Annotated in this window: 67 protein-coding genes (2 of these 67 cut by a window edge); 2 read left to right on the plus strand and 65 right to left on the minus strand. The window is 32.8% G+C overall.

The annotated features are described in order from the left end of the window. The 28 genes from QLQ94_RS01640 to QLQ94_RS01775 all read right to left on the minus strand — a co-directional run. Positions 1-736, minus strand: the 5' portion of a protein-coding gene (locus tag QLQ94_RS01640; RefSeq protein ID WP_482498976.1) for a glycosyltransferase family 2 protein. Its footprint begins 56 nt before the window's first position; the window shows 736 of its 792 coding nt (coding positions 1-736); it begins with the start codon at positions 734-736; the stop codon falls past the left edge of the window. Positions 737-778: 42 nt separating this feature from the next. After that, positions 779-1,969 carry a hypothetical protein gene (locus tag QLQ94_RS01645; RefSeq protein WP_482498978.1) on the minus strand — a complete coding sequence of 397 codons (1,191 nt, stop codon included), beginning with the start codon at positions 1,967-1,969 and terminating at the stop codon, positions 779-781. A gap of 4 nt (positions 1,970-1,973) precedes the next feature. Continuing rightward, positions 1,974-2,939: a WaaS/CpsH family glycosyltransferase gene (locus QLQ94_RS01650; protein ID WP_482498980.1), complete on the minus strand. Its 966-nt coding sequence runs from the start codon at positions 2,937-2,939 to the stop codon at positions 1,974-1,976. Between the two features lie 117 nt (positions 2,940-3,056). Further along, a complete protein-coding gene (locus tag QLQ94_RS01655) occupies positions 3,057-3,956 on the minus strand; it encodes a glycosyltransferase family 2 protein (protein ID WP_482498982.1) in 900 nt (299 codons plus the stop codon). A gap of 87 nt (positions 3,957-4,043) precedes the next feature. Next, a complete protein-coding gene (locus tag QLQ94_RS01660) occupies positions 4,044-5,174 on the minus strand; it encodes a glycosyltransferase (RefSeq protein ID WP_482498984.1) in 1,131 nt (376 codons plus the stop codon). A gap of 22 nt (positions 5,175-5,196) precedes the next feature. Further along, the gene (locus QLQ94_RS01665) at positions 5,197-6,129 is read right to left on the minus strand and encodes a glycosyltransferase family 2 protein (protein ID WP_482498986.1); all 933 of its coding nucleotides are present in this window, start codon (positions 6,127-6,129) and stop codon (positions 5,197-5,199) included. Continuing rightward, positions 6,122-7,489, minus strand: a complete 1,368-nt coding sequence (locus QLQ94_RS01670) for a lipopolysaccharide biosynthesis protein (protein WP_482498988.1) — start codon at positions 7,487-7,489, stop codon at positions 6,122-6,124. The genes QLQ94_RS01665 and QLQ94_RS01670 overlap by 8 nt, the downstream gene beginning before the upstream one ends. 21 nt (positions 7,490-7,510) lie before the next feature. Then, entirely contained in the window at positions 7,511-8,674 is a 1,164-nt protein-coding gene (locus tag QLQ94_RS01675; protein ID WP_482498990.1) for an acyltransferase family protein, read from the minus strand. A 4-nt stretch (positions 8,675-8,678) separates the two neighbouring features. Beyond that, positions 8,679-9,983 carry a lipopolysaccharide biosynthesis protein RfbH gene (gene rfbH, locus QLQ94_RS01680; RefSeq protein WP_482498992.1) on the minus strand — a complete coding sequence of 435 codons (1,305 nt, stop codon included), beginning with the start codon at positions 9,981-9,983 and terminating at the stop codon, positions 8,679-8,681. Positions 9,984-10,024: 41 nt separating this feature from the next. Continuing rightward, the gene (locus tag QLQ94_RS01685; RefSeq protein ID WP_482498994.1) at positions 10,025-11,077 is read right to left on the minus strand and encodes an NAD-dependent epimerase/dehydratase family protein; all 1,053 of its coding nucleotides are present in this window, start codon (positions 11,075-11,077) and stop codon (positions 10,025-10,027) included. Continuing rightward, the gene (gene dmpG, locus QLQ94_RS01690) at positions 11,077-12,087 is read right to left on the minus strand and encodes a 4-hydroxy-2-oxovalerate aldolase (protein WP_482498996.1); all 1,011 of its coding nucleotides are present in this window, start codon (positions 12,085-12,087) and stop codon (positions 11,077-11,079) included. Before dmpG ends, QLQ94_RS01685 begins: the two co-directional genes overlap by 1 nt. A gap of 6 nt (positions 12,088-12,093) precedes the next feature. Further along, positions 12,094-12,969, minus strand: coding sequence for an acetaldehyde dehydrogenase (acetylating) (locus tag QLQ94_RS01695; protein WP_482498998.1), 876 nt, complete (start codon positions 12,967-12,969; stop codon positions 12,094-12,096). A gap of 3 nt (positions 12,970-12,972) precedes the next feature. After that, the gene (locus QLQ94_RS01700) at positions 12,973-14,802 is read right to left on the minus strand and encodes a thiamine pyrophosphate-binding protein (RefSeq protein ID WP_482499000.1); all 1,830 of its coding nucleotides are present in this window, start codon (positions 14,800-14,802) and stop codon (positions 12,973-12,975) included. Next, the gene (locus QLQ94_RS01705) at positions 14,799-15,863 is read right to left on the minus strand and encodes an NAD-dependent epimerase/dehydratase family protein (RefSeq protein WP_482499002.1); all 1,065 of its coding nucleotides are present in this window, start codon (positions 15,861-15,863) and stop codon (positions 14,799-14,801) included. Before QLQ94_RS01705 ends, QLQ94_RS01700 begins: the two co-directional genes overlap by 4 nt. Before the next feature lie 3 nt (positions 15,864-15,866). Further along, positions 15,867-16,958 (minus strand): CDP-glucose 4,6-dehydratase, encoded by a 1,092-nt coding sequence (rfbG, locus tag QLQ94_RS01710; protein ID WP_482499004.1) that lies wholly within the window; start codon positions 16,956-16,958, stop codon positions 15,867-15,869. Beyond that, positions 16,952-17,728 (minus strand): glucose-1-phosphate cytidylyltransferase, encoded by a 777-nt coding sequence (rfbF, locus tag QLQ94_RS01715; protein WP_482499006.1) that lies wholly within the window; start codon positions 17,726-17,728, stop codon positions 16,952-16,954. The genes rfbG and rfbF overlap by 7 nt, the downstream gene beginning before the upstream one ends. Positions 17,729-17,759: 31 nt before the next feature. After that, positions 17,760-18,788 carry an FAD-binding oxidoreductase gene (locus tag QLQ94_RS01720; RefSeq protein WP_482499008.1) on the minus strand — a complete coding sequence of 343 codons (1,029 nt, stop codon included), beginning with the start codon at positions 18,786-18,788 and terminating at the stop codon, positions 17,760-17,762. Positions 18,789-18,798: 10 nt separating this feature from the next. Continuing rightward, entirely contained in the window at positions 18,799-19,872 is a 1,074-nt protein-coding gene (locus QLQ94_RS01725) for a Wzz/FepE/Etk N-terminal domain-containing protein (protein ID WP_482499010.1), read from the minus strand. 8 nt (positions 19,873-19,880) lie between these two features. Then, complete coding sequence (locus QLQ94_RS01730; protein ID WP_482499012.1) at positions 19,881-22,316, minus strand: SLBB domain-containing protein; 2,436 nt, start codon at positions 22,314-22,316, stop codon at positions 19,881-19,883. Between the two features lie 51 nt (positions 22,317-22,367). After that, on the minus strand, positions 22,368-23,414 hold the full coding sequence (rfbB, locus tag QLQ94_RS01735; protein WP_482499014.1) for a dTDP-glucose 4,6-dehydratase: 1,047 nt from the start codon (positions 23,412-23,414) through the stop codon (positions 22,368-22,370). 12 nt (positions 23,415-23,426) lie between these two features. Further along, on the minus strand, positions 23,427-24,428 hold the full coding sequence (locus QLQ94_RS01740; RefSeq protein WP_482499016.1) for a mannose-1-phosphate guanylyltransferase: 1,002 nt from the start codon (positions 24,426-24,428) through the stop codon (positions 23,427-23,429). A gap of 1 nt (position 24,429) precedes the next feature. Continuing rightward, positions 24,430-24,852, minus strand: coding sequence for an adenylyltransferase/cytidyltransferase family protein (locus tag QLQ94_RS01745; protein ID WP_131426039.1), 423 nt, complete (start codon positions 24,850-24,852; stop codon positions 24,430-24,432). A gap of 11 nt (positions 24,853-24,863) precedes the next feature. Then, positions 24,864-26,177 carry a nucleotide sugar dehydrogenase gene (locus tag QLQ94_RS01750; RefSeq protein WP_482499018.1) on the minus strand — a complete coding sequence of 438 codons (1,314 nt, stop codon included), beginning with the start codon at positions 26,175-26,177 and terminating at the stop codon, positions 24,864-24,866. 261 nt (positions 26,178-26,438) lie between these two features. Next, positions 26,439-26,906, minus strand: coding sequence for a UpxY family transcription antiterminator (locus tag QLQ94_RS01755; RefSeq protein WP_482499020.1), 468 nt, complete (start codon positions 26,904-26,906; stop codon positions 26,439-26,441). 78 nt (positions 26,907-26,984) lie between these two features. After that, positions 26,985-28,376: a UDP-glucose 6-dehydrogenase gene (locus QLQ94_RS01760; RefSeq protein WP_482499021.1), complete on the minus strand. Its 1,392-nt coding sequence runs from the start codon at positions 28,374-28,376 to the stop codon at positions 26,985-26,987. 21 nt (positions 28,377-28,397) lie between these two features. Then, entirely contained in the window at positions 28,398-29,381 is a 984-nt protein-coding gene (locus tag QLQ94_RS01765) for an SDR family oxidoreductase (RefSeq protein ID WP_482499023.1), read from the minus strand. Between the two features lie 13 nt (positions 29,382-29,394). After that, positions 29,395-30,015: a recombination mediator RecR gene (recR, locus tag QLQ94_RS01770; RefSeq protein ID WP_393053071.1), complete on the minus strand. Its 621-nt coding sequence runs from the start codon at positions 30,013-30,015 to the stop codon at positions 29,395-29,397. Positions 30,016-30,168: 153 nt separating this feature from the next. Next, positions 30,169-30,534 carry a CoA-binding protein gene (locus tag QLQ94_RS01775; RefSeq protein WP_072960654.1) on the minus strand — a complete coding sequence of 122 codons (366 nt, stop codon included), beginning with the start codon at positions 30,532-30,534 and terminating at the stop codon, positions 30,169-30,171. 152 nt (positions 30,535-30,686) lie between these two features. Between QLQ94_RS01775 and QLQ94_RS01780 the strand changes: the two genes are divergently transcribed. Beyond that, on the plus strand, positions 30,687-31,316 hold the full coding sequence (locus QLQ94_RS01780; RefSeq protein ID WP_072960650.1) for a MarC family NAAT transporter: 630 nt from the start codon (positions 30,687-30,689) through the stop codon (positions 31,314-31,316). A gap of 93 nt (positions 31,317-31,409) precedes the next feature. Here QLQ94_RS01780 and ctlX read toward each other — a convergent pair whose 3' ends face one another. From ctlX to rpsL, 37 genes are all read right to left on the minus strand, one after another. Beyond that, positions 31,410-32,345: a citrulline utilization hydrolase CtlX gene (gene ctlX / locus QLQ94_RS01785; RefSeq protein WP_482499025.1), complete on the minus strand. Its 936-nt coding sequence runs from the start codon at positions 32,343-32,345 to the stop codon at positions 31,410-31,412. A 77-nt stretch (positions 32,346-32,422) separates the two neighbouring features. Then, positions 32,423-33,337, minus strand: coding sequence for a dimethylarginine dimethylaminohydrolase family protein (locus QLQ94_RS01790; RefSeq protein WP_482499027.1), 915 nt, complete (start codon positions 33,335-33,337; stop codon positions 32,423-32,425). 65 nt (positions 33,338-33,402) lie between these two features. Continuing rightward, complete coding sequence (locus QLQ94_RS01795) at positions 33,403-34,680, minus strand: citrate synthase (RefSeq protein WP_482499028.1); 1,278 nt, start codon at positions 34,678-34,680, stop codon at positions 33,403-33,405. A 157-nt stretch (positions 34,681-34,837) separates the two neighbouring features. Further along, positions 34,838-36,130, minus strand: a complete 1,293-nt coding sequence (gene eno, locus QLQ94_RS01800; protein ID WP_271334615.1) for a phosphopyruvate hydratase — start codon at positions 36,128-36,130, stop codon at positions 34,838-34,840. Between the two features lie 100 nt (positions 36,131-36,230). Further along, positions 36,231-37,349: a glutamine-hydrolyzing carbamoyl-phosphate synthase small subunit gene (gene carA / locus QLQ94_RS01805; protein ID WP_427401750.1), complete on the minus strand. Its 1,119-nt coding sequence runs from the start codon at positions 37,347-37,349 to the stop codon at positions 36,231-36,233. 250 nt (positions 37,350-37,599) lie between these two features. Continuing rightward, positions 37,600-38,088 carry a 50S ribosomal protein L17 gene (gene rplQ / locus QLQ94_RS01810; protein WP_271334613.1) on the minus strand — a complete coding sequence of 163 codons (489 nt, stop codon included), beginning with the start codon at positions 38,086-38,088 and terminating at the stop codon, positions 37,600-37,602. A 36-nt stretch (positions 38,089-38,124) separates the two neighbouring features. After that, positions 38,125-39,117 (minus strand): DNA-directed RNA polymerase subunit alpha, encoded by a 993-nt coding sequence (locus tag QLQ94_RS01815; protein ID WP_026109818.1) that lies wholly within the window; start codon positions 39,115-39,117, stop codon positions 38,125-38,127. A gap of 21 nt (positions 39,118-39,138) precedes the next feature. Next, a complete protein-coding gene (gene rpsD, locus QLQ94_RS01820; protein ID WP_026982953.1) occupies positions 39,139-39,744 on the minus strand; it encodes a 30S ribosomal protein S4 in 606 nt (201 codons plus the stop codon). Between the two features lie 94 nt (positions 39,745-39,838). Continuing rightward, positions 39,839-40,222, minus strand: a complete 384-nt coding sequence (gene rpsK, locus QLQ94_RS01825) for a 30S ribosomal protein S11 (RefSeq protein ID WP_007803677.1) — start codon at positions 40,220-40,222, stop codon at positions 39,839-39,841. Positions 40,223-40,230: 8 nt separating this feature from the next. Then, complete coding sequence (rpsM, locus tag QLQ94_RS01830; RefSeq protein ID WP_056245953.1) at positions 40,231-40,605, minus strand: 30S ribosomal protein S13; 375 nt, start codon at positions 40,603-40,605, stop codon at positions 40,231-40,233. Positions 40,606-40,607: 2 nt separating this feature from the next. After that, entirely contained in the window at positions 40,608-40,724 is a 117-nt protein-coding gene (ykgO, locus tag QLQ94_RS01835; protein ID WP_072945378.1) for a type B 50S ribosomal protein L36, read from the minus strand. A 12-nt stretch (positions 40,725-40,736) separates the two neighbouring features. Continuing rightward, positions 40,737-40,952: a translation initiation factor IF-1 gene (gene infA, locus QLQ94_RS01840; RefSeq protein ID WP_007136545.1), complete on the minus strand. Its 216-nt coding sequence runs from the start codon at positions 40,950-40,952 to the stop codon at positions 40,737-40,739. A gap of 7 nt (positions 40,953-40,959) precedes the next feature. Further along, positions 40,960-42,306, minus strand: a complete 1,347-nt coding sequence (gene secY / locus QLQ94_RS01845; protein ID WP_072960632.1) for a preprotein translocase subunit SecY — start codon at positions 42,304-42,306, stop codon at positions 40,960-40,962. A gap of 13 nt (positions 42,307-42,319) precedes the next feature. Next, positions 42,320-42,772: a 50S ribosomal protein L15 gene (gene rplO, locus QLQ94_RS01850; RefSeq protein WP_007803667.1), complete on the minus strand. Its 453-nt coding sequence runs from the start codon at positions 42,770-42,772 to the stop codon at positions 42,320-42,322. A gap of 11 nt (positions 42,773-42,783) precedes the next feature. Next, the gene (gene rpmD / locus QLQ94_RS01855; protein ID WP_017495010.1) at positions 42,784-42,966 is read right to left on the minus strand and encodes a 50S ribosomal protein L30; all 183 of its coding nucleotides are present in this window, start codon (positions 42,964-42,966) and stop codon (positions 42,784-42,786) included. Positions 42,967-42,978: 12 nt separating this feature from the next. Then, positions 42,979-43,503 carry a 30S ribosomal protein S5 gene (gene rpsE / locus QLQ94_RS01860; protein WP_140507259.1) on the minus strand — a complete coding sequence of 175 codons (525 nt, stop codon included), beginning with the start codon at positions 43,501-43,503 and terminating at the stop codon, positions 42,979-42,981. A 3-nt stretch (positions 43,504-43,506) separates the two neighbouring features. Then, positions 43,507-43,857 (minus strand): 50S ribosomal protein L18, encoded by a 351-nt coding sequence (gene rplR, locus QLQ94_RS01865; RefSeq protein ID WP_271334612.1) that lies wholly within the window; start codon positions 43,855-43,857, stop codon positions 43,507-43,509. An 11-nt stretch (positions 43,858-43,868) separates the two neighbouring features. Continuing rightward, the gene (gene rplF / locus QLQ94_RS01870) at positions 43,869-44,411 is read right to left on the minus strand and encodes a 50S ribosomal protein L6 (RefSeq protein WP_213300745.1); all 543 of its coding nucleotides are present in this window, start codon (positions 44,409-44,411) and stop codon (positions 43,869-43,871) included. A gap of 18 nt (positions 44,412-44,429) precedes the next feature. Beyond that, positions 44,430-44,828: a 30S ribosomal protein S8 gene (gene rpsH, locus QLQ94_RS01875; protein WP_017495014.1), complete on the minus strand. Its 399-nt coding sequence runs from the start codon at positions 44,826-44,828 to the stop codon at positions 44,430-44,432. Positions 44,829-44,932: 104 nt separating this feature from the next. Next, a complete protein-coding gene (gene rpsN, locus QLQ94_RS01880) occupies positions 44,933-45,202 on the minus strand; it encodes a 30S ribosomal protein S14 (protein ID WP_007803655.1) in 270 nt (89 codons plus the stop codon). A 3-nt stretch (positions 45,203-45,205) separates the two neighbouring features. Further along, positions 45,206-45,757: a 50S ribosomal protein L5 gene (gene rplE, locus QLQ94_RS01885; protein ID WP_035619635.1), complete on the minus strand. Its 552-nt coding sequence runs from the start codon at positions 45,755-45,757 to the stop codon at positions 45,206-45,208. A 2-nt stretch (positions 45,758-45,759) separates the two neighbouring features. Then, a complete protein-coding gene (gene rplX / locus QLQ94_RS01890) occupies positions 45,760-46,074 on the minus strand; it encodes a 50S ribosomal protein L24 (RefSeq protein WP_007803650.1) in 315 nt (104 codons plus the stop codon). A 12-nt stretch (positions 46,075-46,086) separates the two neighbouring features. Continuing rightward, complete coding sequence (gene rplN, locus QLQ94_RS01895) at positions 46,087-46,455, minus strand: 50S ribosomal protein L14 (protein WP_007803649.1); 369 nt, start codon at positions 46,453-46,455, stop codon at positions 46,087-46,089. A 2-nt stretch (positions 46,456-46,457) separates the two neighbouring features. Further along, positions 46,458-46,718, minus strand: coding sequence for a 30S ribosomal protein S17 (gene rpsQ, locus QLQ94_RS01900; protein ID WP_007803646.1), 261 nt, complete (start codon positions 46,716-46,718; stop codon positions 46,458-46,460). Between the two features lie 17 nt (positions 46,719-46,735). Next, a complete protein-coding gene (rpmC, locus tag QLQ94_RS01905; protein ID WP_007803639.1) occupies positions 46,736-46,927 on the minus strand; it encodes a 50S ribosomal protein L29 in 192 nt (63 codons plus the stop codon). Between the two features lie 13 nt (positions 46,928-46,940). Continuing rightward, positions 46,941-47,366 carry a 50S ribosomal protein L16 gene (rplP, locus tag QLQ94_RS01910; protein WP_007803637.1) on the minus strand — a complete coding sequence of 142 codons (426 nt, stop codon included), beginning with the start codon at positions 47,364-47,366 and terminating at the stop codon, positions 46,941-46,943. A gap of 19 nt (positions 47,367-47,385) precedes the next feature. Continuing rightward, positions 47,386-48,147 carry a 30S ribosomal protein S3 gene (rpsC, locus tag QLQ94_RS01915; protein WP_007803635.1) on the minus strand — a complete coding sequence of 254 codons (762 nt, stop codon included), beginning with the start codon at positions 48,145-48,147 and terminating at the stop codon, positions 47,386-47,388. A 5-nt stretch (positions 48,148-48,152) separates the two neighbouring features. Further along, entirely contained in the window at positions 48,153-48,566 is a 414-nt protein-coding gene (rplV, locus tag QLQ94_RS01920; RefSeq protein ID WP_007803631.1) for a 50S ribosomal protein L22, read from the minus strand. A gap of 6 nt (positions 48,567-48,572) precedes the next feature. After that, on the minus strand, positions 48,573-48,851 hold the full coding sequence (gene rpsS, locus QLQ94_RS01925; protein WP_007803626.1) for a 30S ribosomal protein S19: 279 nt from the start codon (positions 48,849-48,851) through the stop codon (positions 48,573-48,575). Positions 48,852-48,857: 6 nt separating this feature from the next. Next, the gene (gene rplB, locus QLQ94_RS01930) at positions 48,858-49,682 is read right to left on the minus strand and encodes a 50S ribosomal protein L2 (protein ID WP_007803623.1); all 825 of its coding nucleotides are present in this window, start codon (positions 49,680-49,682) and stop codon (positions 48,858-48,860) included. A gap of 9 nt (positions 49,683-49,691) precedes the next feature. Further along, the gene (gene rplW / locus QLQ94_RS01935; protein WP_007803621.1) at positions 49,692-49,982 is read right to left on the minus strand and encodes a 50S ribosomal protein L23; all 291 of its coding nucleotides are present in this window, start codon (positions 49,980-49,982) and stop codon (positions 49,692-49,694) included. A 7-nt stretch (positions 49,983-49,989) separates the two neighbouring features. After that, entirely contained in the window at positions 49,990-50,619 is a 630-nt protein-coding gene (rplD, locus tag QLQ94_RS01940; protein ID WP_271334611.1) for a 50S ribosomal protein L4, read from the minus strand. After that, complete coding sequence (gene rplC / locus QLQ94_RS01945) at positions 50,619-51,236, minus strand: 50S ribosomal protein L3 (RefSeq protein ID WP_007803612.1); 618 nt, start codon at positions 51,234-51,236, stop codon at positions 50,619-50,621. The genes rplD and rplC overlap by 1 nt, the downstream gene beginning before the upstream one ends. Positions 51,237-51,641: 405 nt before the next feature. Then, complete coding sequence (gene rpsJ, locus QLQ94_RS01950) at positions 51,642-51,947, minus strand: 30S ribosomal protein S10 (protein ID WP_007803605.1); 306 nt, start codon at positions 51,945-51,947, stop codon at positions 51,642-51,644. An 11-nt stretch (positions 51,948-51,958) separates the two neighbouring features. After that, entirely contained in the window at positions 51,959-54,115 is a 2,157-nt protein-coding gene (gene fusA, locus QLQ94_RS01955) for an elongation factor G (protein ID WP_271334610.1), read from the minus strand. 10 nt (positions 54,116-54,125) lie between these two features. Further along, positions 54,126-54,602, minus strand: a complete 477-nt coding sequence (gene rpsG, locus QLQ94_RS01960; RefSeq protein WP_007803600.1) for a 30S ribosomal protein S7 — start codon at positions 54,600-54,602, stop codon at positions 54,126-54,128. Positions 54,603-54,721: 119 nt separating this feature from the next. After that, complete coding sequence (rpsL, locus tag QLQ94_RS01965; RefSeq protein ID WP_007136570.1) at positions 54,722-55,105, minus strand: 30S ribosomal protein S12; 384 nt, start codon at positions 55,103-55,105, stop codon at positions 54,722-54,724. 1,269 nt (positions 55,106-56,374) lie between these two features. Between rpsL and QLQ94_RS01970 the strand changes: the two genes are divergently transcribed. Beyond that, positions 56,375-57,671, plus strand: the start of a protein-coding gene (locus QLQ94_RS01970; RefSeq protein ID WP_482499038.1) for a SusC/RagA family TonB-linked outer membrane protein. The gene runs 1,916 nt beyond the window's last position; 1,297 of the gene's 3,213 nt are visible here — the first part of the coding sequence; the start codon lies at positions 56,375-56,377; its stop codon lies beyond the right edge, outside the window.

A 57,671-nucleotide genomic window follows, 5' to 3' on the forward strand; every position in this document is an offset into this window, starting at 1 on the left:
TGAAAAATATATATTCAAAAAAGTTGATTTTATTTAAGTTAAAAATCTCTTTTATATTTTTATGTACTCCTTTTTCCATTTCCAAAATATTTGATGATAAACCTGAAAAACCCATTGATGGTTTACCTCCTCCCGTTATCACTAAAGTCTCCTTTAAAATTATCATTTTATTTGTTAAAGAAATTCGCATCCATAAATTGGCATCTTCCGAATATTTTTGGTCTTCATCAAAAAAACCTGTATTTTCTAAAACATCCTTTTTAAAAACTGCTGTAGATGTTTGTGCAACCACCTTAAACAATAATTTTTTTAGAGTTATAATTGCAAACTCATTATTTAAAATTTTATATGGAAAAGTAATTTTTTCATCGTTTCTATTACAAGCAACAAAATCTACAGAATTAAAACCCTTATTTAAATATGGCAATTGTAATTGTAATTTATTGGGTAACCACACATCATCTGAATCTAATAAAGCAATGAATTCACCTTTTGCTATTTTTAACCCAACATTTCTTGCTTTAGATACACCGCCATTTTCTTGATTAATTAGTGTAATATCTAAATCTTGATTTTGATTTTTATAATATTCAACAATTTTTCTACTTTCATCTTTTGAGCCATCATTTACAACTATTATTTCTAATGGTCCTTGATAAGTTTGTTTTTTAATAGAATCTAGACAGTTTTTGATTGTTTTACTGCCATTATATAGAGGAATAATTACTGACACCATTCTAACACGATATTTTAATAGATCTTTTAAATCTAAATATTTTTAATTTTTAATTTTAATCCTATCTGCAACACTGAAAATAATTGGCCAAAGTAGAATAGTACCTACCGTAAACCACATATTATTGAATGTAGCCAATAGAATTATTGAATTTAATGATGCGAGAGCTGTTAGATAATATTTACTTTTTCTTCTAATTAATAAGGGATAAACTAAAGAACTTATCATTATAACAACAAACATAATAATTAAACCTAAAGAACCTAAAGCTAAATAGGAGCCATAATATACCGTTGGGGCATTTAATAATGGTGTAACTAAATAGTAAGAAGGATCGAATGCTTCTAATTCATCCTCATAGCTAAATACTGCAACTAATCTTTTACTGATGAAGTCTGGAAACAACTGAGTAGTTATAAATATACCCACATTATGAATCTCAAATTGATCTTCCTTTTCAATAATTATATTTTGAAGATTTCCCATAGGAGAAATTATATAAATATAGCTCCAATAAAACTCTACTGGTACTCCACTATCAATAAAAGAATCTGTAGCTCCTGCAACTCGTAAAAGGTATTCTTTATCATCTTTAGTTTGCTCTGCCCTAATATTACCAACTACTCCAAATAAATAGAGTACCATTAAAATTGTACCGATTGAGATAAAAACACTTTTAATATTGATTGTTTTCAATCGCATTAAGTACAAAAAAATAAATGCAGAAAAGACTATCATTAAAGCTCCACGGTTCATAATGAGTACATACGGGATTAAACTCAAAAAAAATTGAAAGAAAGTCTTTTTATTCTTGCTTGCTAAATAATGATCAGCCATCAGAATAGAAAAAAAAATATTGAAAGTCCCCAAAATTGAATGAAATGTCGGAATACCTTTAAATTCATCGTATGAATAAGACGACACTAAGAAAGTCTTTATTATTGGAATAGTAAATTCATATAAAAAATCAAGACTATATCCAATTGCGATAAAATAAAACGCCTTTTTGATGAACAAAGGACTTAAATCAACATTGTTAATGCTTATTCTCAGACTATTTTTCTGCAAAAATGTCAAAAAAAGAGCAACCAAAATTGTGCTAAATAAAAAAAACAACAAAAAACCACTTAATTTTGGAAACAAGTCTGACCAACCTATTTGATAAAGCAATAAAAGCGAAGAAAAGGAAAAAACATATACAAAACAAGGAAGATATAATAGTTTATGATTCATTTTACTAAGAAAAAATTTGTATTAACCACTCCTCTAAAGAAAGCACAATTCTTTTTTTTTGTCCAATATTATCATCAAAGAAACTTTGATCAATATTGATATTGTTTAAATCAAATAGTAAAACCATCCCAGAATCCCTAACAAATTCATCTTTTTTAAAAAAAGAATTATTAGTAGCAACTTTGGTATTACAAGCTAATGATTCTATTACTCTCATAGCTAAGCCTGTTTGTCTTGAATTACTAACATCAACCATTATATGGCTCTTGGAAAGTATATCTAAATAGCTCATTCTCTTCAAATGTTTAAATGAAACAATAGATCTGTCAAGTGCTTTTCTTTTAAAAAAATACTTAACACGGGTCGTAAAAGGCATATATAAAAAAGGCTTTAATTTATAACCTTTTACTAGGCAAAATTCTTTAAATTTTAAAATGGCTTCATATCTTTCTTCAAAAAAATAACCCATAAAAAAGAAATCATATTCATAGTTTTTCTTTTTATATCTATAATCTTCAACATCTTTTGTATAAAACAATGGAATATACTCTATATTAAAATCTTCACAATCTTGAAAATCAAAAGTTTTAACCTTATCAAATGAATTAATTAAATGGCTAAACGGATTCGTTTGTTCTGAATCCCATTGATACATTATAGTTTCACATTGTGGATTGTTCTTTTTGAATGATTCTAAAAAAGAAATCGGCATCATATATCCTCTAACAACGAAGAGATAATCATAACTTTTTTTTTCAATAGATTTTAAAATTTCATCGTAATGCTTTTTCTGAAACTTAATCATGTAAGACTCAAAAAAATTGTTAACAATATTAAAATCAAAACCGTAGGATCTTTCTTCAAAAAAATCAACTGACGCTCCCATTTGCTCAAGTTGGTTTTTAATCATATTTTCATAATCGTGAAATCTAGGCCCTATAAATAATATTTTTTTTTTTTTAAAATTCATTAAACTTTATTTTTTACAACTGCTATGTTAACAAAGAAAACATTCAAATTTATATATTAAAAAATGGTGTTTTCTTACTATAAATAATCGATTTTTTTTAACATAAAGCAGAAATTTTTAATTCAAAAACCATTTGTAAATAACTCTACTAATTAATCTTTTGTCTTTTAAAGCAATAAAAGAACCGATAATCTTTTTTCTAGATAAATCTAGCTCGTCATAATATAAATCATTAAATTTTTTTACCTGCAAAATGTAAGGCATTAAATAATTACCTTTACTTGCTCTTGAAATAAAACCTTTAATTCTATTAACAAATGTTATTTTTTCTTTTTCTGTCACAGTTCCCAAGTGACTACGATAATACATTAATGGTTCGTTAATACAAATTGAATTACCAAATCCATATCCTATTAAAGCAATTAAATAGTCATGCATAATAATATCCTCCATATCAGATTTAAGCATTTCTTCTTTCATCTGTCTATTAATAAGACAAGTACATCCTGTTACTACATTAAAAATAAGGAGTTTTTTAAAAGTAATTTTTTGTGGAATAAACTTATGCAACTTCCAAAATGATGTATAGGTAATATTATCATTCTGATCAATTAAACATAAATCATGATAAACTACTAATGGTTTATTATCTTTCTTAAAGTTTGAATTAATAATCGAATTCATTTGAACTTCAATTTTATTATTGAACCAAATATCATCTTGATCACACAAAGCCATGTAATCATAAGTGGCTAGAGAAATTGCACGTTTAAAAGAATTATTAGAGCCTAAATTTTTATCATTAAAAAAAAGCTTGATTTCTTTGCATAATCTTTGATATTCAATTAAAATATCTTTTGTTGAATCTGTTGAACAATCATCAACTATTACAATTTCATCTATAGGATATGTTTGTTCCAGAATGGAGTCTAACTGTTTTTTTAAATATGCACTACCATTAAATGTACATAATACAACACTTATTTTATTATTTTTTTCCGGCATGTTTTTTATCATTATAATTGTTTTACTGAAAAATTTTAAAATAATTGCATTTTAGAAAAACAAAAAATTATATCTAATGAGTGTGGATTAATTATGAAGTTATATAAATAAATTATCATAATAATTAATTATATTATCACTAAATTTTTTTTCTAAAAAATTATGGGTTGCATAGGCGTACGCTGTCTTTCTCACTTTTTCAAATTTCTCACCATCATTAACGATATCAATCATATAATTTACAAGTTCTTCTTCATTATTATATAAATACCCTGTATTCTCGTGATCAATAATTTCCATTGTTCCACTGTCATTAAATCCAAAAACAATACAGAAATTCATCATGCTTTCGACGGTAACTCTTCCCATTGCTTCGTTTCTCGAGCACATTAAAAAAGCGGTGGCATTTGCCATAAATTTATCAATATCAGTTCTAAAGCCTAAAAACATAACATAATTCTCCAGACCTTTGTTTTTAACCTTTTCCCTTAGATGACTTTCATAATCAAATGAACCTTCTCCAACTATTAAAAGTTTAAAATTAGAATTAACCCTCTTAAAATTTTCAAAAGCATCTATTGCTTCTTCCACTCCTTTACTTTTAGTCAAGGCTGCACAAAATAAAAAGTAATTGCTTTTGGGTAAAGATTCTAAATATTTAGGTTCTTTTCTGATAGCATCAGGTAAAATAAAAGCTTTTCCTGCAACACCAAAACTATTTGCTACACCATTTGTAATACATATAATATTTTTAGTTTTTCTTATTCTTTTTTTATATTTTTTTAGCCCTCCAAAAACATATAATCCATAACTAGGATGTATATATTCTCTTAAATGCCAAATGTGCTTAATCTTTTTTAGTTTTGCCAAACTAACTCCCACGGCCACAACTCCAGAATTTGAGTGAATGATATTAATCTTATTTTCATCAACTATTTTACCCAACTTTTTCATTGCTATTGAATTCAAATAGATTTTATAATATAACCTTAAAATATTTTTAGTATAAGCAATAATCCCCTTTGATCTTGGACACAACTCATTTCTAAAATTAACTATGTAATAATCCCATCCCTTTTCTTCAAATAAATCACAAATAATTCCCCTAACAGGAAAAACTACAGTTACAAAAATTTCTTTGTCTCTTAAAGAAGACACAATATTTATTAGTGATTGATTTGCTCCATATGCTCCTCCATCGTGAGCTATAAACAGTATTCTCTTCTCCATATTTTAAAGTTGTTAATCACTTCTAGTTCTTTTTAAAGAATGTAGTTTGCGAGATTAAAGTAAAAAAAAGACGGATAACTGTCTTAGGACAATAAATTAATGAATTTACAAATCCTTGATTTTTTAATACCAATAAAAACAAACTCCATCTCTCACTATGAGAAACTTTTTTGTTGTTTCTATCATTCCCTATCAACCAGTAGTTTGTAACATGGCAACCTAAAAAGAGAGTCTTATTATATTCTTTATTCTTTTTTGCATTATAAAACGCTTCCAAAAAAAGTCTTGTTCGAGGTATATAAGTTCTATAATCCCAACCAACTTGATCATTATATGAATCTATTAATGTGTCATCTATAAATTCACAAATTGAATTATCGTTTTTCTCAACATACTTCAAAACCATTACTATCGTGCCTACCATACTTGATAAATTATTATAATAGTCTTGTAAGGAAGGTTTGATTTTTTCTATGTTGTATAAACACGAAGACATAGTAAAAGAACTTGAAAAAACAATAAAGCTCTTAAATTCTTTTGTTAATTGATCAAATCCAGATGTTCTAAATGACACACCTTTACAAAAATTAAAAAAAACTATATCTGAATTTCTATCTAATAATTCTAAAAGATATTCAACAACATTATTCCGTACAAAATCATCGTCAGACAAAGTCCATAACCATTTAGTTTCACAATTTTCAAAACACCTTGCAATATTTGCATCACCTCCAACATTAACTTTATTCCTAATCAAAGTAAATCTCGATAATTCATCATTAGTGAAATAACTTTCTATTGGTATATTAGAGTAATTGTCATAAACAATCAAATTAACACGTTTATTCAATTGAGGTAATATTAACCTTACCTGCTTTTTAATTTCCTCAGGTCGATTATAAGTAGGTATACTAATAGTTAATATTGGAGAATCTATTTGCAATTTATCATCCATTATGCCACTCTTTTTTCTTGATTGTAAAAATAAAATAAGTCCATATAAAAGCTATTACTGTCAAAATCATATAACCTGATGTAAGACCAATTACTCCAAAATATTTGCCAAGTGTAAGAGTAGAAATGCAACATGATATTCCTATTACCACGCTTGGAATCAACATGGGCTCTTTTTTATGGCAACGCATGTAAGTTGCCCAACTTGAGATTACATGGTTAAGTAAAACTGGAATCATCATAAATAGCATAGGTAAGTAAGGTAGAAATCTATCTGCAAAATTCTTACCAGCTATTTTTATTTCAAAATAACGCAATACAAAAACAATCCCAAAGAGGGTTGTGAGTGCAAATATGTTTAACAGAGTAGATTGTATAAGTGTATTACTAAATAGTTTATCTAATTTCTCATACTCTTTCTGTGCGATTAAACCTGAAAAAACAGGTACTTTAGTTGACATCCAACTAAATGTCAATGAAAATATAGAATTCAAAACTGCCAATGTCATTCCCATTTGTCCGGCTACAACAGCTCCTTCTGTAGCAAAAAGAACTGGATTAAAAAGTTGAAATATAAAATAACCACTTATCCAACTCAAAGCTATTTTCCATTGATAGGGAAATATTTCCAATCTATAGTTTACTCCCCATTTATCAAGTTTATTCCAAATAAAAATTACGATCTTTTTTTTGTTTCCAAAGAAAATCCAAATTGGAACTACTAAAAAAGCAATTATTGCAGCCACTGGAACAGCGAAAAGTTTAAACCCGAAAGAAAACAATAATAACACTAAAGACAGTTGTATAAATTGCTGTATTAATCGAATTCTCGCTATTTCTTTTACTAGACCTAAGCCTTCAAAAAAGGCTAAAATAGGCGAAATCATAAGAGATAACGAAGTTGTCAATGAAAGAATAACCCAAGGAATTTGCCAGCTTACAGAAACATTTTCTTTACCATATTTATTAAAAAAGACATATCCTGCCACTAAAAGGCCAAAAATCAATAAAACAGAAAGAACTGCAAACCATTTTATAGTAAATCGTAGTAAAGAAGCCAACCTTGAACTTGATTCTGGTGAACCTACAAAACTAGTTCGATCATGCCAAATTAAATTTGCATTTTCGTGAGCCACAAACTGGGTAATAATTCCAGACAAACCTAACTCAAAAAAAATTTGTATTGCTAATATACTACCAAATGTGTAAAAATAACCTTGCTCAACTTTAGATAGAAATCTAGCTACAAATAATAATGTAATCACACCTCCAGCAGCTTGTATGGCTCTCGATAAAACTGTGTAAGCAATAGCACCATCAATTCCAATCTTATGAGCGACTCTAATTGTTTGTTTTCTCATTCTCTGATTTGATCTTAATTTTTATATTGAAATTCTGTCCTTTTTGCTTCCAAAATTATCTCTCAAAGATGTAAGCTTAACTTCAAAATAATTATATTGCAAATAAGATCCACAAATTGTCATTAACCAGATAAGAATGACTAAAAATAATTTACTGAAATTTAAATTAAATTTAATATTCACATATTCACACAAAAAAATATATAGTGGATGGGATAAGTATATTGAATATGAAATTAAACTTATGAGCCTTATAGCTTTATAAATATGATTATTGTTATTTTTATGTTTTAGATCATTAACCCAAGGGATTAATAGGGATATTGAAAAACTCATTAATGTAAAAAAAAATGTATTCAGAAAGAAACACGAACCGAATAGCTGTTTTTGATTATTAAAATCAAACTTTAGTATGAAAAGAAAATAAAAAAGTATATTTAGAGATATAAACGATATAATTCCTACGAGAAAAAAAACATTCTTTTTATTTTCTAAAAATGTCTTTTTATAATAATTAAAATATGCAACTAAAACACCAAAACCTATTGCATCTAATCTAAGAAGTGCTATCTTTCTATATCCTGCATCCCATTCTAAATGAAAATTATTTAACGAAAGAAATATTTTAATTATTAAAGGCACAAAAATAAAAAAGAATATAACAACAAAAAAAGACTTTTTTTTGTTGGAAAATATAAAATTACTGATAATTAAAGATAATGGGAATAGTAAATAAAACCACTCCTCCACTGCTAAACTCCAAGAAACACCATAAAACTCACTCTTAAATTCTGATGCAAAATTTTGTAAAAAAAATACATATGACAAACCATTAGACGTCAAAAATATGAATTGTTTTGTTGCAAAATAAAATAAAATTGCATTAGCTATTAAAACTAAATAATAATTTGGCAAAGTTCTAAACCATCTTCTAATCCAAAAAATTTTTATACTTTGAAATTTATTAATTATTTCCTGATTGTGCATTTTAATTAAAATAGTACCAATTAAAAATCCACTCAGAACAAAAAAAAATTCAACTCCTAGTAAGGCAGAAAAAGAAGAAATTGAAGTTATAATATGACTTTTTCCTAATATAGGCAATGTATGTGCTAGAAGAACTAGTAGAACTGCAATTGCTCGCAATAAATCTAGACCAAATACTCTTGATTGGCTAATTTTCATGAATTTATGAATTTAAATATTCGCGAATAGTAGTTGCAATATAATCATAATGTGATTCGTTCAATCCAGGCCACACACCTAACCAAAACGATTGATTCATTATTGTATCAGTATTTTCTAAAGATCCTACAACACGATGCTCAATATTAGCGTAAGCAGGTTGTCTTAATAAATTGCCTCCAAATAACAAACGAGTTCCAATTTTATTCTTCTCTAAGTGCTGTACTAACATATGACGATCATTAGCATCACCTTCACGAAGGGTTAGTAAAAATCCAAACCAAGATGGTTCTGAATTTGGTGTTGGCTCAGGCAATATAAAAACCTCTTCAAATTCTTTCATTCTTTCATATAAAGCAGCATAATTTTCTTTACGACGCTGTACGAATTGGTCTATCTTTTTTATTTGAGAAACACCAAAAGCAGCCTGCATATCTGTAACTTTCAAATTAAACCCAATATGAGAATAGGTGTATTTATGATCATATCCATATGGCAATGTACCTAATTGCTGTCCAAAACGACATCCACATGTATCATCTTTTCCAGGTTCACAATAACAATCACGACCCCAATCACGAAAACTTTCAGCTAATTTTGATAAAATTGGATTATTGATTAATACTGCACCACCTTCTCCCATTGTGATATGGTGTGCCGGATAAAAAGAAAAAGTAGAGATATCACCAAAAGTACCCGTTTTTTTTCCATTGTAAGTCGCACCTAATGAATCACAATCATCCTCTACCACCCAAAGATTATATTTTTTTGCAACACGCATTACTTCATCTAAATCAAAAGGATTACCCAATGAATGCGCAATCATAATTGCTTTTGTTTTAGGACTAACTGCTGCTTCAATCATATCTGCTTTCACATTGTGTGTTGCGATATCAACATCAATAAATACTGGAATAGCTCCAAACTGAATAATTGGATTTATTGTTGTTGGAAAACCTGCAGCTACGGTAATAACTTCATCTCCAGGCTTTATTGCTCTTTCTCCTAATTTTGGAGAAGTTAAGGCATAAAATGCTACAAGGTTAGCAGAAGATCCTGAATTTACTAAAAGAGATCTGTGCGCACCAAAATACGCAGCAAAATCCGCTTCAAACTTATTTGCGAAGCGTCCTGCTGTTAACCATCCGTCTAAGGCAGCATCAACTCCCATTAAAATATCCTCTTCATCTAATACTTTTCCTGTAACTGGTATATAGTTTTCTCCAGCAACAATAATTTGAGTTGATTTCTTTTTTGCAATTTCTCTTAAACTATTTAATAGAGAATCTTCTTTTAAATTTTGTAACATATCAATGATTGATTAAATCTTTTTATTTTTTATCTTTTAGTTTAATTATTCCTTTTTAACTGATTCCACAAAATTGTTCTATTGATTGCTTCGTCAATTGTAAATACTTCTTTAAAATTTAATTCCTTTTTAATTTTATCAGTATTAGGCACTAGTTTTGAAACGCTTAAATAATCCTTAGATGATCTTGTTAAAATTTCCATTTTAGATCCAGATTGATTTTGTATCTTGATTGCCAATTCATTTAAAGATATTGGGGTACTACTGCCTAAATTATATATTTCACCAATTTTACCATCAATTAATGATTTTAAAATACAATATGCCATGTCACTTGCGTATAAATAACTCCTTTCCGTTAGACCATTTCCTAAAATTCTGATTGGTCCACCTAAAATTGCATCTCTAATAAAGCTATTAATTGCCCATGGTTTTTCTATATCTTGATATGGTCCTATAAAGGCAAACGGTCTCAAGATTATTATAGGTAATCTTAAATTATTTTTGTAATAAGAACATAAAGTTTCTGCTATTCTTTTAGACTCAGCATAACAATTAGCAATATTAAGTGCTTCAAAAGGTCCAAAAGAATTTTCGCTTATTAATTGTTCTGTTTCATTTTTACCGTAAACTTGGTGTGAACTTAAGTGCACTATTTTTTTTAAATTCTGAATTCTAGAGGCTGCATCCAATAAAGATTGAGTTCCTTTATAAAATGTTTCAATTGTTTTTAATGGATCAGACACGTGCTCTCTATTATCTGGAGAACCTGCTGCATGAATAATATAATTTAGATCAATAGGTAAATCATGCAAATACCTCACATCTTGCTCTATGAAATTTATAAAGCTTTTTTCTGCTAAATGAGGAACTTCATCTTTAAACTTAACTATATCTCTACCCAACAAATATAATTTAATGTTTAAGTTGCTGGTAAAATTTATATAAGATACCATTTCAGCAATCCATTTACCAACAAAACCTGTTCCGCCTGTGACTAGGATTGATTGATTATCTAAAATTGAAAAACTTTCAATTTCCACACATGAAGCTTTACAATCCTCAAATACAATTTTATTTTTAGCTAAACTCATTATTTTCGATTTCTAATTAAATCCATCACGACTTCAATAATAATATCTTCCTGACCTCCAACAATTTTTCTTTTTCCTAATTCACGGTATACATCTCTCGGATCCACTTCATATTCATTTGAAATCCTGGTAACATGCTTTGCAAAACCTGAAAAAACTCCTGACAAACCACTAACAATACTGTCTGATTTAATAGTTGGAACAGTGCTCATTAATTTTTTCTCAGCTATATCAGATGCGTCAAGAATTTTGTACAAATCTATTCCGGTTACATATCCCATTTTTTCTAAAACAGCTACCAAAACTTCTAATTGTGCGTTTCCAGCACCAGCACCAAAACCTCTCGCGGTTCCATCGAGAATTTTTGCTCCCGACTCAATAGCTGTAATAGAATTTGCTATCGCCAATCCAAGATTATTATGTGCATGGAAACCTACCGGAACTTTTAAACCATTTACTAGTGCTGAAATTCTCTCTTGCACATCTGAGGGTAAGTAAGCTCCCGCTGAATCCATAATTATAATTCCTTCTGCACCATAAAGTTCCATTTTTTGAGCTTCTTCAACCAAAACTGATGCAGATGCCATATGACTCATCATTAAAACACCATACGCTTCCTTTCCTCTCTCCCTTACATATCCTAGATGACGTTGAGTGATATCTGCTTCAGTACAATGAGACGCTACTCTAATAACATCTACTCCAATATCTATAGCATTAACTAAATCTCTTTTAATAGTAGCGAACCCCGGAATAACATGTATACCTAATTTACTTTTATTAAGATGCTTTCTAGCTGTCTCTAAAATGGTTTTATCATCTTCTTTACTTAATCCTACTTGTAACGAAGATGCTCCCAATCCATTTCCATGACCTACCTCTACAATAGGTACTCCTGCCTTATCAGCAGCTTCAGAATAAATTGCAATTTGTTCAGCACTTAACTGATGAGCGCAGGCATGATTTCCATCTCGCAACGTAGGATCGCTAATTAATATTTGTTTAATCATGAAAATTTATTTGATATTATTAAAACTTTTAGAATATTGTTCAGCAACAGCAATCGCTGCACAATTGATAATATCTAAATTACCAGCATATTTAGGTAAATAATCTCCTAATCCTTGTGCTTTAACCATAATTACTATTCTTCCATTTTCAAAAACTGGCGGAACTAATAGGCTATATCCTGGTACGTAATCCTGGATTTTTTTTATCATTATATCAATCTCTTTTTTCAAATACTCCATATCTGGATTCTCGACTTGAGCAAAGATAGTAGTTTGCATATCAATGCAAGGATCAGCAGGGTTCAGATTTAAGATTGCTTTTGTTCTAGGAACATTAGAAAAATGTTTTATACCATTTTCAGTTGTATCAACATATTCGTCTAAATTTAATCTTGTTGCTGGACCGGCACTTCTTGAAGCAATGCTAGAAACTACTTCAATATATTCTACATTCTTTTGAGTCTTACCTATAACGTGAGCAATCGGGATAGAAGCCTGACCCCCACAAGTAATCATATTTACATTTCTGTGTTCTATGACTTCATCTAAATTTACAGCTGGAATACAAAATACTCCTAATTTAGCAGGAGTCATATCAACAACAATTTTACCTAACTTATCTAAAATATCCCAATGAATTTTAGCGTCTTTAGCAGATGTTGCGTCAAAGACTAAATCAACTAAATCTGAATTTTTCACTATTGCATTTATACTTTCATCAGAAACCTTAACTCCCATAGCAATAGCTTTGGCCATACCTGGTGAAGACAAATTTCTACCAATAAATAAAACACATTCTAAAAATTCAGAACGCTGGATTTTAATTAATAAATCAGTCCCTATATTTCCACTTCCTAATATTGCTACTCTTAATTTTTTCATTTGTTATATTTTAACTTCGATATTAGATGATTTAGGATGCAAACCATTTAACATGTTCTTATTCAATTCTTCTCGTGAAATAAATGGAGACAAGTCCTCTAAAGGAGGTGATATTAAGCTACCATCACTTTGAATAGCTAATCCTAATTTTGGAACAAATAATTGATATGGATGCATAAATACTTCACAAATTACAGAACCATCGATTTCTTGTACTTGAGGAATTACATTTTCAAAATCTTCCCAAGTTTTAATTTGAAATGAAGGTATTCCAAAGGCTGTAGCTAATGCACTAAAATTAGGACATGTCACTCCCGAATTACTATCTACACCAGCTCTTCTCCCATTAAAAAGAGCATTTTGAGTATGTTTTATCATTAAATAACCATCATTATTAAAGATAAAAAGTTTTATTGGTAATTTATAGTGAACGACGGTTTGCAATTCTTGCAAGTTCATCATCATTCCACCATCACAATTTAGGCACAATACCTCACCTTTTCCTCTAGCGACAGAGGCTCCAATCGCTGCCGGCAGACCATACCCCATTTCCCCTAATCCAGTAGAAGTCATCAATCTCTGTTCTTTCCCAATTCTTAAAACCTGGTGACCACTTAGAAGTGCTGTGCCCATATCGGTTGTAATATGCTGATCTGGTTTTAAATGAGAGTTTAACTTCTCCATAAACTGATAAGAATTGATAAATCCATCTTTATCAGGATGATCATCTGAACTGAACCAAGGATATTGTTCTCTATAATTATTGCAAATTTCAATCCAATTTGAAAAATCTAACGATTGATCTAGTTCTTTATTAAGCATTTTCTTTATAAAAACACCAGCATCAGCATTTATACAATATTTATATCTTTCTCTATATTTATCTAATTCAAATTTATCAATATCTACTACTGCTATCTCTGCTTCCCTTGCCAACTCATTGATATCATAACCAATTTGCGAGATTGCCATTCTCGTCCCGATACAAATTAACAAGTCACAATTTTGAAGAATAAAATTAGCACTTCTTTGCCCATAAGTTCCTGCCCTTCCATATACTAATGGATGGTTTGAATCTATAGAATCTATACCTGCCCAAGTTACCAAAGCTGGTATATTATATTTTTCTAATAGCGGTTCTAAAAATAATTCAGCATTAGCTAATCTAATACCGTTACCAAACCAAAATAATGGTCTTTTTGATTTGGCTAAAGCGTCTGTAATTAAATTTAAATTTTCTGATAATTCTAGATCAGAATCTAAATTTAATTCCGGAAGTTCTGTTGATTTGAAATGAACTATTTCATTCTCTTCAATATTACTTGATTGCAAATTCATTGGTATATCAATCCAGCATGGGCCAGGACGGCCATGTGTAGCAATTGAATATGCTTTCTCTAATTCATAAACTACTAAATTGGCTTCAGAAACTTTGGATGCATATTTGGTTACCTTTTCAACCATTGCAGGACTGTCATATCCTTGAACTCCCCACATCCTAACATCTTTATGTAAATCAACAAATTTTGAATGTTCATTTCCTGATATTATAATCCCAGGGATTGAATCTGCCCAAGCACTCACAACACCAGTAATTCCATTTGTTGAACCAGCACCAGTTGTTAAAATTGCCGCTGTGACTTTACCACTAGTTCTATAATATGTCTGCATTGCCATACAAGCTGCTTGTTCATGATGAACACAAATTATTTCAGTATATCCTTTTTGTTGAATTGAATCAAAAATATGTGCATTTCCAGCACCGATAATCCCAAAAACATGCTTTATTTCATTATCTATCAAAAAATCTGCTATTAAATCGGATACTTTCATAATTTTATTTTTTTCGAAAGGTTTAAAATATTTTTATTAAAAAAAATTGTCTTTGTCAAACTCGTTTTTAAATCAGTATAAATTTTTAAATCTAATTCAGTTTTGGCCTTATCAACATTTGGAACGTATCTTAAAACTGGTTCATCAGATTTACTTTTTTTAACTATAACTTTTATTTTACTCAAATTATCTTCTTTTGCAATTAAATTTGCTAATTCAGCTATATTAACTGCAATATCTGAACCAACATTATAAGGACTGTTATCTTTTCCTTCAAATAGTATTGTCCATAACCACACTACCAAATCAGCTGAATACATATAGGATCTATATGGCGTACCATCACCTTCTATTAGTATGTCTTCATTATTGATTAAGTTTTTAATAAAATTACCAGCTGCAAAATGAGAATCTAATTGCAAAAATGGCCCTATAAAAGCATAACATCTGGCAATTTTAACTGGTAAATCAAATAATTTATAATTGGCAGCACACAAAACCTCAGCCATTCTTTTTCCCTCTCCATACATAGACATAGGATCGGAAGGAAGAGGTGCCCCACGGAAATTTTCAGATAAATTTTGAATTTCTGAAGGTTGTTTACCATATACAGCCCCACTACTTGTGAATAGAAATGATTTAACCTTTTTTATTTTAGCAAATTCCAAAACTCTCTTGGTTCCATTTACAACAGTTTCAAACATCACCAAAGGCTGCTCGTCATTTAATTTGACACTTGCTTCAGTAGCAGCATGGATTATATAATCAATTTTATCTTCTATAAACTCAAAGTTTAAAACATTACCTTCTAAGAAACTAATTTCATTATATTCCCTAATCCACTTATAGTTATTTATAAATTTATTTTTATCTCTTGTTAAGACAATTAAGTTTGAATTTAATCCTAGTTTTCTATTTACATGGACAAAACTCATTATCAACCAAATTCCAAAAAATCCAGTACCTCCAGTAATAAATATTGTCTTATTCCTAATTTTGGACCAAATATTTTTAGTATTTTCAAATACTAAATTCAAATCATCTTCAAAATAATTGAGCATTTACTATTTATTTAAAAAATAATTGATTTGTTCAGATGTGAAACTTGAAATGTTCTTATTATCTTCAAAAAAAGCTTTATACCAATCAATAGTCATATTAACCGCCTTTTCCGCATCAAATCTCGGCTCCCACTTTAGTTCAGTAATGGCTTTACTAATGTCTAATTTTAGCAATCCAGCTTCATGAGGTTGATGCTCATCAAATTCCACTTTAAATTCTCCTTTTCCCCAACTTTGGATTGCTAGATTTAGCATTTCTTCAACTGGTAATGCATCTGATATATGGGGCCCAAAATTATAAGACTGGTTAAATTCAAGCGGATTTTCTGCCAGATTAGAACCTAATAATAAATATCCAATAATAGGCTCTAAAACATGTTGCCATGGTCTAACTGATTTAGGATTTCTAATTACTACTGCTCTATCAGCTGCAAAGGCTTTCGCTATGTCTGGAATCAAACGATCTTTTGACCAATCTCCTCCCCCAATAACATTTCCTGCTCTTCCAACAGCAATTGCTTTTCTGTGAATGTTATATATTTTATTATTAAAAAATGAATTACGATATGAATCTATAACAAGCTCAGCACATGCTTTACTGGCACTGTAGGGATCATATCCTCCTAATCTATCATTTTCACGGTATGGATAAATCCACTCATTGTTATGATAAACTTTATCTGTAGTAATTAATACAACATCACATTTTTTTTCTAATAAACGAACTGCGTCTAATACATTGGCTGTACCAATAACATTTACTCCAAAAGTTTCTGCTGGTATGTCATAAGATAAACGAACTAGTGGCTGGGCAGCGAGATGAAAAACAAAATCAGGTTGAAAATCTAGAACCTCTTTCTCTAACCGTTTTTTATCTCTTAAATCTGCAATTACAGAATCACAAATTTTGTCTCCCTCAATAAGAAGGAATAAATCATCTTTAGTTTGAGGTTCTAAAGCATACCCTTTTACTTCTGCTCCTAATAAAGATAAAGTTTTTAACATCCAAGAACCTTTAAAACCAGTATGACCAGTTAAAAAGACTTTTTTTCCATCATAAGATGTTTTTAATTTTTCAAATAATGAAACTACCATGTTTTCCATTTTGCATTTCCAGAATTCCACATTGCTTCCAATTCTACTCTATCTCTTAAAGCATCCATACATTTCCAAAATCCATTGTGCTTATATGCTGCTAATTGTTGATCCTTAGCAATAGCTCCAAGTGGTTCTTTTTCCCATTGAATATCCTCAACGTCATTTTCTAAATATTTAAAAATTCCTGGCTCTAAAACAAAAAAACCTCCATTAATCCACATTCCATCACCAGCTGGTTTTTCAATAAAGCTATCAACCTCACCTTCATTTCCTATTTCCAAATTTCCAAAACGCCCAGGAACCTGTACACTAGTTAAAGTTGCCAATCTACCATGCGATTTATGAAATTTAAGCAATTCAGATAAATTTACATCTGCAACGCCATCACCATACGTTAGCATAAAAGTTTCATCTTTAACATATTTTTGAATACGTTTTAATCTTCCAGCTGTATTTGTATTCAAGCCTGTATCAATCAATGTAACTTTGAAAGATTCAGTTTCTGAATAATGAACATTGATATTATTATTGGCTAATTCAATTGTTACATCAGAATTATGCAAATAATAGTTATAAAAATATTCTTTAATAAAAGTCGCTTTATATCCTAAACAGATAACAAACTCATTGTAACCATGTTGCTCATACATTTTTAATATATGCCACAAGATAGGTTTTCCACCAATCTCTACCATCGGCTTTGGTCTGGCTTCGGTTTCTTCCATAAGACGGGTCCCGAAACCACCTGCAAAAATTACTACTTTCATTATTATATTTTTATCTATGATTATTTTTTATTTATATCTCAACACAAACATTATTTGTCATGGGGTAACTACAGCATAATAAATATTCATTTTCATTCAAATCTGTTCTAGGTTTGCTTAATCCTATCATTTTTAATTCGCCTGATTTAAGAGTTGCTTTACATGTACTGCAATTTCCTGTTTGACATGAATATGGCAATTCAAGACCCATTTCCAATGCTTCCTCTAATATTGAGTTCCCTTTATTTATTGTAATATTATTTTTAACTCCTTGAAAACTCAATACAATTTCCTGATTATTTATATCTTTAAAATCTTCAGGATTTTTAACAATTTCAAAATCTTCAGAAAAAAAGTTATCCAAATTTCCTGTCAGATCGAGTAAAGAATCTTTAATTGTGTTTTTTAGTCCGATCGGTCCGCATACATAATGTCTTGTAGGCTGTCCAATTTTTTTTATCAGATCACTAACAAAATCAGAATTTATCCTTCCATGAAAATTATGTGATTCGTTACCAAAAAATTCTTCTTTCGAATAAAAATAATATATCTTAAAACGTTCTGAATACATTGATTTAAGTTTTTCTAATTCCTCATAAAAAATCACTGCTGTTTTAGATTTATTACCGTAAACCAAATAAATATTTATATCAGGATGAACTTTTAGTAAATCTTTTATCATTGAAAAAAGAGGCGTAATACCGCTTCCAACTCCCCAAAAAACAGCTGATTTTATTAATTCATTTGTGTCAAAAATAAAATCCCCTAATGGTTCCTGAACCTCAATTACATCATCAACTTTTATATGATCATTTATATAATTAGAAACTATCCCTCCGGGAACACGTTTTATAGTTACATTAAGTGAAAGGTCAATTAGAGGAGTAGAAGAAAATGAATAAGGTCGAATGTATCTTCTTCCATTAATTCTAAATTGAAGCGTTAAATACTGGCCAGCTAAATATTTAATTTTTTTTAATCCCGGTTGTTTAAAACATAATGTAACTGTATCATTAGTTTCTTTTTTAATTTCCTGAATTTTTAAAGTATAATTTTTCATCTTATTATGATTATTTCATAATTTCTTTAAAAAATCTTCTAAGTAACAAAAAGAAAATTGCTAAAAAACTCGCTAAAAATCCACCAAAAAGTATCCCTTTTGATTTACTAAATCTCTCTTTTGTTAATGGCAAAATTGGCCGATCAATAATTTGTATCAATGGTGTTTCTCTGCGCAAAGTAACTTTTGCCAATTCAGCCTGTTTTACCAATTCAGTCAGTATAGCAGTATTTGCCTGTACATCAACTTGTCTTCTAACTGAAGGTGCTCTACGAACATTCAAAGCAGGATTCAAATTAAAAGTATTATCATTGGCTACTGCTACTCCTGTAATAGCTCCATTAAGTTCCCCTCTTATTGAATCAACTTGGCGTTCTAAAATAGCCATGTTCATCCTTGCCTTTTTACTTTTTGTCTCTATGTAAAATCTACCTACTTCACTTGCTAAAGATTCGCAAAAAAGCATAGCAAAGATTTCGTTATTTGCAGAGACATCGATACTAATAATTGATATTTTTTTATCTCTTTGTCCCACAGATAAAGAGGTCTTAGACAAAATCATATACATAGACCCAATTATACTATCTTGCACTCTCGTAAATTTTTTTCGATCAGCATTGGGTGGAAATTTAATCTTAGCTAATTTAGGTTTTTCTTTCCATAACTCTCTCCACTCATTATTCTGAATGTACATCTCAGCTAACGAGATAATTTTACCATTACTTTTAACAGGAGACAATAATGTTTTTTCCACCATGGATCTCGATTTAAACAACTCAGTTAAATTAGAGCCAGTAAAAATACTCCCTCCACCTCCTCCTATATCCAAACCAAGAGAATTTGCCAACCCTAAAGCACCACCTAAACCACCTCCAGACTTATCATCTTCTAAAGCAAATGATAAAGTAGCAGTATAAACAGGTTTTTTCAGAAAAGAATATGTTAATCCTAAAGCACCGCCAAGTATTCCCATTGATAGAATAATTTTCCATCTGGAAAGCAAATAGTCAAACCATTTTTTAGCTTTTTCAAATAATTCTTTTAACGATATTTCATCGTTTTCAACAACCTTACTATCCTTCATTAAAAATTCTATTTAAATGCCGTAACAATTAATAATGCTAAACTCGCAAAAGCAGTTCCTAACCCAGCCCATTCCCCAGCACTCATTTTTTTCCTTTCAGGTTTTTCAGGAACTACAATTTGTGAGTCTGGTTCAACCTTAGGGTAAGATCTAAAAAACAAAAATGAAGTTGTTACATCGGCTTTTCCATTAGGATAAATGATATACGCTTTTTTCTTCCAGCCTTTACTATCAACTCCCCCAACCGAGTTAATATAATATTTGAATCCTTTCCCATTTCTATAAGGTATCTCCGATGTCAACAATACGTTTCCTGTTACTTTTACTCCCTCATTATAAATTGCCACTTCAATCTCGTCTCCAGGAAATAAAGTAACATTAGAATAATGATTTTTATCCTTTACAATTTTTTCCCAATTTACAGGAATCGTAACATATTTTAAATCCTCTTTTAACTTTTTGCTTAACTTCTCTTTAAGTGTATCATTTTTAGACAGATTAAGGTCAATACGCTCTAATTGATCAATTTGCTCCTGTTTGATAGGTCTTTTAATTTTCATTCCATCTAAATTCGCAATAGAAGTTAATCCTCCTGCTCTCATTACAACATTATATACAGTCTCTTTTTTATTAGCTAAAACATATTTACCAGGATAACTAACAGCCCCAACAACTGAAACCACTTCCGGTTTTTCGTAAACTGCCATTCTTCGAATATTAATAACATCAAAAGGTTTTAGAATGAAATTTTTTACTTGTTCGTTATTGTCTGCCGTAATTTCGAGCTCAAGCAATTCAATACGCTTTGGATCCGCATCGTCAATCACATCAGATTTTACCATTCTTGCAATTTCAACTCTTTTCGATGCTGAACCTGTAAAACCACCAACCTGTACCACCAAGTCATTTAAAGTTAAATTTTCAAAATATTCGTATACTCCAGGATTTTTTACTTCCCCATCAATCGTTACTTTATATTCTTCTCTAAAATCTAAAATAGAGTAGACAGTTACGATATCTTCTCTTTTCAATTCTAAATCAGCACTTAAATCTCCCGATAAAGCAGCACTTAAATCTACATTAACAATTTCTGTTGTCAAATCTGTTTTTAAACGAATTATCCTTGCTCTTTTTGTATAAGCATCTTCTTTAAGACCTTCTGCTCTTGTAATAAGATCAGAAATTCTCATTCCTTCGCTATAAGAATAATAATCCGGTCTAAAAACCGCTCCTTCAATTTTAATACGATTTTCAAATCGATTTAAAATTTTAGTAACCCTGAAGACATCTCCAGATTGTGGTAAATATGTATTATACTCACTTTCATTGATATCATGCACTTTAAATTCTTTTCCTGTTTTCTGCATTACATTTACTGATGCAGTATAGGCAAATTCATTAAAACCAGAAGCAAAATTTAATAAATCAGAAAACTTTTCTCCTTTTTTCATCTCGAAAATCCCGGGACGTTTTACTTCCCCTTCAACTGTCACCCTCTGACTATAGGCTGGAATTCGAATAACATCATTATCTTTCAAACTCACATTATCAGATTGATCTCCTTTCACCAAAAACTTATAGATGTCTACATTTTTGTAAACTTTATTATTTCTAATTAGTTCAATGTTTCTGTAACTTCCATTTTTCCCAGGTCCACCAGCCAAATGCAAAGCATTATAAACTGTTGCCAAAGAAGAAATAGAATAATTACCGGGTTGCTTTCCTCCTACAATAGTAATTTTAATGGTACGAATTCGACTTAAACTAACACTAACCTGAGATTGCCCCGAGCTAACTGTACTGTATACTCTGGCAATAGATGCTTTTATTTTTTGAGTAGCGGCTTCGATTGACATTCCGGAAACCGAAATTTGTCCTACATAGTCAATTGTTACCTTTCCTTCTACACTTACTGGTATACTGGCATTATATTCCTGAACACCATAAACACTTACCTGCAATTCATCTCCAGGTCCCAGAACATAATTCATAGGAGTTGCTAATTTTAAATCAGGTTCAAAATTTAAAGTAGGATTATCAAACAATTCAGATCCAAAAATTAAAGCATTAGTTGAATCTTTTACTTTATTATTTTTAATTGTCTCTTGTTTTCTTCCAAAATCCGAATCCTTATCTACTATTTTTGGCTTACTATTATCATTTGTAACTCCTTTAGCATTTTTCTTTTCATATTCAGTAAGCTTAATTCTAAGCTTATTAAACTCAGTTTGAGTCATGCCTTTTGATAAAGCCATTGACTCTACACTATCAATTGTAGCATTGTTGCTTTTTAATTGAGCACTAATTTTAGCCAAATCATCATCAGACAAATAATCGACTTTAACAGTACTTAAATCTTTGGATTTGAGTATGTCCTGAGCATTCGCATTAAATGACAACAATAAAATAAAAAGCAGCGTAAGAACGTATGTTATCTTTTTCATATGAAACTATAATTTAACCTGAAGTGTGGTTTAAATAAAATTGTTTATTGTTTATGAATATTGTTTTTGATAATACTCTTTATAAGATCCAGAGGTTACATTATGCAGCCATTCTTCATTATTAAGATACCAATTAATTGTTTTTTCTAAGCCTTCTTCGAAAGTAACAGAAGGTTTCCATCCTAATTCTTTATTAATTTTCGATGCGTCTATTGCATAACGTAAATCATGTCCAGGTCTGTCTTTTACATAAGTAATCAATTCTTGAGAAGTTCCTTCCGATCTTCCTAATTTCTGATCCATAATTTGGCATAGTAATTTTACCAGATCAATATTTTTCCATTCATTGAAGCCTCCAATATTATAGGTCTCATGATTCTTTCCTTCGTGGAAAACTAAATCTATAGCAATAGCATGATCTTCAACAAAAAGCCAGTCACGCGTATAATTTCCATCTCCATACACAGGTAATGGCTTATTATTTATAATATTATTTATAAAAAGAGGAATTAATTTTTCAGGAAAATGATATGATCCATAATTATTTGAACAGTTGGTTAAAACATAAGGCAAACCATACGTTTCTCCATAAGCTCTTACAAAATGATCAGAGCTTGCTTTTGAAGCTGAATAAGGTGAATTAGGATCGTAAGAAGTAGTTTCTGTAAAAAGACCTTCAACTCCAAGCGAACCATACACTTCATCGGTACTGATATGATAGAAACGTTTCCCTTCAAAATTATCTTTCCATTGATTTTTCGCAGCATTCAATAAATTCATCGTTCCAATAACATTTGTTTTTACAAATGCCAAAGGTTCTTCAATAGAACGATCGACATGGGATTCCGCGGCCAAATGCAAAACACCATCAAAATTATGTAATGAAAAAAGCTCAACTATAAAAGTCTCATCAACGATATCTCCTTTTATAAAAGTATAATTGGGTTGGTTTTCGATATCCTTAATATTCTCCAGATTACCTGCATAAGTCAAAGCATCTAAATTGAAGATTTGGTATTCAGGATATTTATTTACAAAACGTCTTACTACGTGAGACCCAATAAAACCAGCACCGCCGGTTATAAGAATTTTTTTCATTTTAAATTTCAATTAATTTAATAAATTTGAATTTATTTTTTCCAACTCATTATAGATATCCTTAACATCTTGTGAGTTTTCTTTTTGTAAAATTAAATTTGCTGTATCGGTATAGACAAAAATAGTATTTTTTAATCCCAGAAAAGTAGTGTGTTTACCTGAACCAATGACCATATTGCCGTTTTTATCAACTGGGTGATTTTTTGAAACCAAATAGTCATAAACTGATTCGAATGACCCTAAATCGGACCATGAAAAAGCTGCCGGTACGACTTTTATTTTTTTACTGCGTTCCATTACAGCGTAATCAATACTGATGGATGGAATTTCTAATGATAAATTTAAATCTAAAAACCCATTTTCGCTTGCTTCCCAAACTGCTTTTGATTTCTCATAAACATCAGGCTGGAATTGTTTTAGTTCCTCTAAAAGGACGCTGGCTTTAAAACAAAACATTCCACTATTCCAAAGGAAATTTCCTTTTGCAATGAATTCTTTTGCTGTAGTCTGATTGGGTTTTTCGCGAAATGAAACGACTTTATCCCCTTTTGATTCGATATAACCATATCCCGTTTCCGGTTTTGTTGGAATAATACCAAAAGTTACAATAAATCCTTCTTGCGCTTTTAAGATGGCTTCATTAATCGCTTGATTATAATCTTCCATTTTATCAATAATATGATCCGAAGGTGTTACAATTAAGATATCATCCGGATTTGAAGCAAATGCAGCAAAAGCAATTGCGGCAGCAGTATTTCGTGGTGTCGCTTCCACTATATTCACGTAAGAAGTTTTGGTTTTATCCATCACTTTACTACTTAAATGATGATTATCTACATTTCCTACCACCATTACCTTATTCGCTAAATGACTATTGCGATCAACAGTCATCTCGAATAAAGATTTATTTTCAAATATCTCCAAATATTGTTTTGGCAGGCTTTTTCTTGAAAGTGGCCACAATCTGCTCCCCACACCACCAGTCAAAATAACATGAGTTATCGGCACTACCATCTTATATTTTTTTTAATTGTTTCTCAGCAACCTCTTTTCTTAGGTTACTACTTGAGAATCTATGATCTCTAACATTATAATATAACTCTATTCCTTTTTGTTCGCAATAAGCACGCCCGGTAAAGTTTTTCTCCCGATATTCATCACCTATAATACGTACATCTATTTTAAAGGATCTTAAAATATCTTCTAAATCTTGTTCTGTTGCATAGGGAACAATTTCATCTACAAATTTACAGCCTTTTAATTGTATGTATCTTTCTACTACCGTTTGGGAAGGGCTATTTTTTTCAGGACGATCAAGTGTTGGATCTGTCTGCAAACCTACTATCAAATAATCGCATTCTCTTTTTGCCTCCTCTAACATCTTAATGTGTCCGGCATGCAATAAATCAAAAGCGCTAAAAGTTATTCCTACTTTCATAATTTATTAAATTAAAGCCTGTTATCTGCTATAGTTCCCAAAACTCCTTTTACATCGTATATTAAACTGTTCTCATTTTGCAACTCGGCAAAATTCAGCTGTAAAAATTCAGCATGTGCTACTCCCAAAACTAGCGCGTCAAATTTATCGTTTGGAAGACTGTTAATTGTTATTAGATTATATTCTTTTTTTACATCATTCGCATTAGCCAGAGGATCAAATATGGTTACTACAATACCGTATTCTTTTAATGCTTTTACAACATCAACAATTTTGGTGTTACGAACATCAGGACAATTTTCTTTAAAAGTAATTCCCAGCATTAAGAGATTGGCTCCGTTAACCGAAATTCCTTTTTTAATCATCAGCTTTACGATTTGCGAAGCCACATATTCGCCCATGCTGTCATTCAAACGTCGGCCTGCTAAAATGATTTCAGGATGATATCCGAATTCCTGAGCTCTTTGTGCTAAATAATAAGGATCGACACCAATACAATGCCCTCCTACTAATCCTGGCTTAAAGGGCAAAAAATTCCATTTTGTAGAGGCTGCTGCCAATACTTCCTGTGTATCAATATTCATTAAATTGAATATTTTAGCCAGTTCATTTACAAAAGCGATGTTTATATCTCTTTGTGAGTTTTCAATCACTTTTGCCGCTTCTGCCACTTTTATACTTGGAGCTAAATGTGTTCCGGCAGTAATTACTGACTTATACAAAGCATCGACTTTTAAACCAATTTCTGGCGTTGATCCTGAAGTTACCTTCAAAATCTTTTCAACCGTATGTTCTTTGTCTCCCGGATTTATTCTTTCTGGAGAATATCCTGCATAAAAGTCTTCATTAAATTTTAATCCTGAAATTTTTTCTAAAACAGGAACGCACTGTTCTTCTGTAACACCCGGATAAACCGTCGACTCGTAAATTACGATATCTCCTTTTTTTAGTATTTTACCAACGGACTCACTCGATTTATACAAAGGAGTTAAATCAGGTCGATTATTTTTATCTACCGGAGTTGGAACTGTGATTATAAAATAATTACAATCTGCCAAATCGTTTAAGGAAGTGGTACAATACAATCCTTTTTCAGTGTTGGGATTATCCACTAACACCCTTTGCAAAGTAACATCATCTACTTCTAATGTTGTATCGGTACCTGATTTTAAAGAAACTACTCTGGATTCATTGATATCAAAACCTATAACTGAATATTTTGTAGCAAATAATCTGGCCAAAGGCAGGCCAACATAACCTAAGCCAACAATAGCTATTTTTATATTTTCGATCAATTTGTACTCTTTTTTATCTATTTCAGTCATAACAATTCACGGCTTCGCCCTTCTGAGTCACAAAGGTTTGACACAGCTACTCTAAATTCATTTTCGGCAAATATAACATATTAAGTCAATTTATTCAATACGGTTTCCCGTAATACAGAAAAAACTAACAAATAAGAAATGCCAACCCCTTACCAATCAACACATAAAAAACACCCTAAAATAAAAAAACAGACGATAAAATTTCTATTTGGAGAAATTTTACCTTCTGTTGAATGCCAATAGTTACACAATATAACTAAATTATTTGTATTTTATTTTAAGGACACAGCCTAAAGATTCCAAAACCAGCGTATAATAGGTATTCGATATTTCCTGAACTATTGCATCCTGATTACTAAATACTCCTGTCTCTAATTTTATTCGGTCTCCAACCTGAATAGAAGTCACCGAAATATCACTAATATTCGGAGCTTTAAGACTAGTCTTTATAATTTCGATTTCCCCGTCTTTAACAATTGCAGGTTTCCCTAACCAAAACAAATAGCGAACGACACCAGAAACCTGAAAAACCGAATTTCTATTCCCGTCTTCTAACTGAACAAATACATAGGAATTAAAAAGAGGTACCTCAATAGCCTTTTTTCTGTCTGACCATTGCTTCATTTGAGTAATTAACGGGCAATAACATTCTATCCCAACCTCTGTAAGTTTTTCTGCAACTTTTTTTTCCCATTTGGGTTTTGTGTACACTACATACCAATTCTTCATTTTTTCTTTTTATTGAAACAAAATTGCAAACCTATTTTCTTTACCTTCCATATTAGATCTTAACTCAATAGTTACTGATTAAGCGCCTATCCCTCTGTAAATAAAACCTATTGATTCCAGTTCTTTTGTGTTCAAAATATTTCTTCCATCAAAAAGAAAAGCAGGCTTGTGCATCGAATCGTAAATTTTTTGCCAGTCGTAAGTTGTGAACTCATCCCATTCTGTAAGAATAGCAATGGCATGCGCTCCCTTGCAGGCTTCGTAAGGATCATCTAAGATCGTTAATGCATTACTATTTTCTTCACCTGTTCTGGTTTCTAAATAATCTAAATCACTTAACATTTTATTTCTTGAAACTTTGGGATCATAAACAGCAATTTTTGCCTGCTCGTTAATCAAATCATCCGCTACATAGATCGCGGCAGATTCACGGGTATCATTGGTATCTTTTTTGAAAGCCCATCCTAAAAATGTGATTTTCTTATCAGCAACTGTATTGTATAGAGTCTGAACAATTTTATTTGAAAATCTTCTTTTTTGATGATCGTTCATAATAATCACCTGTTCCCAATAATCGGCCACTTCATTCAATCCATAAGATTTTGCAATGTAAACCAAATTCAGAATGTCTTTTTGAAAACAAGATCCCCCAAAGCCAACTGATGCTTTTAGAAATTTCGGGCCAATCCTGCTATCCATTCCAATTGCTCTGGCTACTTCATTTACATCAGCACCTGTTTTTTCACATAACTCAGACATGGCATTTATAGATGAAATACGCTGTGCCAGGAATGCATTTGCGGTTAACTTAGACAATTCTGACGACCAGACATTAGTCGTCAATATTTTATCTCTACTAACCCAATTTGCATAAACATCAACCAAAGCATTGATTGCTTCTTCCCCTTCCGGAGTCGTATCACCTCCAATTAAAATTCGATCCGGATGTAATAAATCGGTAACCGCTGTCCCTTCAGCTAAAAATTCAGGATTTGATAAAATCTGAAACTGAACCCCATTTCCTGTATTATCCAGAATGCTTTTTATGGCCTCGGCCGTACGAACTGGCAAAGTCGATTTCTCTACTACAATTTTATTTTGTTTGGCGACTTTGGCAATTTGTCTGGCGCAAAGTTCAATATATTTCAAATCAGCAGCCATACCTTTTCCTTTTCCGTAAGTTTTGGTTGGCGTGTTTACTGATATAAAAATCACCTGAGCCTCGTCAATAGCTTTTTCTACTTCTGTGGAAAAGAACAGATTTCGTCCTCTTGCCTCAGCGACTATTTCTGAAAGTCCCGGCTCATAGATCGGAATATTATCTGTATTGGGATCATTCCAGTCTTTAATTCTTTGTTCGTTCAAATCGACAACTGTCACTTGAATATTCGGGCATTTTTGAGCAATTACTGCCATTGTCGGACCTCCAACATAACCTGCACCAATGCAACAAATTTTTGTAATTTTCATCTTTTACTATTATCTTGATCCTTATTTTAAATTATTCCAATACCAGCTGACCGCTTCTTTTAATCCGTCCTGCAAAGAGAATTTCGGATCGTAACCCAGCACTTTTTTTGCTTTATCGATACTTGCCAATGAATGCGGAATATCACCCGCTCTGTTGGCACCATAAACAATTTCGACATCTGCAATTTTTGAATCAAATTCAGTTAAATATTCTTTTAGATAGCCCACCAAATCGTTTAATGTATTTCGATCTCCATATGCAGTATTATAAACTGTATTTACCGCTTCCGGATTCTGACTTGTCATTGCCAATTCATTCATCTGTATCACGTTATCGATATAAGTAAAATCACGCGAATAATTTCCGTCACCGTTAATCACGGGACTTTCATGTTTCATCAATTGCATTACAAATTTTGGAATAACAGCCGCATAAGCACCGTTAGGATCTTGTTTTCTGCCAAAAACATTAAAATAACGCAATCCTATAGTTTCTATTCCATAAGTTCTACTGAAAATTTCAGCATATAATTCGTTTACATATTTTGTAATAGCATAAGGCGATAATGGTTTACCAATAACATCTTCGACTTTTGGTAATCCCTGAGAATCTCCGTATGTAGAAGAGCTTGCTGCATATATAAATCTTTTCACTTTTGCATCGCGAGAAGCTACCAGCATATTCAAAAAGCCTGAAACATTTACATCGTTTGTTGTAATTGGATCGTTAATTGATCTTGGAACTGATCCTAAAGCTGCCTGGTGCAAAACATAATCAACACCTTGGACCGCTAAAACACAATCGGCAATATTTCGAATATCTCCTTCAATTAATTTATAATTAGGATTCTCTATAAAATCTTTCAAATTATGACGGTGCCCTGTCGCAAAATTATCGAGACAGATTACTTTATGCCCTAATCCTAAAAAATACCCGGACAAATTGGAGCCAATAAAACCAGCTCCGCCTGTAATTAAAATTGTATTCTGAGTTGATGTTTTCATTTATATAATCTATCTAATTATTTTTAAAAGTTTTTTCAAACGGAACACGATGCAAAATACTTCTTCCAAGTGTAATTTCGTCTGCATATTCTAATTCATCACCTACAGAAATTCCTCTTGCAATTGTAGAAATTATAATTTCTGATTCGGCAATTTGTTTATAGATATAAAAATTTGTGGTATCTCCTTCCATGGTTGAACTGAGCGCAAAAATAATTTCCACTACTGCACCGGATTTTACCTTTTCTACTAAGGTTGAAATATTTAGCTGACTTGGCCCCACGCCTTCTATTGGGGAAATTTTCCCTCCCAAAACGTGATAAATTCCTTTGTACTGCCCAGTATTTTCGATCGCCATAACATCACGAATATCTTCCACTACACAAATCGTCTGATGATTTCGGACCGGATTTGCACAGATTTCGCAAACTTTTGTGTCTGAAATATTATGACAGCTTTCGCAAAATTTTATATCTGCACGCATATTGAGTAACGCCTGAGATAAAAAACCTGTTTGTTCTTTGGGCTGCTTTAATAAATGCAAAACCAATCGCAATGCAGTACGCTTACCAATTCCTGGTAATTGAGACATTTCACTGACTGCCTTTTCTATTAGTTTTGATGAAAATTCCATGACTACAAAAATACTATTTTAATGTTTCTTTTTAGCCCCGATAGAAGTGGAAATCCTTTTTGTTTTTTTCTTTAAAAAACAAAAAGATTGCAACGAATTGCTTCGCCAATTCGCACTTTCAGGCTCGGGTGCGGGATGAGCTCCTAAAAAAGTTTAATATTGATTTGTAGCTAATAAAACCAAAGTACAAGCTACTTCAGCCTTAATATTGTTTAATTCCAGCAACTGATAGAATTCCGGATTTTCTGTCCCAGGATTAAAAACCACTCTTTTAGGCTGCGCTTCTATGATGTAATTATAATAATCACGCTGGCGGGCAGGATTTAAATATAGCGTCACTGTATCAATGTTTTTTACAGGAATTGCTTTGGTATAAATTTTTACACCTGCAACTTCGCCAGTATTCTGACCAATTGCTAAAACAGTATGTCCTTTTTCTACTAACATATTTATAGCTCTAAAAGCGTAACGATCTGGTTTTGTGGTAGCACCCAGAACTAAAGTTTTTTTGTTTTTCATCATTTTAAAATATGCTACAAAAGTAATCAAAAAGAATGAGCTTACTTTAGGTTATTGATATAGAATTAATAGCATCAAAAAACAATATCCTAATATGAATTTACCCTGAAATATTAAAAATTGACTATTTTTACTTCACTAACTAAAACAGTATGGATATATTCATTTATTTATTTGCCGCTCTTTTTTCGGTATTAAACCCAATTGGCACTGTGCCAATTTTTGTTGGACTAACCCAACATGACTCTCAAAAAGAGCGTTCACGCATTTCGCTTTGGACGGCCATAAATGTCTTTATCATTTTGATCGTTTCGTTTTTTATTGGCCAATATGTTTTATCTTTTTTTGGAATCAGCATTGATGCCCTTAGGATTGCCGGAGGAATTATAATTGTAAATTCAGGATTCTCATTACTTTCCGGAAAATTCAATAAAAAACGCGGAATCAATAAAAAAATAGAAAACGAAATACAACAACGAAACGATATCGCCCTTACACCATTAGCCATACCAATGCTGGCTGGTCCAGGCTCCATTTCTTTATTGATTGCTTTTCATCAGGAACATAGCGGAATGAAAGAAATGGCTTTTTCGTCTTTAGCCATTTTTGCCATTGCAGTTGCAATTTTCGCTATTCTTAAAAGCGCACATTATCTGGCCAGAATTTTAGGCGCTTCAGGAATTGTCGCTATTTCGAGAATTGTTGGTTTTATTGTTATCTCGATCGGAATCCAATATATTGTAAGCTCAATAATTAATATCGTAAAAGTAAATTTGATGTGACTTATTCCCTATTTTAAATAAAAAAAAATCCAAATTCCAAAAGCTGAATATTTCAGTATGGAATTTGGATTTTTTTTTTGAAGTTTCTAAAACTTAATTTCTCGGCAGGAAAACTTCGGCCATCATACATCTGGCGCTTCCGCCTCCGCAAGCTTCTATAGTATCCAGACTTGAACTCAAAATTTCAGCATGGTTTTCTAACTGAGCAATCTGTTTTGAGGTCAAACTCTGATGTGCAGATGCACTCATGACAATATATTTCTTATCATCTGTGCCACGAACTTCGAGCATATTACCGGCAAAGTTATTCACCTGCGCTTCTGTGATCAGAATAATTTCTTTTTTATCGGCTTTTAAATTCTCAAGAACCATTTTGCGTTCTTTTTTATCATCGATACAATCTGCACAGATAACCGCAAAAGTTTCCCCAAGACACATCAGAACATTGGTATGATAGATCAATTTACGTTCTGCGTCAACGGTTTGAAAGGCTTCAAAAATTACCGGCGCATAATCAAAATCTTCACAGAATTCAATAAATAACTCTTCATCAGCACGAGGCGATAAAGCGCAATACGCTTTGGCATTCGCTCTGTCTAAAAGCAAACTTCCGGTTCCTTCAAGAAAAAAACCATCTTCTTCTGCAGATGTATAATCCATTATATTAGCGATCTCAAAACCTTTGTCTTCAAGAATATCTAAAATATCTTCACGACGTTCTGAACGACGATTCTCAGCAAACATTGGATATAGCGCTACGTCACCATTTTCGTGAAAAGAAACCCAATTGTTCGGAAAAATACTGTCGGGAGTATCTGTTTCTAAAGAATCATCGACAACTGTAACATCAACACCAACGGCTCTTAACTTTTCAACAAAAGCATCAAACTCTTGTTGCGCCTTTGCATTGACAGTACTAGGCAAAAGTCCGTCTAATACTTTTTGGTAATAATTATTCACCGCAGTTTGCTCATTCATTCTGAAGGCAACTGGCCGAATCATCAAAATTGCATTTGTAGTTTGTTTCATTTTTATTTTTTTTTCTGTTTCAGGTTTCAAGTTTCAAGTTTGTTGCAACGTGAAACCTGAAAACTTGAAACAAATATTTAATATCTAATTAATGGAAGCGTCGAACATCTCAACAACCCTTCCTGCTTTGCAATTTCGGCATACGGAATTTCTTCTACTGTAAAACCATTTGCACGAAGCCAATTGTTTAATCTTGTAAAGTTTTTCTCTGAAACCACTACATTCTCATCAATAGAAAATACGTTAGAAAACATATTATACATTTCGTTTCTTTCGATATGAAATAAGTTTTCTTTCCCAAAAAGATTTACTAAATACATATAATCAGCCTCTTCACGAAAACCTCTTTTATAGATAATCCCTTTATCTTTTCCAACGGGCTGAAAACAGCAATCTAAGTGCAATGCATTATCCCGAGCCTCAATTTTGGACTTAACCAAATCGAATTCTTTGACAACTTTATTAGGGAATAATTCTTTAATAAAATTAACACCTTGCATATTTGTTCTTGCCGTTATATAATCTTTATAATCACTTCCTTTATAAGTTCCTATAAAAATATGATCATTCCAAAGCATTACATCACCACCTTCGATATGAACTTCCTCCGGCGGACGAACTACTTTCAACGGATCTATCTGATCAATTATGTACCCAATAGCATCTAACTCACGTTCTCTGTCAGGAAGAATATTTGACTTTACAAAAATATCATCTATTACAAAGCCAATGTCTCTGGCAAAAATCTGATTGTAATTCTCAATCATTTCAGGGCGATATACTTTTACATCATATTTTTGAAAAATGGCATTAAAAGCTTCCATTTCAGCGACCATATCTTTTTCGACAGGATACGTTCCCGCTTTAATATGTTCCAATGATTTAGGATCATAAACTTCGTCTAAAGATGGAGTCGGACCATTATGAACAGCGGAACCCAAAACTACGGCGCGCAGTCTTGATGTTTCGTTCTTTACATTTAATTGCAACATAACTTTATTATATTTTGGCCAAAGATAAAAAAAGCTTCACAGTTAAGTGAAGCTTTAAAATATTTTTATTTGTTCGACTTAAAGTCTCTCAGCGGATGTCCGGTATAGATTTGTCTCGGTCTACCGATTGGCTCTTTATTCTCACGCATTTCTTTCCATTGCGCAATCCAACCTGGTAATCTACCAATAGCAAACATTACTGTAAACATATCTGTAGGAATTCCTAATGCTCTGTAAATAATACCCGAATAGAAATCTACGTTTGGATATAAATTTCTTGATTTGAAGTAATCATCTTCCAAAGCTGCTGTTTCTAATTTTTTAGCTATTTCTAAAATAGGATCTTCAACACCTAATGTCTCTAATACTTCTTTAGCTGCTTTTTTGATTATTCTTGCTCTTGGATCAAAGTTTTTATAAACTCTATGACCAAACCCCATTAAACGGAAAGGATCATTTTTGTCTTTTGCTTTAGCTAAAAACTTCTCAGTATCACCACCGTCTTTATTTATTTCTTCAAGCATTTCAAGCACTGCCTGGTTTGCCCCTCCGTGAAGTGGCCCCCAAAGAGCAGAAACTCCTGCAGAGATAGAAGCAAATAAACCCGCATGAGATGAACCCACCATTCTTACTGTAGATGTAGAACAGTTTTGTTCGTGATCTGCATGAAGGATAAATAATTTATCCAATGCATCTACAATAACTGGATTAGCAGCATAAGGTCCTGTAGGCAATTTAAACATTAACTGCATAAAGTTCTCTACATACCCTTGTGTATTGTCGTAATAGTTCAACGGATAACCCATAGTTTTTCTATAGGTCCAGGTAGCAATTACAAGAAATTTACCCATTGTTTTACAAATGGCCTCATACATTTCTTTTTCATTTTCAACATTTACCGCTTTTGGATTAAATGCTGTTAAAGCACTTGTCAAAGCTGATAAAACACCCATTGGGTGCGCTGTTTTAGGAAAACCATCAATGATATTTTTCATCTCTTCGTTTACCAGAGTATGCTTTTTAATACCATTTTCAAACTGCTCTAATTGTTGAGCTGTTGGCAATTCACCAAAAATTAAAAGATAAGATACTTCTAAGAAATTAGCTTTTTCAGCTAAATCTTCAATTGAATATCCTCTGTAGCGTAAAATTCCTAATTCTCCGTCTAAGAATGTGATTTCACTTTTGCAAGAACCAGAATTTTTGTATCCCGGATCAAGAGTAATTATACCAGTTAAATCACGTAATTTGTTAATATCGATAGCTGATTCATTTTCGCTCCCTGTAATTACCGGAAGTTCAATTTTTTGACCATCTACTTCTAATGTAGCTATTTTTGACATAATATATCGGAAATAAATCTTTAAAATAATAATTTATCAAATCTAATGAATTTAAGACTAATTAAAAAAAGAATCCTGCTATGAATTTGTTAAAACTCCAAAAAAAAACCATTCGCGTAAGCGAATGGTTTAAATTTAAGACATAAGTCTTACAAAATTATTTAATCTTAAAAGCATTTAATCCCGGAAAATAAGCAGTACTTCCTAACTCTTCTTCGATTCTTAATAATTGATTGTATTTTGCCATACGATCAGAACGAGAAGCAGAACCTGTTTTAATTTGACCACAGTTTAATGCTACAGCTAAATCAGCAATAGTATTATCTTCTGTTTCTCCTGAACGGTGAGACATTACTGAAGTATATCCTGCATTTTTAGCCATATTAACAGCTGCAATAGTTTCTGTTAAAGTACCAATTTGGTTAACTTTTACTAAAATTGAATTAGCAATTCCTTTTTCAATTCCAGTTGAAAGACGTTCCACATTTGTAACGAATAAATCATCACCTACTAATTGAACTTTGTGACCAATTTTTTCAGTAAGAAGTTTCCAACCGTCCCAGTCATTTTCATCCATTCCATCTTCGATTGAGATAATTGGGTATTTAGCCACTAATTCAGCTAAGTACTCAACTTGCTCTGCAGAAGATCTTACTTTACCAGTTTCACCTTCAAATTTAGAGTAATCGTATTTACCGTTTACATAAAATTCAGCAGAAGCACAGTCAAGAGCAATCATAATTTCGTCACCAAAAGTATAACCAGCATTTTCAACTGCTTTTTTGATAGTATCTAAAGCATCTTCAGTTCCACCAGCTAAGTTTGGAGCAAAACCACCTTCGTCACCAACAGCAGTACTCAAACCCCTGTCGTGTAAAACTTTTTTCAAGCTGTGAAAAATCTCAGTTCCCATTTGCATAGAGTGAGAGAAAGAAGTTGCCTTTACAGGAAAAATCATAAACTCTTGAAATGCAATAGGCGCATCAGAGTGAGAACCTCCATTGATGATATTCATCATTGGTACAGGTAATGTATTAGCAGAAACTCCACCTACATATCTGTATAAAGGCAATCCAAGTTCGTTAGCAGCAGCTTTTGCAGCAGCCAAAGAAACCCCTAAAATAGCGTTAGCTCCCAATTTAGATTTGTTTGGTGTACCATCTAAATCGATCATTAATTGATCAATTGTATTTTGTTCGAAAACAGAAGTTCCAACTAATTCTTCAGCAATAACAGTATTTACATTGTTCACTGCATTCAAAACTCCTTTTCCTAAGAAAGCTTTTCCTCCGTCACGTAATTCAACAGCCTCATGTTCTCCAGTTGATGCTCCAGAAGGAACAGCAGCTCTACCTAAAACTCCATTTTCAGTAATTACATCAACTTCAATAGTAGGATTACCTCTGGAATCAAAAATTTGTCTTGCGTGAACTTTAATTATAATACTCATTATTTTTGTTTTTTATTAATAAATTATATTTTTTTTCGAAATTATAAAAATTTTTAATAGTAAAAATGCATTTTAACCATTAAACAGCTTTATTTATTAACTATATCGTTTTAGCAGTAGCTAGTTTTATATTCTCAACAAACTGATCAAACAAATATGATGAATCATGAGGTCCAGGACTTGCTTCGGGGTGATACTGCACTGAAAAACAATTCTTATTTTTCATACGCATACCCGCTACAGTCCCATCATTTAAATGAAGATGTGTTATCTCTAAATCCGGGTGATTATCCAATGCTTCTTTATTAACAGCAAAACCATGATTTTGCGAAGTAATCTCACCTTTCCCTGTTATTAAGTTTTTAACAGGATGATTGATACCTCTGTGACCATTGAACATTTTGTAAGTCTGAACACCATTTGCCAAAGCAATTACTTGGTGCCCCAAACAAATACCAAACAAAGGATTATCATTAGCCAAAATTTCTTTTGCCACTTCAATAGCACTAAAAAGCGGATCCGGATCTCCAGGCCCGTTTGACAAGAAATAGCCATCTGGGTTAAACTCAGCTAAATCTTTATAAGTTGAGTTATATGGAAACACTTTAATATAACAATCTCTTTTAGCCAGGTTTCTTAGAATATTCTTTTTGATCCCTAAATCTAAGGCAGAAATTTTATAGGTAGCATTTTGATCACCAAAAAAATAAGGTTCAGTAGTTGATACTTTCGACGCCAACTCCAGACCTTCCATGTTTGGCACATTGGCCAACTCTTTTTTCAAATCTTCAATAGAAGTACCATCTGTACAAATAACAGCATTCATAGCTCCATTATCACGGATATAACTTACCAATGCACGGGTATCAACATCAGAAATACAGATTAAATTTTCTTTTATAAAATAATCTTCTAAACTTCCCGAAGAATCTTCTCTTGAATAATTAAAACTAAAGTTTTTACAAACTAAACCTGAAATTTTGATGCTATCTGATTCAATTTCTAAATCATTAACACCATAATTTCCAATATGAGGATTAGTTGCAACCATAATTTGACCAAAATAGGAAGGATCTGTAAAAATCTCCTGATATCCGGTCATTCCAGTATTAAAACAAACTTCACCAAAAGTTTTACCGCTAATACCGATAGATTTTCCGTGAAAAATAGTCCCATCACTTAGTAATAAAATGGCGCTTTGTCGTGTAGTGTATTTCATTATTTAATTTCTATTGTTTTTAATCGTCCTATAAAACCAGTAAAGCTTGCTTTATTTGTAATTAGATATTTTGCAAATTTACTTCTTTAAAACAGTGCTTCCAAGATTTTTTAAAAATTTCATTGATAAAATTAAAACCTAAGTTTCAAAATAAGTTATATTTCAAACTAATTTTAAAAAAAATCCAAAAAAAAAGGATAAACTAAAAATTAGCTTATCCTTGATTTCTATAGAATCATTACTTTCATAATTATTCAGAAGCTTCAGTAGTCGTTTCTGACTCAGCAGCTGGAGCCTCAGAAGTCTCATCAGCTTTTTTTGCTTTACCACCACGACGGCTTTTTGCTTTTTTAACTTCTTTTTTACCTCCATTGTAAAGTTCATTGAAATCTACAAGTTCGATCATTGCCATATCAGCATTATCTCCCAAACGATTTCCAACTTTAATGATACGAGTGTATCCACCTGGACGGTCTCCAACTTTAGCAGCTACGTCTCTGAACAAGTCAGTTACCGCATATTTACTACGTAAGTAAGCAAAAACAATACGACGATTGTGAGTCGTATCTTCTTTTGATTTTGTGATTAAAGGCTCAACGAATTGTTTAAGCGCTTTAGCCTTAGCAACAGTAGTGTTAATACGTTTGTGCTCAATAAGAGAACAAGCCATATTAGCTAACATAGCTTTTCTATGTCCAGTCTGTCTGCTTAAGTGATTGAATTTTTTTCCGTGTCTCATTGCTATTTTAAATTTAATCCCGCGAGCGGGATTGAATTATTCTTTATCTAATTTGTATTTAGCTAAGTCCATTCCGAAAGTTAAATTCTTAACCGCTACAAGTTCATCTAGCTCAGTTAAAGATTTTTTACCAAAATTACGGAATTTCATTAGGTCATTTTTATTGAACGATACTAAATCACCAAGTGTATCAACTTCAGCCGCTTTCAAGCAATTTAATGCTCTCACAGATAAATCCATATCAACAAGCTTAGTTTTAAGCAATTGTCTCATATGCAATGACTCTTCATCATACGATTCTGTTTGTGCAATTTCGTCAGCCTCGAGTGTAATTCTTTCGTCAGAAAATAACATGAAGTGGTGAATTAAAACTTTAGCAGCTTCAGTAAGAGCATCTTTTGGATTAATAGATCCATCAGTTTTGATTTCAAAAACTAATTTCTCATAATCTGTTTTTTGCTCAACACGGAAGTTTTCAATTGCATATTTTACATTTTTTACCGGAGTAAAAATAGAGTCTGTAAAAATGGTACCAATTGCAGCGTTCTGTTTTTTGTTCTCCTCAGCAGGAACATATCCTCTACCTTTTTCGATTGTTAAATCGAAGTTCAATTTGATTTTAGAATCTAAATTACAAATAACTAAGTCTGGATTCAGAACTTGGAAACCTGAAATAAATTTCTGAAAATCACCTGCTGTTAATTGATCTTTACCAGAAACAGAAATTGTAACTGCTTCATTATCGATATCTTCAATTTGACGTTTGAAACGTACTTGTTTTAGATTAAGGATAATTTCGGTAACATCTTCAACAACACCTGAAATAGTAGAAAACTCATGATCTACACCTTCGATACGAACAGATGTAATTGCATAACCTTCTAATGCTGAAAGCAAAACTCTTCTAAGTGCATTACCAACTGTCAATCCATAACCAGGTTCTAAAGGTCTAAATTCGAATTTACCTTCAAAATCGGTTGAATCGATCATGATAACTTTATCGGGCTTTTGAAAATTAAATATTGCCATAAATTTCGACTAAGTCAATTATTATTTGTTGTACAACTCTACGATTAATTGTTCTTTAATGTTTTCTGGAATTTGAAGTCTTGCAGGTACAGAAACGAAAGTTCCTTCTTTAAGATCATTGTTCCATGTAATCCATTCATAAACATGACTTGAATTTGATAAAGAACGTTCGATAGCTTCTAAAGATTTAGATTTTTCACGAACTGCAACTTTATCACCAGGCTTAAGGTGGTAAGAAGCGATATTTACAACTTCACCATTAACAGTAACGTGTCTGTGAGAAACTAATTGTCTAGCACCTCTTCTAGAAGGAGCGATACCCATTCTAAAAACAACGTTATCTAATCTTGCTTCACATAATTGTAAAAGAACTTCACCAGTAACACCTTTAGTAGCTGATGCTTTTTTGAATAAATTTCTGAATTGTTTTTCTAAAATTCCGTAAGAATATTTAGCTTTTTGCTTTTCCATTAACTGAACAGCGTACTCAGATTTTTTACCTCTTTTTTTAGCCATCCCGTGTTGTCCAGGTGGGTAATTTCTTTTTTCGAAAGATTTATCATCTCCGAAGATTGCTTCGCCAAATTTACGAGCAATTCTAGTTTTTGGACCAGTATATCTTGCCATTTCTAAAAAAATTTAAATTTAAGGTAGAGATTATGAATTCAGGTCAAATCCTTCGATAATCTATATTCTACCTTGTTATACTATAATAAATAAATTAAACTCTACGTCTTTTTGGAGGACGACATCCGTTGTGAGGCATTGGAGTAACATCGATAATCTCTGTAACTTCAATTCCACCGTTATGAATAGAACGAATAGCAGACTCACGTCCGTTTCCTGGTCCTTTTACATAAACTTTCACTTTTTTAAGTCCAGCTTCAAGAGCTACTTTACTACAATCTTCTGCTGCCATTTGGGCTGCGTATGGAGTATTCTTTTTAGAACCTCTAAAACCCATTTTACCAGCTGAAGACCAAGAAATAACTTCACCTTTTTTGTTAGTCAAAGAAATGATGATGTTATTGAAGGTAGCAGAAATATGAGCTTCTCCCGTTGATTCAACGATAACTTTACGTTTTTTTGCAGTTGCTTTAGCCATATTACTTATTATTTAGTTGCTTTTTTCTTGTTAGCAACAGTTTTTCTTTTACCTTTTCTTGTTCTAGAGTTGTTTTTAGTTCTTTGCCCTCTTAACGGAAGACCAGATCTATGACGGATACCTCTGTAACAACCAATATCCATTAAACGTTTGATGTTTAAAGAAACTTCAGAACGTAATTCTCCTTCAATTTTGAATGCTCCAACAGCTTCACGAATTGCTCCGATCTCGTCATCATTCCAATCTTGAACTTTTTTGTCTTGGCTAACTTGAGCTTTTTCTAAAATCTCAATAGCTCTACTTCTTCCTAATCCAAAGATATAGGTAAGTGCTATAACACCTCTTTTATTTTTTGGGATATCTACCCCTGCTATTCTTGCCATAATTATCCTTGTCTTTGTTTAAATCTAGGATTCTTTTTGTTTATTACGTACAATCTCCCTTTTCTACGCACAATGATGCACTCGGGACTTCTCTTTTTTACTGATGCTCTAACTTTCATAGTGAATATCCTTTAATATCGATAAGTAATTCTTGCTTTTGACAAATCATAAGGACTCATTTCTAGTTTCACTTTATCACCAGGTAATAACTTGATGTAATGCATACGCATTTTTCCAGAAATATGAGCAATTACGATATGTCCATTTTCTAACTCCACACGGAACATCGCATTTGATAATGCTTCGATGATTGATCCGTCTTGTTCTATTGCTGATTGTTTTGCCATATAAAAATTAAGCTACTGCTTTTCTATTTTTACCAGTCTTCATTAAACCATCATAATGTTTGTTTAACAAGTATGAATTGATTTGTTGAATAGTATCTATTGCAACTCCAACCATAATTATTAACGAGGTACCTCCAAAAAACATTGCCCAAGATTGTTGTACATCCATAATACTTACAACAATAGCTGGGAACACAGCAATCAAAGCAAGGAATAAAGATCCTGGGAAAGTTATTAAAGACATCACTTTATCAAGAAATTCAGAAGTTTCAGCTCCCGGACGAACGCCAGGAATAAAACCACCACTTCTTTTCAAATCATCGGCCATTTTGTTAGTAGGTACAGTGATCGCAGTATAGAAAAATGTAAATACAATAATTAAAGTTGCAAATACAAAGTTATACCAAAATCCGAACATATTACTAAACGCGCCAACAATAGATTGTGATGTGTCTGATTTAGACAATCCAGCTACAGCTGCAGGTATAAACATAATTGCCTGAGCAAAAATGATTGGCATAACCCCAGAAGCATTAAGCTTAAGAGGAATCCACTGTCTATTACCACCTGCTAAATCTTGCTCATAATCCCCACTTGTTGTACGACGAGCGTATTGAACAGGAATTCTACGTACTGCCATTGTAAGCAATACACAAGAAATGATTACTAATAACCAAACAATAATTTCAATAACTAACAACATTGGACCACCATTGTTATTGGTAACTCTGGTTGTAAACTCTTGAATAAAAGCTTGCGGTAAACGCGCCAAAATACCAACCATAATCAATAATGAAATTCCATTTCCAATACCTTTATCTGTAATTTTTTCCCCAAGCCACATAGCAAAAATAGTACCAGTAACCAAGATGATAACAGACGAAAACAAAAATTCAGGTGAATTAAAGCCTAGTAAGAATGCACTTCCAGGTAACGTTCTGTATAAATTATAAATATAAGTTGGACCTTGAACCAGTGTAATAGCTATAGTCAACCAACGAGTGATTTGATTAATCTTTTTTCTACCACTCTCTCCATCGTTTTGAAGTTTTTGCAAATAAGGAATAGCAATTCCCATTAACTGAACAACAATAGATGCAGAAATATAAGGCATAATACCTAAAGCAAAAACTGAAGCTTTAGAGAAAGCACCTCCTGTAAACATGTCCAGGATTGATCCTAAACCTTGTTTAGTTTGTCCCGCTAAACCTGTTAATTGAGTTGCGTCAATTCCAGGTAGCGTTACGTGTGCACCAAAACGATATACTAAAAGCAATCCTAATGTAATTAAGATTCTATTTTTCAGTTCTTCGATTTTCCAAACATTACTTATTGATTCAATAAATTTCTTCATCTTAGTAGATAAGTTATATAGTTACAGCTTCTCCACCAGCAGCTTCAATAGCAGCTTTTGCAGTAGCGGTAAATTTGTGGGCAGTTACTTTTAATTTTGCTTTCAATTCTCCTCTACCTAAAATCTTAACGATTTCATTTTTGGTAGCTAGACGATTTGCTACGTAATCTGTCATAGAAACAGAATCAGTAATCACACCATTGTCTACTAGTAATTGAAGCGTATCTAAATTAACACCTTCGTATTCTTTACGATTGATGTTTGTGAAACCAAACTTAGGCACACGTCTTTGAAGTGGCATTTGCCCTCCCTCAAAACCAATCTTTTTAGAATAACCAGAACGAGATTTTGCTCCTTTGTGACCTCTTGCAGAAGTACCACCTTTTCCAGAACCTTCTCCTCTACCTAATCTTTTATTTTGATTGTGTGTTGACCCTTCAGCTGGTTGTAAGTTACTTAAATTCATAACAGTATTTGTTATTTAGCTTCTTCGACAGAAACTAAGTGTTTAACTTTGTTTATCATCCCAAGGATAGCAGGATTTGAATCATGCTCTACAACTTGTCCCATTTTACGTAGACCTAAAGCTTCCAAACCTCTCTTTTGAGAAAGAGGACAGTTGATTTTGCTTCTTACTTGTTTTACTAATAATTTAGCCATAATTTCCTTGAATTAACCTTTAAAAACTTTTTCTAAAGAAACACCTCTTTGTTTTGCAACAGTGTAAGCGCTTCTCATTTGTAATAAAGCATCAAAAGTTGCTTTTACCACGTTATGAGGATTTGATGATCCTTGAGATTTAGATAATACATCATGAATACCTACTGACTCAAGAACTGAACGAACAGCTCCACCAGCAATAACCCCTGTACCATGAGAGGCAGGAATTAAGTATACACGTGCACCACCAAATTTACCTTTTTGTTCGTGAGGAACAGATTGTCCGTTCAAAGGAATTTTTACTAAATTTTTCTTAGCATCTTCTACTGCTTTCGCAATTGCTTCAGAAACGTCTTTAGATTTTCCTAATCCATGACCAACTACTCCATTTTCATCACCTACAACTACAATAGCAGAAAAACCGAAAGCTCTACCACCTTTTGTAACCTTAGTAACACGATTAACACTTACCAGACGATCTTTAAGTTCAAGACCACTTGGTTTTACCAATTCTACATTTTTGTATTTAGACATAATATATTAGAATTTAAGTCCAGCCGCTCTTGCGCCTTCTGCTAATGATTTAATACGACCGTGATACAAATATCCACCTCTATCAAAAGTGATGGTATCAATCCCGGCTTTTAACGCTTTCTCTGCAACTAATTTTCCAACAGCAGCAGCTACTTCAACGTTAGTACCTTTTCCTATTTCTTTTTCTCTTGAAGATGCAGCTAATAAAGTAACTCCATTCACGTCATCAATAATTTGAGCGTAAATTTCTTTGTTACTTCTAAATACAGATAGTCTTGGGTTAGTAGCAGTACCACTAATCGATTTTCTAATTCTGAATCTAATTCTCTGTCTTCTATCAGATTTTGTTAATGACATAATCTTATTTTTTAAGCTGATTTACCTGCTTTTCTTCTTAATACTTCACCCACAAATTTAACACCTTTTCCTTTGTATGGCTCAGGCTTACGGAAACCTCTGATTTTCGCAGCAACCTGTCCTAAAAGTTGTTTGTCAAATGATGTTAATTTTACGATAGGGTTTTTACCTTTTTCAGATATTGTTTCTAAAGCTACTTCCGGAGCAATTTCCAAAACAATATTGTGAGAATATCCAAGAGCTAAATCTAGCTTTTGACCTTGGTTTGAAGCTCTATAACCAACTCCAACTAATTCAAGTTCTTTAGTAAAACCTTCAGATACACCAATAATCATGTTATTGATTAATGATCTGTATAATCCGTGTTTTGCTCTTTGGTCTTTATGATCAGACGATCTCTCTAATAAAACCTGATCGCCTTCAACTTTTACAGTAATGTCCGAAAACTCCTGAGTTAGTTGACCTTTTTTTCCTTTTACTGTAACGATACCGTCCTTAACTTCAACAGTTACTCCCGCAACGATTACAACTGGGCTTTTACCTATTCTTGACATCTTATTTAGTCTTTAAAATTAGTATACGTAACAAATTACTTCACCACCTACATTTAATTGTTTCGCTTGCTTTCCAGTCATAAGACCTTTTGAAGTTGAAACAATAGCAATTCCTAATCCGTTAAGGATTCTTGGTAATTTGGCAGCACCTGCATATTTACGTAAACCAGGTTTACTAATTCTTTGGATATCTTTAATTACAGGCTCTTTAGTATCTTTATCATACTTCAAAGCAATTTTGATCGAACCCTGTACAGAGTTGTCTTCAAATTTGTAACTCAAGATATAACCTTGATCAAATAAGATCTTAGTTATTTCTTTTTTTAGATTAGAAGCTGGAATTTCAACAACTTTGTGGTTTGCAGCCACAGCGTTACGAACTCTAGTCAAATAATCTGCAATAGGATCTGTATACATATGTATTTGATTGCGACTATGGTTTTCGGGAGGCACTCGCCTCCCGAACCTTTAATCAATTAAAATTATTTTTTGGTTTGCAAAAGTAGTAACTTATTGCGAGATTACCAAGACGCCTTTTTAACTCCAGGAATTAATCCATTATTAGCCATCTCACGGAAAGTTACACGTGAAATACCAAACTGACGAATATAACCTCTTGGTCTACCTGTTAATTTACAACGATTGTGCAAACGAACTGGTGAAGCATTTTTAGGCAATTTTTGTAAACCTTCAAAATCTCCAGCTTCTTTCAAAGCTTTTCTTTTCTCAGCATACTTAGCTACCGTTTTCTCTCTTTTCACCTCACGGGCTTTCATTGATTCTTTAGCCATGTCTTAATTCTTTTTAAAAGGTAATCCTAATTCAGCCAATAATGACTTTGCTTCCTTGTCTGTTTGAGCAGTAGTAACAAATGTAATATCCATTCCTGAAATTTTGTTTACTTTGTCAATATCAATTTCTGGGAAAATGATTTGCTCTAAAACTCCAAGGTTGTAATTACCTCTTCCGTCGAAACCAGTAGCTTTGATACCACTAAAATCTCTAACGCGTGGTAAAGCAGAAGTAATAAGTCTATCTAAAAACTCATACATTCTTTCACCACGTAAAGTAACTTTTGCTCCAATAGGCATCCCTTTTCTCAATTTGAATGACGCAACGTCTTTCTTTGAAATTGTAGATACTGCTTTTTGTCCAGTGATCTTTGTCAACTCATCAACTGCATAGTCAATAAGTTTTTTATCAGATACAGCTGCACCAACTCCACGGCTCAAAACGATTTTTTCAAGTTTTGGAACTTGCATTACGTTTGTATATCCGAATTCCTCTTTAAGAGCAGAGATTACTCTACTCTTATATTCTTCTTTTAGTCTAGGTGTATATGCCATTACTATAGTACTTGATTAGATTTTTTTGAAAATCTTACTTTCTTATCTCCTTCTACTCTAATACCAACTCTAGTTGTTTCCTTAGTTTTAGGATCAATTAGTGAAATGTTAGATATTTGTATAGAAGCTTCTTTCTTAACGATACCACCTTGAGGGTTTTTAGCACTTGGTTTTGTATGTTTCGAAACCATGTTTACACCTTCAACTATCGCTTTATTTTTCTCACGGTAAACACGTAGAACTTTACCTTCAGCACCTTTATGGTCTCCAGCAATAACTCTTACGATATCTCCTGATTTTATTTTTAGCTTTATCATCTTAAAAACGAATTAAAGCACTTCTGGTGCTAATGATACAATTTTCATGAATTGTTTTTCACGAAGTTCTCTTGCTACCGGACCAAAAACACGAGTTCCTCTCATTTCCCCTGCAGCGTTCAAAAGAACACATGCATTATCATCGAAACGGATATAAGAACCATCAGCTCTTCTCACTTCTTTTTTGGTACGTACAACAACTGCAGTTGAAACAGCTCCTTTTTTAACGTTACCGTTAGGAGTTGCATCTTTAATAGATACTACAATCTTGTCACCAACAGAGGCATACCTTCTTTTGGTACCTCCTAAAACACGGATAGTTAAAACTTCTTTTGCTCCCGTGTTATCTGCTACTTTTAGTCTTGATTCCTGTTGTACCATAATTATTTAGCTCTTTCTAAGATTTCAACTAATCTCCAACATTTTGTTTTACTTAAAGGACGCGTTTCGCTAATTCTTACAGTATCTCCAATGTTACAGTCGTTTGTTTCGTCGTGTGCAACGTATTTCTTTGTTTTCAACACGAACTTACCGTATAACGGGTGTTTTACTTTTCTTACTTCAGCAATAACAATAGACTTATCCATTTTATTTGAAGTAACAACACCTATTCTTTCTTTTCTTAAATTTCTTTTTTCTTCCATCTTTCAGCAGAATACAATTATTGTAACTCTCTTTTAGTTAACTCTGTAGCCAATCTTGCAACTGTTCTTCTTACACTTCTAATTTGAAGTGGATTCTCAATTGGAGAAATAGCGTGAGCCATTTTTAGGTCAGCATATATTTTCTTAGTTTGACTAAGTTTTTCTTGCAACTCCGCTGCAGAAAGATCTTTTATTTCTGATTGTTTCATAATATAAATTTAATTATGCTTCGAAATCTCTAGCAACGACGAATTTAGTTTTTACTGGAAGCTTTTGAGCTGCAAGACGTAAAGCCTCTTTTGCAACTGACAAAGGAACTCCTCCAACTTCAAACATAATTCTTCCGGGTTTAACAACGGCAGCCCAATATTCAACGGCACCTTTACCTTTACCCATACGTACCTCAAGAGGCTTCTTAGTAATTGGTTTGTCTGGAAATATTTTGATCCATAATTGTCCCTCTCTCTTCATAAAACGAGTTGCAGCAATACGCGCAGCTTCGATTTGACGAGAAGTTAAGAACATTCCATCTTCATGTACAGATTTAATACCAAACATTCCATTAGAAAGTTCATGCCCTCTTTGAGAGTTACCTTTCATTTTACCTTTTTGTACCTTACGGTATTTTGTTCTTTTAGGCTGTAACATTTTTCTTTAGTTTAAAAATTTACTTTCGTTTACGAGCGTCTGGTTTTCCACCTTTATTAAAAGGCTTTCTATCTCCTCTAGGAGAATCGCCACCTTTACCACCACCAGTTCCAGATTGTTTTTTATCCATTCCTGCAAGTGGAGAAAGATCTCTCTTTCCATAAACTTCACCTTTCATGATCCATACTTTGATACCCATTCTACCGTAAGTAGTGTGAGCTTCAGCCAAAGCATAATCAATATCAGCTCTGAAAGTTGATAGAGGAATTCTACCTTCTTTGAAACCTTCTGAACGCGCCATCTCAGCACCATTCAAACGACCAGAAATCAAAACTTTGATACCCTCAGCGTTCATACGCATAGAAGCAGCAATAGCCATTTTGATTGCACGTCTGTAAGAAATACGGCTTTCGATTTGACGAGCGATGCTTGTCGCCACAAGATAAGCATCTAATTCAGGTCTTTTGATTTCAAAGATGTTGATTTGAACCTCTTTGTCAGTAACTTTCTTAAGTTCTTCTTTCAACTTGTCTACCTCTTGTCCACCTTTTCCGATAATGATACCAGGTCTAGCAGTAGTGATAGTAACGGTTACAAGTTTCAAAGTTCTCTCGATAATTACTTTAGATACACTAGCTTTTGATAAACGAGCGTGGATATACTTTCTGATTTTGTGATCTTCGGCAAGTTTATCACCGTAATCATTTCCACCATACCAGTTTGAGTCCCACCCTCTGATGATACCAAGTCTATTTCCAATTGGATTTGTCTTTTGTCCCATGCTGCTTAAGAATTGCTTTGTGTGTTATTGATAGCTCCAAGCACGATTGTAACGTGATTAGAACGTTTTCTTATTCTGTGTGCACGACCTTGTGGAGCTGGACGAAGTCTTTTCAACATCATTCCACCATCTACTCTGATCTCCTTAACAAATAATCCAGCTTCTTCTAAATTACCTTCACTATTTTTTTGCTCCCAGTTGTTGATTGCAGATAATAATAGTTTCTCTAATTTTCTTGAAGCTTCTTTAGAACTAAATCTTAAGATGTTAAGTGCTCTTTCTACCTTCTGACCTCTTACCAAGTCCGCTACTAAGCGCATTTTTCTAGGTGAAGTAGGGCAGTTATTCAATTTTGCGAAAGCAATAGACTTATTAGCCTCTTTTCTCGCATCTGCTGTTTCTCTTTTACGAACTCCCATTGCTTCTTATTTTTTACCTTTATTTTTTGCTCCAGCATGACCTCTAAAAGATCTAGTTGGTGAAAACTCTCCTAATTTGTGACCTACCATGTTTTCTGTTACGTAAACTGGTACAAATTGACGACCGTTATGAACTGCGATAGTTTGTCCAACAAAGTCTGGAGTAATCATAGAAGCTCTAGACCAAGTCTTTACTACTCCTTTATTACCATTTTCAATGTTTTCCTGAACTTTCTTGTCTAACTTATAATGAACGAAAGGTCCTTTTTTTAATGAACGTGCCATATCTTATTATTTCTTTCTACGTTCTACGATATACTTGTTACTCGGGTTTTTCTTAGAACGAGTTCTATAACCTTTTGCTGGTATTCCATTTCTTGAACGTGGATGTCCACCAGAAGAACGTCCTTCTCCACCACCCATTGGGTGATCAACAGGGTTCATTGCAACAGGTCTTGTTCTAGGTCTTCTTCCTAACCATCTTGTTCTACCTGCTTTACCAGATACAACTAATTGGTGGTCTGAATTAGAAACAGCTCCAATTGTAGCCGAACAAGTTAACAAGATCAATCTTGTTTCACCAGATGGCATTTTAATTGTAGCATATTTTCCATCTCTTGCCATTAACTGAGCAAATGTACCAGCTGAACGAGCGATTACCGCTCCTTGACCTGGACGTAACTCAATACAAGAGATTACAGTTCCTAAAGGAATTCTGCTTAAAGGCAATGTATTACCAATTTCAGGTTGAGATTCTGGACCAGAAACTAATTTCTGACCAACTTTCAATCCGTTTTGAGCAATAACGTATGTTTTCTCTCCATCAGCATAAGCTAATAAAGCGATAAATGCAGTACGATTTGGATCATATTCAATTGATTTCACAGTAGCCGGAATTCCGTCTTTAGTTCTTTTGAAATCAATGATACGATATCTCTGCTTGTGACCACCACCCGTATAACGCATGGTCATCTTTCCTTGACTATTTCTACCTCCAGAGTTTTTTATCGGCGCTATCAAAGAGCGTTCCGGCTTATCAGTTGTAATGGCGTCATAACCATTCACAACTCTAAATCGCTGACCTGGGGTAATAGGTTTTAATTTTCTTACTGACATTTTTCTATCTTAGATATTGTTGTAAAAATCAATTGTTTCTCCTTCTTGTACTTGAACAATCGCTTTCTTAATTGCATTTGTCTTTCCACTGATCAAACCACTTTTAGTGTATTTTGTAGTTCTATCCGGTCTTACGTTCATCGTGTTAACTGAAACGATAGTTACTCCATAAGCAGCTTCAATAGCTTTCTTAATTTGAACTTTGTTTGCTTTTTTGTCAACAACGAATCCGAAGCGGTTTAAAACTTCACTTTCTTTGGTTACTTTTTCTGTTACTATAGGTCTAATTATGATACTCATATTCCTATTATTTGCTTAAATTTTCTTCGATTAACTCCAAAGAACCTTCTAAAAGCACTAAATTATTAGTGTTTAAAATAGCGTAAGTGCTTAATTCTGAGCTAGTTACGACATTAGAAGCCTTTAAATTGCGTGAGGACAAATATACATTTTTATTCGACTCTCCCAACACAAATAGAGATTTTTTATTTTCTAACCCTAAAGCTTTCAAAACGTTAATGAAATTTTTAGTGTTTGGCGCTTCAAAACCAAAGTCTTCAAGAACGATGATATTCGCCTCTTTTGCTTTGATAGAGAAAGCTGATTTTCTTGCCAATCTCTTTACAGCTTTATTCAATTTAAATGAATAGCTTCTTGGTCTTGGTCCGAAAATTGTTCCACCACCTTTAAACAATGGATTTTTGATACTTCCCGCACGAGCCGTACCAGTTCCTTTTTGTTTTTTAATCTTACGTGTACTTCCTGTCACTTCAGCTCTTTCTTTAGCCTTGTGAGTTCCTTGTCTTTGATTAGCAAGATATTGCTTTACATCAAGGTATACAGCGTGATTGTTTGGTTCAATTGCGAATACTGAATCAGAAAGTTGAACTTTTCTTCCAGTATCTTTTCCGTTGAAATCTAATACTTTTACTTCCATTACTTCTGAATGATTACATAAGAGTTTTTATGTCCAGGAACACATCCTTTAATAACAAGTAGGTTCTTTTCAGCAACCACTTTTAAAACTCTAAGGTTTTGAACTTTTACATTGTCTCCTCCCATTCTTCCAGCCATACGCATTCCTTTGAATACTCTAGATGGATAAGAAGAAGCTCCCACAGAACCTGGCGCTCTTAAACGGTTGTGTTGACCGTGAGTTGCCTGTCCAACACCACCAAATCCGTGACGCTTAACAACTCCTTGAAAACCTTTACCTTTAGACACACCTTGCACATCTACAAATTCTCCTTCAGCAAAAATAGAAACATCAATAAGATCCCCTAATTTTTGTTCAGTTGCAAAATCTTGAAATTCAACGACTTTTTTCTTAGCTACAGTTCCAGCTTTCTTAAAGTGACCTAAAGCCGCTTTAGTGGAATGTTTCTCGTTTTTGTCATCGAAACCAAGTTGCAACGCTTCGTACCCGTCAACACCTTTGGTTCTGACTTGGGTAACAACACATGGCCCAGCCTCGATTACTGTACAAGGAATGTTTTTCCCGTTTTCGTCGAAAATACTAGTCATGCCGATTTTTTTACCAATTAACCCAGACATAAATATTAATTATTAATTACTAAAATTCCCTTCAATTTGAAAATAACAAAAATTTCCAAACAGGGAGTGCAAAAGTATACATTAAAATTGAATATACCAAACAGTTAGAAAAATTAAATAGCTCATTATCAAAATCAAAGCATCAATATCACCACCACCAACAACACATTTCTTCAAAAAAACCAATTGCATCATTTTAACCCGCAACAACAAACACCTTAACATTTACTTAATTCAATTAAAGAAAAATTTACATAACAACCTAAACAAGAGACTACTTAGTCAAATAAAAAAACAATCACAACATTAAACATCTTCAAAAAAAATTAAAAACCAAAAACTTTTAACCACAAAAAAAGCGAGACAAAAATGCCTCGCTTTATATATATAAATATAATAAAAAAATTATACTTTTATTTCTACTTCAACCCCACTTGGCAATTCAAGTTTCATTAAAGCGTCAATAGTTTTAGATGAAGATGAATAAATATCAATCAATCTCTTGTATGACATTACTTCAAATTGCTCTCTCGCTTTTTTGTTAACGTGCGGAGAACGCAACACAGTGAAAAGTTTTTTGTGAGTTGGTAACGGAATTGGACCTGTTACAACTGCTCCAGTAGTTTTTACTGTTTTTACAATCTTTTCAGCAGACTTATCTACCAACATGTGATCGTAAGATTTTAGTTTTATTCTGATTTTTTGACTCATTTTCTTAAGAATTAAGCGTTACCTTTTGCTTTTTTAATTACAGCTTCTGAAATATTAGAAGGTGTTTCTGCATAGTGAGAAAACTCCATTGTTGAAGTAGCTCTACCAGAAGATAATGTTCTTAATGTTGTTACATATCCAAACATTTCTGATAATGGCACATCAGCTTTAATAGTTTTAGCACCATTTCTGTCACCCATGTCATTAACCTGACCTCTACGACGGTTGATATCACCTACGATATCCCCCATGTTTTCTTCAGGAGTAATAACCTCCATTTTCATGATAGGCTCAAGAATTACCGCTCCAGCAGCTTTAGCAACTTCTCTATACCCCATTCTTGCAGCTAATTCAAAAGAAAGAGCATCAGAATCGACAGGGTGGAAAGATCCGTCAGTTAAAGTTACTTTCAAACTATCTACCTGGTATCCTGCTAAAGGACCAGTTTTCATAGCTTCACGGAAACCTTTTTCTACAGATGGAATATATTCCTTAGGAACGTTACCACCTTTTACAGCATTAACAAACTGCAATCCTACAGGCACTTTACCATCAACTTCGTCAGCTGGCTCAAGTGTAAATACGATATCACCGAATTTACCACGACCTCCTGATTGTTTCTTATAAGTCTCTCTATGTGTTGCACTTCTAGTAAACGCTTCTTTATATTCAACTTGAGGCTCACCTTGGTTCACTTCAACTTTAAATTCACGTTTCATACGATCTACCAAGATATCTAAGTGAAGCTCACCCATACCAGAGATAATCGTTTGCCCTGAAGCCTCATCTGTTCTAACTGTAAACGTAGGATCTTCTTCAGCTAATTTAGCCAAAGCCATACCCATTTTATCCACGTCAGCTTTAGTTTTAGGCTCAATTGCAATACCAATTACCGGTGCAGGGAATTTCATAGACTCAAGAATGATTGGGTGTTTTTCATCACACAATGTATCCCCAGTTTTAATATCTTTAAACCCAACAGCAGCTCCAATATCTCCAGCCTCAATAAAATCGATTGGATTTTGTTTGTTTGCGTGCATTTGGTAGATACGAGAAATTCTCTCTTTATTTCCTGAACGAGTGTTCAAAACATAAGAACCAGCATCTAAACGACCAGAGTAAGCACGGAAGAAAGCTAAACGACCTACGAATGGGTCAGTAGCAATTTTAAATGCCAAAGCAGCGAACGGCTCTTTTACATCTGGCTTACGCAAGATTTTAGTTTGATCCTCCTCTAATAATTCAGCATCATCAGGATGAATCCCTTCAATACCTTCTTTATCCATTGGAGATGGCAAATACTTACATACAGCATCCAACATAAACTGAACCCCTTTGTTTTTGAAAGAAGAACCAGCAAGCATTGGAATAATTGCCATATCTATAGTAGCAGCTCTTAAAGCTTTATTTATTTCCTCTTCTGTAATAGAATTTTCATCTTCCATGAATTTCTCCAAAAGATTCTCATCATAATCAGCAACCGCCTCAATAAGGATAGATCTATATTCTTTTACCTCTGCAAGCATATCCTCAGGAATAGCTACAATATCAAAAGTAGCCCCTAAAGTTTCATCATGCCATATAATAGCTTGATTTTTCACTAAGTCAACTACACCTTTGAAATCATTTTCTTCACCAATTGGCAAAGTAATTGCAACTGCATTAGATTTCAACATATCTCTAACTTGCTGACATACGTTCAAAAAGTTAGAACCTTGTCTGTCCATTTTATTAACGAATCCCATACGAGGAACTCTATATTGATCAGCAAGTCTCCAGTTAGTTTCAGACTGAGGCTCAACACCATCAACCGCACTAAACAAGAAAACCAATCCATCAAGTACACGCAAAGAACGATTTACCTCTACAGTAAAATCAACGTGTCCAGGAGTATCAATAATATTAAAGTGATAAGGCAATGTCTCTGGCAAAATTTTACCTTGCTGAGTTGGAAAATTCCACTCACAAGTAGTCGCTGCAGAAGTAATTGTAATACCTCTTTCCGCTTCCTGCTCCATCCAGTCCATTGTAGAAGCACCATTATGTACCTCTCCAATTTTATGAGTTTTACCAGTATAAAAAAGAATACGCTCTGTTGTTGTTGTTTTACCAGCATCAATATGAGCAGCAATTCCAATATTTCTTGTATATTTTAAATCTCTAGCCATTTCTTACGAATTAAAATCTAAAGTGAGAGAAAGCTTTATTAGCCTCTGCCATCTTGTGAGTATCCATTCTTTTCTTAACCGCAGCACCTTCTTCTTTAGCAGCAGCTAAACATTCTGACGCTAAACGTTGTGCCATAGATTTTTCATTTCTTCTTCTAGAATAAAGTATCAACCACTTCATTGCCATAGAAATTTTTCTGTCTGGTCTAATTTGCATTGGAATTTGAAATGTAGCTCCACCAACTCTACGACTACGTACTTCTACGTGAGGCATAACGTTTGTTAAAGCATCTTTCCAAATTTCTAATGAAGATTTCTCTGAATCTTGCTTTTTAGACTCAATGATGTCAATTGCATCATAAAATACTTTGAAAGCTGTAGACTTCTTACCATCCCACATTAAGTTGTTCACAAAACGTGTTACCAATTGATCATTAAACCTTGGATCTGGTAAAAGTGGTCTTTTCTTTGCCGCTCTTTTTCTCATGTCTTTTTTTTAATAAAAAGTTATAGGTTATCCGTTAAATGTTATGTGTTATCTTTTTTCAGCTTACGCTTTAAATTTCCAACCCTTAACTCCTAACCTCCAACTCTTAACGTTTTAAATTACTTTTTTGCTTCTTTTGGGCGTTTAGCACCGTACTTAGATCTTCTTTGCGTTCTTCCTGCAACTCCTGACGTGTCAAGCGCTCCACGAACGATATGATATCTAACACCTGGTAAATCTTTTACCCTTCCACCTCTAACTAATACTATCGAGTGCTCTTGTAGATTGTGTCCTTCTCCAGGGATGTAAGCATTCACCTCATTACCATTTGTCAAACGTACACGCGCAACTTTACGCATTGCAGAGTTTGGTTTTTTTGGTGTAGTAGTGTAAACACGCGTACAAACCCCTCTTCTTTGAGGACAAGAATCTAAAGCAACCGATTTACTCTTCTTAGTTATCTGAGTTCTTCCTGTTCTTACTAATTGTTGAATTGTTGGCATAATTAATACTAAAAATTTATTATGTATATTAAATTCCCGCTTTTTACGGGGTTGCAAATGTATAAAATAATTTTCACTATACAAACGTTAATTCATTAATTTTCAATAACATTATTTAAGCTTATCATTTTACAAACAAACAATTAACATTTCCAACACTTTAAAAGGCAAACGATTAGTTTTAAAACAATTTTGTATCAATTCATTTTAACCCAGTCACTTCCTCATACCTAAAGCACATCTATTCAAAACAACATTCAAATAAAATCAATAATCAAACAATTACACCTATACAACGCGATAATTTGCCAAACCAACAAATTGTTATAAAAAAAAAAAAAAAAAAAACAAGAAAACGAACTTCTCAAAGACAAACAACTTAACTTTTAAATCAAAAACTTAGAAATTTAAAAAAAAAAAAAAAAATACCCGCTACTCCAAACAAAAAAAAAGAACATAAAAAGAGGTATACATATATAGGTAGAAAATAATCCTTTCTTTACTATCTGCCTGAAATAAAAACAAATTACAATCACACCTTTTTCCGTGATACAATAGTACTTTAAATCGAAGCATCACAAATTCAAACAACAATACCCGCTCTAAATAAAACATAATTTGACAATACAAAAAGAAAGAATATAGTATTTTAAACTGCCTTACATTTTAAATTCGAAAAAAAAGGCGCCATAAATTCAATTATTCTAAGTCAAATTAACTCAATGAAAAAAAATGATGCACAAGAAAACTTCAAACCATCACCACAAAAAAAACGAACGAATAGAACTTTGAATCAAGTAATCGCAAAAAAACTATTAAAAAAAACATTTTCTCAATAAATCATATTAGAATTCCCAAAAAAAAGCCACAATAAAAAAATACGAACACAAGCATTCAAATACCATATTAACAAATTCCTCTTATAGCCAAATGATTTTAATATGTCAAAAAATCAACATAAAAAAAAGATCCCCACTGAAATACCTGTTTATAAAACTAACCAAATAATAAACCAATTCGAACAATAATAATAAAAAATTTAACTCGCAAAAAATGAAAGATTAAAACCACTTAATAAAAGTAGTTTTTTTAGAATAATCACCCCCAACAGGGCGCATAAACAAAGAGAAAATAGATTTTTATAACAGTTTTTTAAATTTATGTTAAAATGTTAAATTTTAACTATTCATCAAAATTCATTAACACAACCCTAGGTTTATTAACTTATTATTATGAATATTGTAATACTAATTCAAAATAATTGAGAAAATGAAACCAAAGTTCAATGGATTTTTAGTACTGTTAATAGTACTATTCGCGCAACTAACCTTTGCGCAAGAAAGAGTCGTTTCGGGTACAGTTACCGATGATGCAGGTCTGCCACTACCAGGCGTAAGTGTATTAATTAAGGGGACAAAAACTGGAACTCAAACCGATTTTGATGGTAAATACTCCATTAAAGCAGCACCTAGTCAAATTTTAGTTTTTAGCTACATTGGAATGAGAACCCAAGAAAGCGCCGCGAGCTCCTCTCAAGTGAATACTAAATTATCAGGAGATGCACAACAACTCGAAGGCGTTGTGGTAACAACTGCAATGGGTATCAAAAGAGAAAAAAAATCTCTCGGATATGCTTCACAACAAATCGCAGGTAAAGATTTAAACGGTGGTGCCGGAAACACAAACGTTGCTAATCTATTATCTGGTAAAGCTGCGGGGGTCGAAGTTTCAAGAAACACCAATTTTGGAGGATCTACAAATGTTGTAATCAGAGGAAGCAAATCTCTTACAGGAAACAATCAGGCGCTATGGGTAATTGACGGGGTACCAATAGACAATTCAAACTCAAACACCTCTTCTCAACAAGTTGGGCGCGGCGGTTACGATTATGGTAACAATGCATCAGATATCAACCAAGAAGATATTGAAAGCATCAACATCTTAAAGGGGGCAGCTGCAACCGCATTATACGGATCTAGAGCAGCAAATGGTGTTGTAATGGTAACTACAAAAAAGGGTAAATCAGATAATAAAATAGGATTTTCTTTCTCAAGTGGCTACACTAATGGAACTGTCGATAAATCAACTTTTCCAGAATATCAAAACCGATACGGTTCAGGATATGGATTTGGATCTTCATTTTTAGGAACCGGAACACCTGATACTGTAGACACCTCAAATGACGCATCAAATGGAGATATATTTGACAACCAATTAGTTTACCAATGGGACGCTTTTACTCCCTATTCTCCAAATTTCAACAAAGCAACGCCTTGGACAGCTGCTAAAAATGGCCCAATTACATTCTTTAATCACGCCAATACATTTATCAACAGCATCTCTTTAGAAAAATCTACAGACAGATCTAGTCTTTCCATGACGTATGTAAATACAGATCAAACTGGTATTTTACCAAATAGCCAATTGAAGAAAAATCAGATAAGCGCAAGATTTAGCCAAAAAGTAAATGACAAATTAACAGCAAACGCGTATGCTTCCGTTACTCTACAAAGCACAATAGGCCGAAACTCTACCGGATATAACGACAATGTACTTGGTAATTTTA

This window comes from Flavobacterium sp. B114r, from assembly GCF_056824125.1.

Excerpts from the sequence above, each read along its gene's own strand:
- QLQ94_RS01645 (WP_482498978.1), bottom strand. The coding sequence starts at position 1,969 with ATGAATCATAAACTATTATATCTTCCTTGTTTTGTATATGTTTTTTCC.
- QLQ94_RS01650 (WP_482498980.1), bottom strand. The coding sequence starts at position 2,939 with ATGAATTTTAAAAAAAAAAAAATATTATTTATAGGGCCTAGATTTCAC.
- QLQ94_RS01655 (WP_482498982.1), bottom strand. The coding sequence starts at position 3,956 with ATGATAAAAAACATGCCGGAAAAAAATAATAAAATAAGTGTTGTATTA.
- QLQ94_RS01660 (WP_482498984.1), bottom strand. The coding sequence starts at position 5,174 with ATGGAGAAGAGAATACTGTTTATAGCTCACGATGGAGGAGCATATGGA.
- QLQ94_RS01665 (WP_482498986.1), bottom strand. The coding sequence starts at position 6,129 with ATGGATGATAAATTGCAAATAGATTCTCCAATATTAACTATTAGTATA.
- QLQ94_RS01670 (WP_482498988.1), bottom strand. The coding sequence starts at position 7,489 with ATGAGAAAACAAACAATTAGAGTCGCTCATAAGATTGGAATTGATGGT.
- QLQ94_RS01675 (WP_482498990.1), bottom strand. The coding sequence starts at position 8,674 with ATGAAAATTAGCCAATCAAGAGTATTTGGTCTAGATTTATTGCGAGCA.
- rfbH (WP_482498992.1), bottom strand. The coding sequence starts at position 9,983 with ATGTTACAAAATTTAAAAGAAGATTCTCTATTAAATAGTTTAAGAGAA.
- QLQ94_RS01685 (WP_482498994.1), bottom strand. The coding sequence starts at position 11,077 with ATGAGTTTAGCTAAAAATAAAATTGTATTTGAGGATTGTAAAGCTTCA.
- dmpG (WP_482498996.1), bottom strand. The coding sequence starts at position 12,087 with ATGATTAAACAAATATTAATTAGCGATCCTACGTTGCGAGATGGAAAT.
- QLQ94_RS01695 (WP_482498998.1), bottom strand. The coding sequence starts at position 12,969 with ATGAAAAAATTAAGAGTAGCAATATTAGGAAGTGGAAATATAGGGACT.
- QLQ94_RS01700 (WP_482499000.1), bottom strand. The coding sequence starts at position 14,802 with ATGAAAGTATCCGATTTAATAGCAGATTTTTTGATAGATAATGAAATA.
- QLQ94_RS01705 (WP_482499002.1), bottom strand. The coding sequence starts at position 15,863 with ATGCTCAATTATTTTGAAGATGATTTGAATTTAGTATTTGAAAATACT.
- rfbG (WP_482499004.1), bottom strand. The coding sequence starts at position 16,958 with ATGGTAGTTTCATTATTTGAAAAATTAAAAACATCTTATGATGGAAAA.
- rfbF (WP_482499006.1), bottom strand. The coding sequence starts at position 17,728 with ATGAAAGTAGTAATTTTTGCAGGTGGTTTCGGGACCCGTCTTATGGAA.
- QLQ94_RS01720 (WP_482499008.1), bottom strand. The coding sequence starts at position 18,788 with ATGAAAAATTATACTTTAAAAATTCAGGAAATTAAAAAAGAAACTAAT.
- QLQ94_RS01725 (WP_482499010.1), bottom strand. The coding sequence starts at position 19,872 with ATGAAGGATAGTAAGGTTGTTGAAAACGATGAAATATCGTTAAAAGAA.
- QLQ94_RS01730 (WP_482499012.1), bottom strand. The coding sequence starts at position 22,316 with ATGAAAAAGATAACATACGTTCTTACGCTGCTTTTTATTTTATTGTTG.
- rfbB (WP_482499014.1), bottom strand. The coding sequence starts at position 23,414 with ATGAAAAAAATTCTTATAACCGGCGGTGCTGGTTTTATTGGGTCTCAC.
- QLQ94_RS01740 (WP_482499016.1), bottom strand. The coding sequence starts at position 24,428 with ATGGTAGTGCCGATAACTCATGTTATTTTGACTGGTGGTGTGGGGAGC.
- QLQ94_RS01745 (WP_131426039.1), bottom strand. The coding sequence starts at position 24,852 with ATGAAAGTAGGAATAACTTTTAGCGCTTTTGATTTATTGCATGCCGGA.
- QLQ94_RS01750 (WP_482499018.1), bottom strand. The coding sequence starts at position 26,177 with ATGACTGAAATAGATAAAAAAGAGTACAAATTGATCGAAAATATAAAA.
- QLQ94_RS01755 (WP_482499020.1), bottom strand. The coding sequence starts at position 26,906 with ATGAAGAATTGGTATGTAGTGTACACAAAACCCAAATGGGAAAAAAAA.
- QLQ94_RS01760 (WP_482499021.1), bottom strand. The coding sequence starts at position 28,376 with ATGAAAATTACAAAAATTTGTTGCATTGGTGCAGGTTATGTTGGAGGT.
- QLQ94_RS01765 (WP_482499023.1), bottom strand. The coding sequence starts at position 29,381 with ATGAAAACATCAACTCAGAATACAATTTTAATTACAGGCGGAGCTGGT.
- recR (WP_393053071.1), bottom strand. The coding sequence starts at position 30,015 with ATGGAATTTTCATCAAAACTAATAGAAAAGGCAGTCAGTGAAATGTCT.
- QLQ94_RS01775 (WP_072960654.1), bottom strand. The coding sequence starts at position 30,534 with ATGAAAAACAAAAAAACTTTAGTTCTGGGTGCTACCACAAAACCAGAT.
- QLQ94_RS01780 (WP_072960650.1), top strand. The coding sequence starts at position 30,687 with ATGGATATATTCATTTATTTATTTGCCGCTCTTTTTTCGGTATTAAAC.
- ctlX (WP_482499025.1), bottom strand. The coding sequence starts at position 32,345 with ATGAAACAAACTACAAATGCAATTTTGATGATTCGGCCAGTTGCCTTC.
- QLQ94_RS01790 (WP_482499027.1), bottom strand. The coding sequence starts at position 33,337 with ATGTTGCAATTAAATGTAAAGAACGAAACATCAAGACTGCGCGCCGTA.
- QLQ94_RS01795 (WP_482499028.1), bottom strand. The coding sequence starts at position 34,680 with ATGTCAAAAATAGCTACATTAGAAGTAGATGGTCAAAAAATTGAACTT.
- eno (WP_271334615.1), bottom strand. The coding sequence starts at position 36,130 with ATGAGTATTATAATTAAAGTTCACGCAAGACAAATTTTTGATTCCAGA.
- carA (WP_427401750.1), bottom strand. The coding sequence starts at position 37,349 with ATGAAATACACTACACGACAAAGCGCCATTTTATTACTAAGTGATGGG.
- rplQ (WP_271334613.1), bottom strand. The coding sequence starts at position 38,088 with ATGAGACACGGAAAAAAATTCAATCACTTAAGCAGACAGACTGGACAT.
- QLQ94_RS01815 (WP_026109818.1), bottom strand. The coding sequence starts at position 39,117 with ATGGCAATATTTAATTTTCAAAAGCCCGATAAAGTTATCATGATCGAT.
- rpsD (WP_026982953.1), bottom strand. The coding sequence starts at position 39,744 with ATGGCAAGATATACTGGTCCAAAAACTAGAATTGCTCGTAAATTTGGC.
- rpsK (WP_007803677.1), bottom strand. The coding sequence starts at position 40,222 with ATGGCTAAAGCAACTGCAAAAAAACGTAAAGTTATCGTTGAATCAACG.
- rpsM (WP_056245953.1), bottom strand. The coding sequence starts at position 40,605 with ATGGCAAGAATAGCAGGGGTAGATATCCCAAAAAATAAAAGAGGTGTT.
- ykgO (WP_072945378.1), bottom strand. The coding sequence starts at position 40,724 with ATGAAAGTTAGAGCATCAGTAAAAAAGAGAAGTCCCGAGTGCATCATT.
- infA (WP_007136545.1), bottom strand. The coding sequence starts at position 40,952 with ATGGCAAAACAATCAGCAATAGAACAAGACGGATCAATCATCGAAGCA.
- secY (WP_072960632.1), bottom strand. The coding sequence starts at position 42,306 with ATGAAGAAATTTATTGAATCAATAAGTAATGTTTGGAAAATCGAAGAA.
- rplO (WP_007803667.1), bottom strand. The coding sequence starts at position 42,772 with ATGAATTTAAGTAACTTACAACCAGCTGAAGGGTCAACACACAATCAA.
- rpmD (WP_017495010.1), bottom strand. The coding sequence starts at position 42,966 with ATGGCTAAATTATTAGTAAAACAAGTAAGAAGCAAAATCAACTGTCCT.
- rplR (WP_271334612.1), bottom strand. The coding sequence starts at position 43,857 with ATGTCATTAACAAAATCTGATAGAAGACAGAGAATTAGATTCAGAATT.
- rplF (WP_213300745.1), bottom strand. The coding sequence starts at position 44,411 with ATGTCAAGAATAGGTAAAAGCCCAGTTGTAATCGTTGCGGGAGTAACT.
- rpsH (WP_017495014.1), bottom strand. The coding sequence starts at position 44,828 with ATGTATACAGATCCTATTGCAGATTATTTGACTAGAGTTCGTAACGCT.
- rpsN (WP_007803655.1), bottom strand. The coding sequence starts at position 45,202 with ATGGCTAAAGAATCAATGAAAGCCCGTGAGGTGAAAAGAGAGAAAACG.
- rplE (WP_035619635.1), bottom strand. The coding sequence starts at position 45,757 with ATGGCATATACACCTAGACTAAAAGAAGAATATAAGAGTAGAGTAATC.
- rplX (WP_007803650.1), bottom strand. The coding sequence starts at position 46,074 with ATGATAAAGCTAAAAATAAAATCAGGAGATATCGTAAGAGTTATTGCT.
- rplN (WP_007803649.1), bottom strand. The coding sequence starts at position 46,455 with ATGGTACAACAGGAATCAAGACTAAAAGTAGCAGATAACACGGGAGCA.
- rpsQ (WP_007803646.1), bottom strand. The coding sequence starts at position 46,718 with ATGGAAGAAAAAAGAAATTTAAGAAAAGAAAGAATAGGTGTTGTTACT.
- rpmC (WP_007803639.1), bottom strand. The coding sequence starts at position 46,927 with ATGAAACAATCAGAAATAAAAGATCTTTCTGCAGCGGAGTTGCAAGAA.
- rplP (WP_007803637.1), bottom strand. The coding sequence starts at position 47,366 with ATGTTACAGCCTAAAAGAACAAAATACCGTAAGGTACAAAAAGGTAAA.
- rpsC (WP_007803635.1), bottom strand. The coding sequence starts at position 48,147 with ATGGGACAAAAGACAAATCCAATTGGAAATAGACTTGGTATCATCAGA.
- rplV (WP_007803631.1), bottom strand. The coding sequence starts at position 48,566 with ATGGGAGTTCGTAAAAGAGAAACAGCAGATGCGAGAAAAGAGGCTAAT.
- rpsS (WP_007803626.1), bottom strand. The coding sequence starts at position 48,851 with ATGGCACGTTCATTAAAAAAAGGACCTTTCGTTCATTATAAGTTAGAC.
- rplB (WP_007803623.1), bottom strand. The coding sequence starts at position 49,682 with ATGTCAGTAAGAAAATTAAAACCTATTACCCCAGGTCAGCGATTTAGA.
- rplW (WP_007803621.1), bottom strand. The coding sequence starts at position 49,982 with ATGAGTATCATAATTAGACCTATAGTAACAGAAAAAGTAACCAAAGAA.
- rplD (WP_271334611.1), bottom strand. The coding sequence starts at position 50,619 with ATGGAAGTAAAAGTATTAGATTTCAACGGAAAAGATACTGGAAGAAAA.
- rplC (WP_007803612.1), bottom strand. The coding sequence starts at position 51,236 with ATGTCTGGGTTAATTGGTAAAAAAATCGGCATGACTAGTATTTTCGAC.
- rpsJ (WP_007803605.1), bottom strand. The coding sequence starts at position 51,947 with ATGAGTCAAAAAATCAGAATAAAACTAAAATCTTACGATCACATGTTG.
- fusA (WP_271334610.1), bottom strand. The coding sequence starts at position 54,115 with ATGGCTAGAGATTTAAAATATACAAGAAATATTGGAATTGCTGCTCAT.
- rpsG (WP_007803600.1), bottom strand. The coding sequence starts at position 54,602 with ATGAGAAAAAGAGCGGCAAAGAAAAGACCACTTTTACCAGATCCAAGG.
- rpsL (WP_007136570.1), bottom strand. The coding sequence starts at position 55,105 with ATGCCAACAATTCAACAATTAGTAAGAACAGGAAGAACTCAGATAACT.